Source organism: Ruegeria sp. N7 (genome assembly GCF_056531345.1).
Map to the genome: position 1 here is coordinate 115,343 of NZ_JBQFLR010000006.1, position 57,671 is coordinate 173,013.

Annotated in this window: 44 protein-coding genes (2 of these 44 running past the window's edge); 16 read left to right on the forward strand and 28 right to left on the reverse strand. The window is 55.0% G+C overall.

The window, feature by feature from the left end:
* Positions 1–431 carry the end of an FMN-binding glutamate synthase family protein gene (locus tag ACR0ES_RS09925; protein ID WP_480870501.1) on the forward strand. Its footprint begins 1,150 nt before the window's first position, so 431 of the gene's 1,581 nt are visible here — the last part of the coding sequence; its start codon lies off the left edge, out of view; the stop codon is at positions 429–431.
* A gap of 85 nt (positions 432–516) precedes the next feature.
* Here the strand turns inward: ACR0ES_RS09925 and ACR0ES_RS09930 are convergent, their stop codons facing one another.
* Genes ACR0ES_RS09930 through ACR0ES_RS09945 form a run of 4 tightly spaced genes read right to left on the reverse strand, consistent with a single transcriptional unit; the run spans position 517 to position 4,433 of the window.
* A complete protein-coding gene (locus ACR0ES_RS09930) occupies positions 517–1,173 on the reverse strand; it encodes an ABC-type transport auxiliary lipoprotein family protein (protein WP_267366949.1) in 657 nt (218 codons plus the stop codon).
* On the reverse strand, positions 1,170–2,486 hold the full coding sequence (locus tag ACR0ES_RS09935) for an MlaD family protein (protein ID WP_480870504.1): 1,317 nt from the start codon (positions 2,484–2,486) through the stop codon (positions 1,170–1,172). Before ACR0ES_RS09935 ends, ACR0ES_RS09930 begins: the two co-directional genes overlap by 4 nt.
* A gap of 5 nt (positions 2,487–2,491) precedes the next feature.
* Positions 2,492–3,307 (reverse strand): ABC transporter ATP-binding protein, encoded by an 816-nt coding sequence (locus ACR0ES_RS09940; RefSeq protein WP_480494154.1) that lies wholly within the window; start codon positions 3,305–3,307, stop codon positions 2,492–2,494.
* Position 3,308: 1 nt separating this feature from the next.
* Complete coding sequence (locus tag ACR0ES_RS09945; protein ID WP_480519934.1) at positions 3,309–4,433, reverse strand: ABC transporter permease; 1,125 nt, start codon at positions 4,431–4,433, stop codon at positions 3,309–3,311.
* A gap of 257 nt (positions 4,434–4,690) precedes the next feature.
* Here ACR0ES_RS09945 and ACR0ES_RS09950 point away from each other — a divergent pair, with 257 nt between their 5' ends.
* The 3 genes from ACR0ES_RS09950 to ACR0ES_RS09960 all read left to right on the forward strand — a co-directional run bounded on the left by ACR0ES_RS09950 (position 4,691) and on the right by ACR0ES_RS09960 (position 9,027).
* Positions 4,691–6,229, forward strand: a complete 1,539-nt coding sequence (locus tag ACR0ES_RS09950) for an alkaline phosphatase family protein (RefSeq protein ID WP_480773678.1) — start codon at positions 4,691–4,693, stop codon at positions 6,227–6,229.
* A 201-nt stretch (positions 6,230–6,430) separates the two neighbouring features.
* Complete coding sequence (locus ACR0ES_RS09955; protein WP_480870506.1) at positions 6,431–8,326, forward strand: PAS-domain containing protein; 1,896 nt, start codon at positions 6,431–6,433, stop codon at positions 8,324–8,326.
* Positions 8,326–9,027 carry a response regulator transcription factor gene (locus ACR0ES_RS09960; RefSeq protein WP_480483716.1) on the forward strand — a complete coding sequence of 234 codons (702 nt, stop codon included), beginning with the start codon at positions 8,326–8,328 and terminating at the stop codon, positions 9,025–9,027. The genes ACR0ES_RS09955 and ACR0ES_RS09960 overlap by 1 nt, the downstream gene beginning before the upstream one ends.
* Positions 9,028–9,142: 115 nt before the next feature.
* Here the strand turns inward: ACR0ES_RS09960 and ACR0ES_RS09965 are convergent, their stop codons facing one another.
* Genes ACR0ES_RS09965 through ACR0ES_RS09985 form a run of 5 tightly spaced genes read right to left on the reverse strand, consistent with a single transcriptional unit; the run spans position 9,143 to position 18,630 of the window.
* The gene (locus tag ACR0ES_RS09965; protein ID WP_480870508.1) at positions 9,143–10,453 is read right to left on the reverse strand and encodes an HlyD family type I secretion periplasmic adaptor subunit; all 1,311 of its coding nucleotides are present in this window, start codon (positions 10,451–10,453) and stop codon (positions 9,143–9,145) included.
* Positions 10,437–12,584, reverse strand: coding sequence for a type I secretion system permease/ATPase (locus ACR0ES_RS09970; protein WP_480870511.1), 2,148 nt, complete (start codon positions 12,582–12,584; stop codon positions 10,437–10,439). The genes ACR0ES_RS09965 and ACR0ES_RS09970 overlap by 17 nt, the downstream gene beginning before the upstream one ends.
* Positions 12,581–14,005 (reverse strand): TolC family protein, encoded by a 1,425-nt coding sequence (locus tag ACR0ES_RS09975; protein WP_480773681.1) that lies wholly within the window; start codon positions 14,003–14,005, stop codon positions 12,581–12,583. Before ACR0ES_RS09975 ends, ACR0ES_RS09970 begins: the two co-directional genes overlap by 4 nt.
* Entirely contained in the window at positions 13,914–14,753 is an 840-nt protein-coding gene (locus ACR0ES_RS09980) for a SapC family protein (RefSeq protein ID WP_480773682.1), read from the reverse strand. Before ACR0ES_RS09980 ends, ACR0ES_RS09975 begins: the two co-directional genes overlap by 92 nt.
* Before the next feature lie 46 nt (positions 14,754–14,799).
* Entirely contained in the window at positions 14,800–18,630 is a 3,831-nt protein-coding gene (locus ACR0ES_RS09985; protein WP_480773683.1) for a beta strand repeat-containing protein, read from the reverse strand.
* 228 nt (positions 18,631–18,858) lie between these two features.
* On the opposite strand from ACR0ES_RS09985, the gene ACR0ES_RS09990 reads away from it, so the two are divergent.
* Together ACR0ES_RS09990 and ACR0ES_RS09995 are read left to right on the forward strand one after the other, a co-directional pair.
* Positions 18,859–20,907: a dockerin type I domain-containing protein gene (locus ACR0ES_RS09990; protein WP_480483722.1), complete on the forward strand. Its 2,049-nt coding sequence runs from the start codon at positions 18,859–18,861 to the stop codon at positions 20,905–20,907.
* A gap of 93 nt (positions 20,908–21,000) precedes the next feature.
* Positions 21,001–21,792, forward strand: a complete 792-nt coding sequence (locus tag ACR0ES_RS09995; protein WP_480870514.1) for an inositol monophosphatase family protein — start codon at positions 21,001–21,003, stop codon at positions 21,790–21,792.
* 3 nt (positions 21,793–21,795) lie between these two features.
* On the opposite strand, the gene ACR0ES_RS10000 is transcribed toward ACR0ES_RS09995, so the two are convergent.
* Genes ACR0ES_RS10000 through ACR0ES_RS10020 form a run of 5 tightly spaced genes read right to left on the reverse strand, consistent with a single transcriptional unit; the run spans position 21,796 to position 27,195 of the window.
* Positions 21,796–22,362 (reverse strand): histidine phosphatase family protein, encoded by a 567-nt coding sequence (locus ACR0ES_RS10000; RefSeq protein WP_480870516.1) that lies wholly within the window; start codon positions 22,360–22,362, stop codon positions 21,796–21,798.
* Entirely contained in the window at positions 22,363–23,433 is a 1,071-nt protein-coding gene (locus ACR0ES_RS10005) for an ABC transporter ATP-binding protein (RefSeq protein WP_480483725.1), read from the reverse strand.
* Positions 23,430–25,646, reverse strand: coding sequence for an ABC transporter permease (locus ACR0ES_RS10010; RefSeq protein WP_480483726.1), 2,217 nt, complete (start codon positions 25,644–25,646; stop codon positions 23,430–23,432). The genes ACR0ES_RS10005 and ACR0ES_RS10010 overlap by 4 nt, the downstream gene beginning before the upstream one ends.
* On the reverse strand, positions 25,647–26,672 hold the full coding sequence (locus tag ACR0ES_RS10015) for an ABC transporter substrate-binding protein (RefSeq protein WP_480539136.1): 1,026 nt from the start codon (positions 26,670–26,672) through the stop codon (positions 25,647–25,649).
* Between the two features lie 58 nt (positions 26,673–26,730).
* Positions 26,731–27,195 (reverse strand): NUDIX hydrolase, encoded by a 465-nt coding sequence (locus ACR0ES_RS10020; RefSeq protein ID WP_480483728.1) that lies wholly within the window; start codon positions 27,193–27,195, stop codon positions 26,731–26,733.
* Between the two features lie 224 nt (positions 27,196–27,419).
* Between ACR0ES_RS10020 and ACR0ES_RS10025 the strand changes: the two genes are divergently transcribed.
* The 6 genes from ACR0ES_RS10025 (at position 27,420) to ACR0ES_RS10050 (ending at position 32,649) form a co-directional block, all read left to right on the forward strand.
* The gene (locus ACR0ES_RS10025) at positions 27,420–28,229 is read left to right on the forward strand and encodes a DeoR/GlpR family DNA-binding transcription regulator (RefSeq protein ID WP_480554950.1); all 810 of its coding nucleotides are present in this window, start codon (positions 27,420–27,422) and stop codon (positions 28,227–28,229) included.
* Positions 28,230–28,290: 61 nt separating this feature from the next.
* Positions 28,291–29,265, forward strand: coding sequence for a phosphate/phosphite/phosphonate ABC transporter substrate-binding protein (gene phnD, locus ACR0ES_RS10030; protein WP_480483730.1), 975 nt, complete (start codon positions 28,291–28,293; stop codon positions 29,263–29,265).
* Positions 29,266–29,325: 60 nt separating this feature from the next.
* The gene (phnC, locus tag ACR0ES_RS10035; protein WP_480487503.1) at positions 29,326–30,120 is read left to right on the forward strand and encodes a phosphonate ABC transporter ATP-binding protein; all 795 of its coding nucleotides are present in this window, start codon (positions 29,326–29,328) and stop codon (positions 30,118–30,120) included.
* Entirely contained in the window at positions 30,117–30,932 is an 816-nt protein-coding gene (phnE, locus tag ACR0ES_RS10040; protein WP_209507091.1) for a phosphonate ABC transporter, permease protein PhnE, read from the forward strand. The genes phnC and phnE (ACR0ES_RS10040) overlap by 4 nt, the downstream gene beginning before the upstream one ends.
* Positions 30,932–31,747, forward strand: a complete 816-nt coding sequence (gene phnE / locus ACR0ES_RS10045) for a phosphonate ABC transporter, permease protein PhnE (RefSeq protein WP_480547005.1) — start codon at positions 30,932–30,934, stop codon at positions 31,745–31,747. Before phnE (ACR0ES_RS10040) ends, phnE (ACR0ES_RS10045) begins: the two co-directional genes overlap by 1 nt.
* Entirely contained in the window at positions 31,711–32,649 is a 939-nt protein-coding gene (locus ACR0ES_RS10050; RefSeq protein WP_480870519.1) for an HAD-IIA family hydrolase, read from the forward strand. The genes phnE (ACR0ES_RS10045) and ACR0ES_RS10050 overlap by 37 nt, the downstream gene beginning before the upstream one ends.
* 221 nt (positions 32,650–32,870) lie before the next feature.
* Here the strand turns inward: ACR0ES_RS10050 and ACR0ES_RS10055 are convergent, their stop codons facing one another.
* Complete coding sequence (locus tag ACR0ES_RS10055; RefSeq protein ID WP_480483733.1) at positions 32,871–33,323, reverse strand: Lrp/AsnC family transcriptional regulator; 453 nt, start codon at positions 33,321–33,323, stop codon at positions 32,871–32,873.
* A 115-nt stretch (positions 33,324–33,438) separates the two neighbouring features.
* Here ACR0ES_RS10055 and ACR0ES_RS10060 point away from each other — a divergent pair, with 115 nt between their 5' ends.
* From ACR0ES_RS10060 to ACR0ES_RS10070, 3 genes are all read left to right on the forward strand, one after another.
* Positions 33,439–34,638, forward strand: coding sequence for a methionine gamma-lyase (locus ACR0ES_RS10060; RefSeq protein ID WP_480483734.1), 1,200 nt, complete (start codon positions 33,439–33,441; stop codon positions 34,636–34,638).
* 14 nt (positions 34,639–34,652) lie between these two features.
* A complete protein-coding gene (locus tag ACR0ES_RS10065) occupies positions 34,653–37,025 on the forward strand; it encodes a 1-deoxy-D-xylulose-5-phosphate synthase N-terminal domain-containing protein (protein ID WP_480870537.1) in 2,373 nt (790 codons plus the stop codon).
* Between the two features lie 464 nt (positions 37,026–37,489).
* Positions 37,490–40,408: a M10 family metallopeptidase C-terminal domain-containing protein gene (locus ACR0ES_RS10070; RefSeq protein ID WP_480870522.1), complete on the forward strand. Its 2,919-nt coding sequence runs from the start codon at positions 37,490–37,492 to the stop codon at positions 40,406–40,408.
* Positions 40,409–40,716: 308 nt separating this feature from the next.
* Here the strand turns inward: ACR0ES_RS10070 and ACR0ES_RS10075 are convergent, their stop codons facing one another.
* The 8 genes from ACR0ES_RS10075 to ACR0ES_RS10110 all read right to left on the reverse strand — a co-directional run bounded on the left by ACR0ES_RS10075 (position 40,717) and on the right by ACR0ES_RS10110 (position 51,232).
* Positions 40,717–42,219: a M81 family metallopeptidase gene (locus ACR0ES_RS10075; protein ID WP_480870525.1), complete on the reverse strand. Its 1,503-nt coding sequence runs from the start codon at positions 42,217–42,219 to the stop codon at positions 40,717–40,719.
* On the reverse strand, positions 42,219–43,865 hold the full coding sequence (locus ACR0ES_RS10080; RefSeq protein WP_480870528.1) for an amidohydrolase: 1,647 nt from the start codon (positions 43,863–43,865) through the stop codon (positions 42,219–42,221). The genes ACR0ES_RS10075 and ACR0ES_RS10080 overlap by 1 nt, the downstream gene beginning before the upstream one ends.
* Positions 43,866–43,877: 12 nt before the next feature.
* Positions 43,878–44,801 carry an oligopeptide/dipeptide ABC transporter ATP-binding protein gene (locus tag ACR0ES_RS10085; RefSeq protein ID WP_480589127.1) on the reverse strand — a complete coding sequence of 308 codons (924 nt, stop codon included), beginning with the start codon at positions 44,799–44,801 and terminating at the stop codon, positions 43,878–43,880.
* A complete protein-coding gene (locus ACR0ES_RS10090; protein WP_480484899.1) occupies positions 44,798–45,778 on the reverse strand; it encodes an ABC transporter ATP-binding protein in 981 nt (326 codons plus the stop codon). Before ACR0ES_RS10090 ends, ACR0ES_RS10085 begins: the two co-directional genes overlap by 4 nt.
* A complete protein-coding gene (locus tag ACR0ES_RS10095) occupies positions 45,775–46,632 on the reverse strand; it encodes an ABC transporter permease (protein WP_480484900.1) in 858 nt (285 codons plus the stop codon). Before ACR0ES_RS10095 ends, ACR0ES_RS10090 begins: the two co-directional genes overlap by 4 nt.
* A gap of 12 nt (positions 46,633–46,644) precedes the next feature.
* Positions 46,645–47,583: an ABC transporter permease gene (locus ACR0ES_RS10100; RefSeq protein ID WP_480484901.1), complete on the reverse strand. Its 939-nt coding sequence runs from the start codon at positions 47,581–47,583 to the stop codon at positions 46,645–46,647.
* 85 nt (positions 47,584–47,668) lie between these two features.
* Positions 47,669–49,234, reverse strand: a complete 1,566-nt coding sequence (locus ACR0ES_RS10105; RefSeq protein WP_480616916.1) for an ABC transporter substrate-binding protein — start codon at positions 49,232–49,234, stop codon at positions 47,669–47,671.
* A gap of 21 nt (positions 49,235–49,255) precedes the next feature.
* The gene (locus ACR0ES_RS10110) at positions 49,256–51,232 is read right to left on the reverse strand and encodes a CocE/NonD family hydrolase (protein ID WP_480870531.1); all 1,977 of its coding nucleotides are present in this window, start codon (positions 51,230–51,232) and stop codon (positions 49,256–49,258) included.
* Positions 51,233–51,360: 128 nt separating this feature from the next.
* Here ACR0ES_RS10110 and ACR0ES_RS10115 point away from each other — a divergent pair, with 128 nt between their 5' ends.
* Positions 51,361–52,122 (forward strand): helix-turn-helix transcriptional regulator, encoded by a 762-nt coding sequence (locus ACR0ES_RS10115; RefSeq protein ID WP_480773692.1) that lies wholly within the window; start codon positions 51,361–51,363, stop codon positions 52,120–52,122.
* A 330-nt stretch (positions 52,123–52,452) separates the two neighbouring features.
* Here ACR0ES_RS10115 and ACR0ES_RS10120 read toward each other — a convergent pair whose 3' ends face one another.
* From ACR0ES_RS10120 to ACR0ES_RS10140, 5 genes are all read right to left on the reverse strand, one after another.
* A complete protein-coding gene (locus ACR0ES_RS10120; RefSeq protein ID WP_480870539.1) occupies positions 52,453–52,740 on the reverse strand; it encodes an aminotransferase class III-fold pyridoxal phosphate-dependent enzyme in 288 nt (95 codons plus the stop codon).
* A 185-nt stretch (positions 52,741–52,925) separates the two neighbouring features.
* Positions 52,926–54,164, reverse strand: coding sequence for a Tm-1-like ATP-binding domain-containing protein (locus tag ACR0ES_RS10125; protein WP_480773694.1), 1,239 nt, complete (start codon positions 54,162–54,164; stop codon positions 52,926–52,928).
* Positions 54,165–54,190: 26 nt separating this feature from the next.
* Positions 54,191–55,675 carry an aldehyde dehydrogenase gene (locus ACR0ES_RS10130; protein WP_480616908.1) on the reverse strand — a complete coding sequence of 495 codons (1,485 nt, stop codon included), beginning with the start codon at positions 55,673–55,675 and terminating at the stop codon, positions 54,191–54,193.
* Positions 55,676–55,683: 8 nt separating this feature from the next.
* A complete protein-coding gene (locus tag ACR0ES_RS10135) occupies positions 55,684–57,216 on the reverse strand; it encodes a tripartite tricarboxylate transporter permease (protein WP_480547582.1) in 1,533 nt (510 codons plus the stop codon).
* Between the two features lie 10 nt (positions 57,217–57,226).
* Positions 57,227–57,671 carry the 3' portion of a tripartite tricarboxylate transporter TctB family protein gene (locus ACR0ES_RS10140; RefSeq protein WP_480484908.1) on the reverse strand. It continues 92 nt past the right edge of the window, so only the last 445 of its 537 coding nucleotides appear in the window; the start codon falls outside the window, past its right edge — the gene reads right to left on this strand; the stop codon is at positions 57,227–57,229.

A 57,671-nucleotide genomic window follows, 5' to 3' on the forward strand; every position in this document is an offset into this window, starting at 1 on the left:
GAAAAGTGGCGACCGGTTATGACATGGTCGAGAAGTTGGCGCTTGGTGCCGACATGTGCAACTCGGCGCGCGCGATGATGTTTGCGGTGGGTTGCATCCAGGCATTGCATTGCAACACAAACCGTTGTCCGTCAGGGGTGGCTACACAAGATCCCATCCGCGGGCGCGCTGTGAATGTGCCGCAGAAACGCCGGCGTGTTCATCGCTATCACGATGCCACACTGGAAAGTTTCCGCGAGCTTTTGGGCGCGATGGGCAAGGAAAAAGCGTCCGAGTTACATCCCCGTGATATCCTGCGCCGAACTGCGGACGAGCATGAGCGTACCTATGCCGAGCTTTATATTTATCTGGAGGACGGTGCCTTGTTAAAGGACGACATTCCCGAAGAATTTGCAGATGATTGGAACCGAGCTTCGGCCGCACAATTCTGAAAACCACATTAGGTAGCGCGATGATTGGTAATGTGAAAGCGCGGCCGTAATTGCCCGCTTTTTCCGCCGTCTTATGCAACTTTCGTTATCTGGGAATGGATCGCGGGTTGTTTGCCACGTGGGTATTGATCTTGCGAATGCTCCATTCAACAGAATCTCTCATCGCGCGCCCCAACGCCAGGTCAAATGCATTGATCAGATCCGGCGTCTGATCGCTTGCCGCCACGACGTTTTCTTGGAACGAGCTGGATGCAACGATTTTATCTTCGTATTCGTCGATCACCTTGATGTTAATACGAACTTCGACGCGAATTTTGGCTCCGTTCTCGGTATTTTCGATCACGACCCCCTGAAACTCTCGAAGGTCCGGGGCTATTACATAATCGGCCCGCAGGCCAACGGTTGAGCGTCCAACAGCTGCGACTTTGCCCGAGTTCTCAAAGCTTTCAACCAACAAGGTTTGAACGATCAAGGGCGCGCGATCCACCCAGCGGGCGCGGGGCAAATATTGAACCTGCAACGAGGTGGGCTGAATGGCAATCTGGTCCGTGTTTACAGCGGCAGTTGCCGTGGGTTCCTGAACGACGATCTGCTTTTCAATCCTGGGCAGCGCCGAGGAAAACGTGCTTTTTGGGGTCAGCAGATACAAATCATTCGGTTTCGCCGCTTGTTGCAACGTGCCCAGACCAGCGCAGCCGCCAAACAACGCGACCATCAACATTGCAAGTGCAGGCTTGATCATTGACGGAACTCCGATGCTTGGGTGCCCAGAAGGAAACGTGCCGGATCGCGTTCAACTTTGTCTACGAGGCGATCCAGACTGATAACAAGACGCTGGGATTCTTCGATGAAACGAACAAACTGAGGCAACCCGACCCGCAGGAAGTCTGACACTTGTCGGCGGTTGCTCTGAACAATGCCGTCGATGGTTCCCAGCAATTCGGACGCGGAATTTGACGCGCTCAGGACGTCGTCCGAGATCTGGTCGATCTTTTCCGTTATGCCCGCGACGGTTTCAGTCACCTGATTGGCCGCCTTCCGGACATCTTCCGCAACAGGTGCCACGTCTTCCTCCATGACACGATTTGCAGAGTCAAAAGCGGATTCTGCCGAAGCCAGCGCCCCCTTGGCGGACTCCATCGTCGTAGTAATCGAACCAAGCGTCGAATTGGCGTTCATCACGGTTTCGTTCACAATTCCAAGGGTAACGCTGCCTTCATCAGACAAAACGGTCAATCGTTCAGCCAGTTGCGAGCCTCGCTCTATGAAAGGCTTCACGTCCTGCTGCAAAATGCGGTCCGCCGTCTGAAGGGTTGTTTTAGCTTCGTCCAGCGCTGTCTTGGCGGACTCGGATGCTGTTTTGACAGCTTCCAGTGTTTCAGAGCCGGTCTTGAGCGTTGTTTGCGCAGTTTCGATCAGCGGGTCCAGCCGCTTTGAAAACGCGCCAACATCCTGCGCAGCGCTGCCGATGTCATTTGCCACGGATTCAAAACTTGTCAGTGTATTGTCCAGTTTACCTGTGGCCGAAGCAAGATTATCCAGAATACCGCTCACAGCTTCCCTGTTTTTGTCATCGACGACTTTGTTCAGGTTTTCCAAAAGCGTTACGGCTTCATCCAGAACTTTTGGCGCGCCTTCGAACAGGGATTGAATTGTGCTTCGTTTGCTCTTGATAATGCTCTTTTGTGGCAATCGTTCGGCGTTAGCGGATCCCCCTGTCAGTTCGACATAACCAACACCAGTCACACCAAGTGACTGAAGCTGTGCGATTGTATCATTGGTTATCGGAATGTCTGCGTCCACTTCGATCCGCACGCGAACCTTTGACGGATCATTATCATCCAGTTGCAAGGAAACGACCTGCCCGACCGGCAGGCCGTTGAAGTTCACGCCGCTGGCTGCCGACAGACCTGCGACATTGTCAAATAGTACATCGTAATAAGCGTATTGGCGCGTGATCTCAAACTTGGCGAGCCACAGGAAAAAGCCGAATGCGCCCAGCAACCCTGCAAGAGTAAACGCGCCGATCAGGATGTAGTTCGCCCGGGTTTCCATTGCCTTTACCTGTTTTGCCCCTTCTGTTGCGCCGCGCGGGCGCGGGGGCCTGTGAAGTATTCCTGTACCCAAGGATGGTCGACCTTGGTCATGTCCTCAATCGGACCTTCAACCAGTACGCGCTTTTCTGCAAGCACTGCAACGCGGTCGCAGATCGCGTAAAGACTGTCCAGATCATGGGTGACCATGAAAACGGTCAACCCAAGTGCCTGCTGTAATTCGCCGATCAGTTCATCATACGCCGCTGCGCCGATCGGGTCCAATCCTGCGGTTGGTTCGTCCAGAAAAACGATCTCGGGGTCAAGGGCCAGCGCCCGAGCCAGCGCAGCGCGCTTGCGCATGCCACCCGACAGTTCTGACGGAAACTTGCCGCAACTCAGCTGTGGCAGTCCCACGAGGCTGATCTTCAACGCACCCAGAGACTCCATTAGTTTTTCGCTGAGACCTGTGTGTTCCCGCAACGGAGCCATCACGTTTTGCAGCACGGTCAGTGACGAAAACAGTGCCCCGTCCTGAAAGGCAACACCCCAGCGGCGTTCGATCCTGCGGCGGTCATCCTCTGGGCCATTCAGAACATCGACGCCCAGCACCTCGATTTCTCCGGCGGCGGGTTTGTTCAGCCCTACGATAGTTCTGAGTAATACGGATTTACCGGTGCCCGACCCGCCAACGATTCCCAGAACTTCTCCCTTCCAGACATCAAGATTCAGGTTTTCGTGTACCACCTGGGTACCGAACTGAGTTCGGAGCCCGCTTACACGAATGACAGCCTCACGGTCTGTAGTTGTGGCGACTGATGGCTGTGGTGTATCCCCGGTCATGTCATATTCCGATTTCTGAGAAGAAGATCGAAAACAAAGCGTCGATTGCGATCACCATGAAAATGGATTGAACAACTGATGCTGTCGTACGTTGACCGACACTTTGGGCGGACCCTTTGACCTGCATTGCCTGCCAGCAGGCAATAACGCCAATAACGAGCGCAAAGAACGGAGCTTTGATAAGACCGACCGCCAATTGCCAGACGTCGGTGTTTTCCTTCAAGCGAGTAAGAAACATGCCGGGGCTTACCCCCAGGTCGATCCAGCTCATCAATGCGCCACCAAACAGACCCGCGATATCGGCGACAAATCCCAGTATGGGCAGCATGATCAACAAGGCCAAAACGCGGGGAATGACCAAAACTTCGATCGGGTCCAGACCCAGCGTTCGCATTGCGTCGATTTCTTCCTGCACTTTCATCGAACCGATAGATGCGGTGAATGCAGAACCCGAGCGCCCGGCAACGATTATAGCAGTCAGCAATATGCCCAGTTCACGCAGAACCGAGATCGAGATCAGCTCGACAACGAATATCTCAGCTCCAAATTGCTTCAACTGGGTTGCGCCCTGAAAGGCCAGTACGACACCGATCAGAAATCCCATAAGGGCCACGATTGGCAGTGCTTTGAACCCGGTCTCTTCCATGTGTGTGACCAGCGCTGCCTTGCGCAGTCGCCATGGCATGACAATGGTACGAAACAGCCGATGCAGTGTCAGACCCAGAAATTCGAGGATGGAAAGCGTATCCCGCCAGGCACCTACGGTGATGTGACCCATCTGTGCGATCAAATCCAACAGACTTCGCGGTTTATCAAGTTCACCGGGTTCGTCGGGTATGCTGCGGGTTACAGTATCTATCAGAGTGGCATGTGCCGGTTTCACCCCTTGAAATTCAAGTGTTGCACCTTGCGACGTGAAGCGTTTGCCAAGGTCCGCGATCAGCCAGGCACCGCCGGTATCCAGAGCTTCGACCTCGGACAGATCGAGAACAAGCCTGTCTCCGGTTGGGCGGACAGAGGCAAAACCTTGTTCAACGGTTTGAAGCGATTGCGTGAGCAGCTCTCCGGATATGCGTACACGAGTACCGCTGGAATCGTGTTCTGAGATAATCGAAGGTTGCGTCATGAGGTCATGTGAATTGAAACATTCAATGACCGCAATGGCTTTGTGCCATTGGACTTCTTTTTGCCGCGCTGGATGGCCTTGACGTCACGCCGACCGTCGCATTGGAGCTATGCAGAACAGGTGCATGCCAGAGGTTGTCGCACAACAACTTTGTCGGGATAGCACGTCTTTGCCTGACCGACAAATTGGTTGCGCTGTGGCGGGAAGCAATACACATTCCGCGTTGGTTATTACGGCGCGGAATCGGAGAAGTCGGTATGCATCAGACCAAGAACGTCTTGTTTGTCATCATCGACCAACTTAGAGCGGATTGCCTGTCCGGGGCCTTGGCAGACCATGTGAACCTTCCGAATTTGCGGGCTTTTATGGATGAGGCCGTGACCTTTACCCGACATTTTTCGGTCACCAATCCCTGTGGTCCCTCGCGCGCATCGATTCTGACCGGCCAATATGCGATGAATCATCGGTCGGTAAGAAACGGAACGCCGTTACGGCACGATACCCCAAACATCGCCACGGAGATGCGCAAAGCTGGTTACTTGCCAATGTTGTTTGGGTACACAGATACCTCCGCCGACCCGCGCGTCCATGATCCCAATGACCCTGACCTCAAGTCTTACGAACAGTCGATGACTGGGTTTGTTGAAGTTGTCGAAATGCGCCTTGAAGAATCATATCCTTGGCAAGCGCATCTGATGAAAAAGGGGTACCAGTTCGAAAAGTACTGGGATGTCTACAAGCCCGTTTCGCCCGACGGTGGACACCCGCGGCTGAATGATCCCGCGCTGTATCGGGCGGAAGACAGCGATACAGCTTTTCTGACAGATGCCTTTCTTGATGGGATCGCGCCGCATCGTGGAAACGGTTGGTTCGCCCATTTGACCTATATCCGCCCGCATCCGCCCTTGGTCGCACCGGCCCCGTACAATGACATGTATGACCCGGCGGATATCCCTCTGCCGCACTGCTTGCCGAGCGCAGCAGCAGAAAAAGCACTGCACCCGTTCTTCGGACCAAAGCTGGATACCTTTAGCGCGAAAAAGTTTGTTCATGGTTTCGATGACGTTGAACCTACGGACGAAAACATTCGCACCTTGCGTGCTATATATCTGGGCCTGGCGACCGAGGTTGATCACCACATCGGTCGTGTTGTCCAGTACCTGAAGGACAGCGGGCAATACGACGATACATTGCTGGTTATCACCGCCGATCATGGTGAAATGCTGGGGGATCGACACAGCTGGGGCAAAATGACGGTCTACGACGCAGCGTATCACACACCGCTGATGATCCGTTTGCCCGGGAACGAAGCTGTAGCGGGAAGCAAGATCACCGTTCCAACCGAGTCCGTGGATGTCACTCCGACCATACTGGACTGGATTGGACAGGCTGCTCCGAACGCTATGGATGGTCGGTCCTTGCTGCCATTGTTGCGCGGTAATATCCCAGACGATTGGCGCGACTATTCTTTCAGTGAACTTGATTTTTCAGAACCTGAAAACCCGACGCTGTGGCAGCAAGACTTGGGGACCGGTAACAGCGACTCGTGTTTGGGAATATTGCGGGATGAACGGTTCACACTGGTCGAGTTCGCTGCCGACCTGCCCCCGATCCTGTTCGACCACCAAGGTAAGGGCGAATTCGAGAACGTCGCGGAGAATCCAGATTTTGCAACGGACCTCGCACGGTTAAGCCGACAGATGTTGCGCCACCGGATGAGAAATATGGACCACACATTGTCCTTGCATTCGATCACATCTGAGGGTGCAAAATCCCGCCCCAGATACACATCTTAGAACGCGGTTTTTTGTCAACGTTCATCTGTTCTAACTATACCGGGCACTCGGTCACGGGCAGGTGTGTCGACGTATTTCTCTTTGCGCATTCGCGGATTGGCAAAAGCACTTGAACGAAGGCAGAGTCCGAAACGCCTCCCCTCAATTCCACTACCCGTGCATGATTTCTGATGCTAGGCATGAGCCGTGGAGAAAACGAAGTTGGACATAACGGAAAAGCGTATCAAGGCGATGACGACCGCTGGGCTGAACCTGATCGGTCAGGCGCTTTCCATTTATGACAACAAGTTGCAACTGGTGCTCAGCAATCGCCGCTTCCAGGAAATGTTCGGTTTGCCGGATGAGCTGGTTCAAAGGGGCGCTCTGTTTCGCGACACGATCCACTTTCTTGCCAGCCGCGGTGAGTATGGCGACGATGAAAGTGTCGAGGAAATGGTCAATCTACGTGTCCAGCAAGCCTTGGCGTTTGAGCCCCACTACATGGAGCGTGTACGCCCCAATGGGCAGGTTGTTTCAATTGAAGGCGCGCCGCTGCCCCAAGGCGGGTGGGTCGCGGTCTACACGGATATCACCGGCACGCGGCGGGCGGAAAACCTGTTGCGGGCGCGGTCAGAGGAACTGTCGGAACAGTTGCTGAGCCACGCGGAAGAACTGTCCGCAACCAACCGCAAACTTGCGGCCACGATCGCGGCGCTGGAAGAGGCCAAGCGGGAACTGACCGAAATCGAAGCGCGTACTCGTATGGTGACCGAGATGATGCCGGCTCATATCGCACATTTGGACAGCGACGGCCGTTACGATTACTCGAACCGCCGCCTGAGCGCCGTCATGCCCGGGCGTCCGTCCGATATTCTGGGGCTTCACATTTCTGAAGCGCTGGGTGCGGTCGCCTTTGAACGGGTTCAGGCCCATTTGCTTAAGGCCTATAGCGGAGAGCCGTCGGTTTTCGAGTTCACCGAAGATCAGGATTCCCGCCGTATTCGGGTTTCGTTTACGCCGGATGGGGCAGGGGGTGTGTACGTGATGTCGGTGGACATCACCGAAGAGACACAGGCACGCGTTGCATTACAACAAACCCGCCGCCGGGCGATGGCAGCCCAGATGACCAGCGGGCTTGCCCATGACTTCTCCAATCTGCTCACTATCATCCTTGGGATGCAGTCCCGCCTCGACAAGATGGATTTGCCGGATGGCGCGCAGGAACTTGTGGCCGCAACTCAACAAACGGCGCGCCGGGGCGGGCAGCTGTTGAACCGGATCGCCGACATGACTGGAAACCGAACGCCGCAACCGCAGGCCACTGACATCGGGGGATTGTTGGAAGACCTGAGGATTCTGGCGACGCCCTCGCTGCCTCGCGGTGTGGGCCTGTCCGTCGTAAACACCTTGCCAAAACAGACATTGATGCTTGATCCGGGTATGGTTCAGGATGCGCTTTTGAATTTGGTTCTGAATGCCAGGGATGCCTGCGGGAGCACGGGCCAGATCACAATCAGTGCACATGCCATTGGTGAGATCTGGATCGAAGTCACGGTTTCCGACACTGGGCCGGGGTTTTCACCCGAGGCGCTTGAAAAGGCGCTGAACCCGTTTTTCACAACAAAAGGGAGCGACGGTTCGGGTCTGGGGCTGCCGATGGTTTATGATACGGTCAAGCTTGCTGGTGGCGATCTGAATCTAAGAAATACGCCATCTGGGGCCTCAGTTGTCATGCGTTTGCCTTTTCGGCCCGCTCCTCCGGCGCAGGACGGATTGGTACTGTTGGTTGAAGACAGCGAAGACCTACGCGGGCAGTTTCGGGACATGCTGGTGGATTTGGGCTTTACTGTCATTGAAGCAAATTCAGTTGATGAAGCACTGGCCTTGATATCAAGTGTGAAGGACATTTCGCTGGTCTTGTCCGATATCCGTTTGGAAGGACACGGTACTGGCTTGGATATCCTTGAACAGTTGAAACCGGGGTTGCCGCTTATCCTTATGACATCTCTGCCAAATTCAGATCCGCTGCATCAACGGGCCCTTGCTTTGGCACCTGTTTTGCGTAAACCGTTCTCACAGGCCCAATTGTCCGCTCTCATCCAAGCCGAGGCCGCCTGATGTCGCAACCAATGGTGACCATTCTCGACGACGAACCCGAAATTCGGCGCATTCTGACGGATGCGCTGGAGGATGCCGGTTTCAGAACGCAGAGTTTTTCCCGTGCCAGAGAGTTTGAAGCATCCCTTAATCGAGTAACCCCTGATGTCTGCCTTGTGGACCTGTCCTTACCAGATACCGACGGGCTGGCGCTTGTTCATCGCTTGGCGCTGGAACAGGGTGCAGCAGTGATCATAATTTCTGGCCGGGCGCAGGTTCAGGACCGTGTGACAGGACTGGAGCTTGGCGCAGATGACTATATTACCAAGCCGTTTGACCCCACCGAGGTCGTAGCCCGGGTACGGGCCAGGTTGCGCGCGCCGCGCGGTCGGACATCACAATCGGACAGGGCGGAATTCAACGGCTGGATTGCGCATTTTGATCGGTATGTTCTGGAAGACGGATCAGGGGCTGAAACACCTTTCAGCCATGCAGAAGGCGAGGTTTTGCGTCTGTTTCTGGAAAGCCCCAAGCGGCTGATCAGCAGGGGGCAGATGCAGGAATCCTTGGGCGGTGCGGCCGGCGACAGTTTTGATCGTGCTATGGATGTCAGAATCTCCAGATTGCGTACGAAACTTGGTGAAGACCCAAAGAATCCGCGTCTGATCAAAACAATTTACGGTGCCGGGTATATATTTTTAGGGGATGTCGACTGGAAATAGCGACGCTCTGTTGGCCAGAGTGTGAACCTGAATTTCTTTCGATCCCCTCTGCGTCCGGCAGTGTAGATAGAAAACACAGTAAGCGTCGCAAGAACGAATATTTTGGTCTTTGCGCTCACTCACGCAAAGCTTGATCTTTTATCTTCACGACAGGTTCCAGCAGATACTCCAATACGGATTTTCGACCTGACAAAATGTCAACCTCTGCGATCATGCCGGGTATGATTTCCACTGCGACACCATTTCCATCGAGCATGGTGTTGCTCGTGCGAATTTCCACAACGAACACCTCTTCGTCGTTCCGCTCTGATCGTGTGACGGTATCGGCGCCAATCCGTACGATTTCACCATCCAGCGCCCCGTATCGCGCAAAATCATAAGCCGTGATCTTTACCTTTACGGGCTGTCCAGCACGCAAGAATGCAATATCTTCGGGCTTTACGTAAGCTTCGACCAATAGTGTGTCGTCCAGGGGAACAATCTCGACAAGATCTTCGCCACTCCGCGCCAAACCCCCAATGGTGGTTCGGTGGATGCGGTTGACGATACCGCGAACCGGAGAGCGAACCTGCGCTCGTGCAGCGCGGTCGCGTAGGGCAGGCAAGGCGGGTTGCAAGGTCGCCAGTTCCGCAGTTGCAATGGCCAATTCAGTAAGCGCCGCGCTTCGAAATCGGCTGTGAGCAGCTTGAATCCGATCATCTATTTCATCCAAACCGGTTTGCAACCTGCTGGTCACGGCTTCGGCACGGACTTTGCGGCCGCGCCACTCAGCCTCGCTGCGCCGCAACGCCAGCAATGTCGTTGCCGGTTCCATTTGCCGCTCAACAAGCGGAGCTACGATCGCACGCTCCTCACCAAGCACTTTTAAGGTTTCGTCTGCTGTTACCTGATCCACGAGACCTTCTTCGTGTTCTCGCTGCTTTTGCTCACGTTGTCGTTCCAATATGGCGATTTCTGCCGCCAGCTCTGCTTGCCGACCCTGATACAGTGCAGTTTCCGAACGCACGACACTGGGCGCACCTTCGATCAACTGCGCATCGAAATTCAATTGTGTTCCATCTATTTCTGCCTGCAGACGTTGTGCACGGGCTTGCAGCCCGAAAGCGCGCTGTTGTTCCTGGCTAAGTTGGCTGTCGATTTGTGTGGCGTCCAATTCCATCAACAATGCCCCTTTGTCGACCAACTGGCCTTCGCGCACATGAAGCGACCGCAGCACGCCAGGCTCGGCGGCGTCGATCACCTGTGTGTCTCCCGAAGGCACGATCCGCCCATCGACCCGCGTTACGTCATCCAACTCGGTCAAATGCGCCCACAACCCGGCCGAGACAATACACGACAGGATCAACAGCAAGAGCAATGAACCACGAACGGGGGACCGCCCCTGCATTTCGCGCGCCAACTTCGCCAGATCAGGATGCTGCGACATTCAGGTGCCTCCCTTTCTGGCGCATGTGCTGCGTCAGCAGGCTCTTGGGTCCATCAACAGCGATTTTTCCGTTTTCCAGAACGATAACCCTGTCCACAAGCTCCAGCAGACTGGTTCTGTGCGTTACAATGACCAAGGTTGACCCGGAGGTTGACGCACTCAGGCGTTGAACCAGTTGGGCTTCGGTTTTGACGTCCATCGCACTGGTTGGCTCATCAAAAAGTAAAACCGGAGGTCGCCCGACAAGTGCCCGTGCCAGGGCGATTGCCTGCCGTTGCCCACCGGAAAGCCCCTCACCGCGTTCAGCGAGTTGAAGGTCATAGCCCGAAGGATGGCTGTTCACGAATTCTTCGACACCGGCAATACGGCCGGCTTCGACGATGTCGCAATCTCTGGGCCGGACTGCGCCACTTGCGATATTGTCCCTGACAGACCCCGAAAAAAGCCAGACATCCTGCAGAACGGATCCGATATTGCGTCGCAAGTCACCCGGGTCGATCTGACGTATGTCTAATCCATCAATCATGACCGAGCCCACTCGCGGCGTGTAAAGCCCCAATAGCAGGCGCGCAATCGTGCTTTTCCCGCACCCGATTTGACCGAGAATTGCGACTTTCTCGCCAGGCTTGATTGTGAATGAGACACCATGCAGGGTATCTTCGCTTTGGTCAGAATACGAGAAATGCACGTTATTGAAGGCAATTGCCCCTTTGAAATCAGAGCGGGTCAGCCATGTGCGCCCCTCCGGGCGTTCGCTTTCTGCATGCATTAGCGCGTTGAGGTTGCGATAGGCGCACCTGGCCTGATTTATGCGGGTCAAAGTCTGTGCCAGTTGACCCAGAGGGGCCAGAGCCCGGCCGGTCAACATTACCGAAGCCACCAGCGCACCCATGCTGGCTTGCCCGTTTGTGATCAGAAAAACACCAAGAAATACGACAAGCACTTGTGCGGCCTGTTGGGTGAATCCGGTCAGGTTCAGGGCAAATTGCGTGACGGTTCGGCTTCGTGCACCATGCGCTGACTGCTGTTCGATGGCCTGTTCCCATCGTGCGCGCATTTTTCTGCCTGCTGCCGTTGTTTTAATGGTTTCAAGTCCCGAGACAGCCTCAACCAGAACTGATTGCTTGGACTGTCCATCGGACAAGCTTCGTTCCGCCATCCTTGATAAAACTGGCTGCACCGCCAAACCTGTCAGGAGCACCACCGGTACGGCCAGTGCAGGGATCAAAGCCAGTTGTCCCCCAACCAGATAGATCACCAGGATGAACAACCCAATGAAAGGCAGGTCAACAACGGCCACCAGCGTCGCGGATGTAAAGAATTCTCGCAGAGTTTCAAACTCGCGAATGGTGCTGGTCATGGCACCGGTAGACCCAGTGCGCGATTTCATCTGGATGTTCAGCAACTGGTCGAAAATGCGCCGGCCCATCAACAAGTCGGCTTTCTGCCCGGCCTTGTCGATAAATCCCGCCCGCAGCAACTTGAGGGCAAAGTCAAAACACAGTGCCAACGCCACACCCAGGGTCAAAGCGATCAGAGACTCTGTTGCTTCGTTGGGCAATACCCGGTCATAGACCACCATGATGAAAACGGACGTAGACAAACCAAGGAGGTTTGCCAACGCCGCAGCGAGTGCGACTTGAACGTATGACCACCGGCTGGCGGACAGGGCGTTCCAGAACCAGTGACCGCCGTGTGAACCGGGCCCGTCCAATGTTTCGCCGTCGTGATGGCGACGGAACAGGATTGCGTAACCGGTATGACAGGCTGCCAGCCTGTCTTCGGAAACTTCACCGATACCTTCGCCAAGCTCTGGGTCGAAGACCAAAAAGGCGCCAGCTTGCGTCCGTCCGTGAAAGACAACGGCTTTACCCTTTGCCAACAGCAACAGGGTGGGTGTCAGATTGTCATCCAAGTCGGAAAGGCGCATTGCCCCATACCCCGCCTGCATGCCCGCCTTTGGCGCGAGGGCGAGAATGTCCCGTACTGTCAAATCCCCATCTGCGCCAGTTTGCGCCGCGTGCAGCGCCGCGAGACTCAATGGCCGTTCAAGTGCCGACGAGATATTCAACAGACAGGCTTCAAACGGTGTAAGTAACGAGGCATCGGTGGCAGGGTGGGATGCGTTCATTGTGTAGTGCCCCAGTCGCCCAATGAAACCCCAAGCAGGTCGAGTATGTCTCCGGTCAGGCTTAGGGCTGCATAATTGGTTAGAAAGTAGCTCTGTTCCGCAAGGATCAAACGTTCCTGAGCATTTACGTAGTCGCGCTGAGCATCCAGAATTTCAATGAGGCTACGGCGGCCGATTGAAAATTGTTCACGGGATGCAGCGACACTTTCCGCGTTAGCCTCTACGGCAATCCGGGCTTCGCGTAACCGATCGGCACCCGCTTTTTGATCCGAACGGATAAAACCCAACTCTCGCGTAATTTCTCGGATAAGCTGCTCGCGCGCAAACTCTGTCTCTTTGACCAACGATTCCGCCGCTGCTATTGCGGCGCGGCGTTGGCCGGTGCTGTCCAACTCGTAATTGAAAGAAAGATCCACTCCAAAATTCGCGTCACGATTGTTATCCTGGTTTGCGAATGCGGCGACCCTGACATCAGGGCTGCGGCGCGCTTGCGCTGCGGACCATTCCGCCTTGGCGGCCAGAAGGCTTGCATCGGACCGCCGAACCTGAGGACTGTTCATTATGATCTGCATGTCACTTCTTTCCAGCCCAGGTGCCGGAACTGGTGCAGAAAGAGTGCCAGGTTCATCCCCAAATACTTCGCGGAATCGCGCTTCGGCGCGGTCTGTGCGCGCATACGCATCAGCCAGCTTTGTGCGCGCATCGGACATGCGTGACCGGGCTGCCAGGACGTCGGCACTTGAACCGACGCCGTTTTCTGTTCGGTCGGTTATCTGGCGAACAAGCTCTTCATGGGTCAAAACATTCTGTGCTGCGATGCTTTGAATCTTTCGTTGATCGAGGACAAGTACATAGGTCTCGATAGCTGCGAGCGCAGTGGATGAGGCCGTTTGAATCTGATCGCCTCTGCTTTCCAAGACACGTGCCCGCGCTGCGGTCAGATCCCCTGAAGCCGCCCCGCCGTCGTAGACCAATTGTGAGACCCTCAGATACGGCGATACATCCGCAATATCTGATGCAATCCTTTCAGATCGCGCGTTTAGCCCCAGCGAAATCTCCGGGAGAAAAGCGCCTTCAGCCGCGTTTTGTTTGGCCTTCGCGATTCCCATTCTGGATTTGACTTGCGCCAGGTTTGGGCTGTTCTCAACCGCCTTTTTTACCCGCTGCCCGAAGGCGCTGTGACTGAGTGTTTTTGATGGTTTAGTTGCCCCAGCACCGGCTGTTTGGGCTGCGAAGGACATCGTCACAGGCGTCAAATCGGGTGGACGCGTGCAGGCGGAAACCGAAGCCAGAAGCAGACTGAGCGCGACAAAATACTGCGAATACTTACTAAATGGCATACTGACCCTCCTGCCACCGATGGTCGAGCAAGCTTTCCTTTCGTTGGGCGGCTGCCAGCGCCTCCATAAATTCTGAAGCACCCGACCTAACGCCGGTCGACGACTTTTTCTCCAATTGCTCGACGCGCATTTGAGCTGGCAAGAGCCACGCGCAATGAGTCAAGGAAACTTGGTGGGCATGTATGAGGCGCAGGCCTCCGTTCATGGCGAGCAATGACAGATGCGCTGAAGGAACTTGCCGCAAGGCACCCAGCTTGACACCAAAGTAACCATCGAGGCATTCGTCCATTTGTGCGCAGGCGAGTGGGGAAAAAAGCCCCATATCGCCTATCGTACGGCACAACTGATATGTGTTCTCCAGTGATGCTGTAAGAGTGCGAAAGAACGCCTGGACATTTCGCAGTTCAGCCCCCAGCGCTCCGGTTCGGTCAAAGAATGGCTCATCGTCAGGGTTGTCGGTAACCAGCTCCAGGCTTTCGTTGACAAGCAAGTCAAACTCCCCCTCTCCGGTTTTGTCCTGAAGCTCAGGTGGTCGGGATTGAAAGGGCACACACCGTAGTGCCGAGGGAACATAGCTTGCGCGCCATTCCCCTTTTGCTGACACGTATGGCGTCGGTTTGTCTGGTGTCATCGATAAGATTGCCACGGGGTAAAATCCCCGTTTGGATTTCCGGAACGCGATCGGAAAATTGGCCGCTGCCTGTAGGATCTCTGCCTCAGCCACCGGGCAGTCGACCATATCGCGCGCGAATTCGAACGACGTGTAACGTTTCCAGAACCGATGACCATGTCGTACTCGTGTGACCGGGGTTAAGCCATTCTGTGCCATAACTGCCTCGTGTTTCTGATGAACGCCAATTTGTTCCTGAGCTGGCTCAGGCCGTCGCACCGGTTGGGTCGGTGTGTATGATGTTGTCGGCTGTCAAGCCGCTGAGATCGGCGAGTCCATGGAAAGTGGCGAGGGTCTCGACGTTGGCATCGCCAGGTGTCACGAAATCAACTTTGATCAGGACACTGTCCGTTCCGTCCGTTGCCATCACATAGAGCGCGTCACCTGCAATTGCTCCGGCAAGGCTCTCTACAGCCGTTTCGAGTGTAACGGCATTGAGGTCTGCAAGAACGGTATCGAGGCCTACAAATCCAGTGTCTGTGCCCAATGTGTCACCGACAGTAAGAAGCTCAAAACCCGTGCCATCACCTCGGAGCGTAGCGACATTCAGTCCGCTGAACATCAGAGCGTCGGTTACATCTGCTGCGGGCCCAATTGTGAAACCGGTTATGCTGTCTACGCCATTGTTGTTCGGGTCGGCTTCAAAGACAACGACGTCACGCCCGGCTTCGGTGATGTCAATGCTGTCATCGCCACCACCGCCACGAATGATTGTATCCGTGTTTGCCGCGGTTAGGATGTCATTGCCATTGGTGCCAAACTGAACTGCAACAGGTCCACCTTCAGGTGTTTTGATCGTTAACTCAATGGGCTGAGCAGCGTCCTGTACTGTCATCGTGAAGGTGACAAGAGGCTGAGACAAATCGGAAAAAACAGTCGCCGCGCCAGCGAAGTTGATGATGTCACCTGTGCCTGGGTTTGCCAGGAACAAATCAAACGCGCTGTGTTCCGTGTCTGATCCGATGTCGAAAGTGGCGACAGATGAGTCAAACTCAAGCTCCGCTGTAAAAGCCAAGCCACCAGAGATGTCACGATTAGCATCAGCATAAATGGCAAATGTAACGGTTGATCCACTGCGCCCGACCTCTGAGACCACGTAGGCAGCTGGTTCATGAGCAACCGCCTGATCCGATACAGGTAAGGGATCTGGTCCCCCTGCAACGGTTGCCTGGGCTGATATAGTCAGGGCATCCCCAGCTTCTATGGCGGTGAAATCTGACGACGCAACAGCCAGTGTCCAGGATCCGTCCGCGGTTACTGTCGCGCTGCCGACGGAACTGCCGTTCAGCAAAACATCTACAATCTGGCCGTTTGAAAGCCCGGCAGAGGAACCGCTGACAGTAATGCCTGACGCCTTGGCATCAGCAAGGGCCACTGCGTTGTTCACGCCGACATCGTCCAGCATCAGAACTGGCCGAAAGTCCGTTGTTACCGAACTGCTTGCCGCTACTGCGCTGTTGCCAGCGATATCGTCAACTGTTGCGGTGACGGTGTAGTTTGTTCCATCGGAAAGCGCACCCAGGTCGCTGGCTGGCACAGTTATCGCCCAGGTTCCACCCGATGCAACACCTGTATAGGTTTGCCCGCCAAACGTGACAGAGACTATTTGACCATCTTCCGAGGTCGTCGTGCCTGAAATTGTCAGGTCTGTAGCTTGTTCCATTACATCCAATACGGAGCCAACCGGCAAACTGTCGATCGTGATTGCTGGTGCTGTAAAATCGGTTGTGAAACTCGTCGAGATTTGGTTGCCATTCCCAGCAGTGTCTGAAACAGAAGCCGTGACATTATAGGTACTTGCGTCCTGGAGGCCTGAAAGTTCGGCAACTGTTGCGGTGTAGGTCCAGAAACCACCGGTTACCGTTGCTGTACCGCTCACATCTACAGTTCCGTCTGCGCGCGCGATCTCCACAGTAATGACCGTTCCATCCTGGGCGTCAGAGGTTCCCGAGACAATCAGGTCGGTACCTTGCTCAGCAGCATTCATGACAGTGCCGTCAGAAATACTGGTTATTCCCAGGGTAGGGGGTGTGAAATCGGTCGTGAAACTGTTGCTGGCCTGTGACGCCGGATTTCCTGCGGCGTCGGAGACATCCGCCGTTACCGCCACGGTGGCAGCATCAGAGAGGGCCGCAAGGTCGGCAGCGGGGACAACTGTGCTCCAAGACCCTCCGGTGGCTGTAGCAGTGTAAATTTGACCGCTCAAAGTGACGGTCACGACTTGGCCATCTTCGGCCGACGTTGCGCCCGATATTGTCAGGTCCACCGCTTGTTCGGCAGCATTCATGAATGCGCCGGTCGAGAACGTGTCGATGCTGAGGGTCGGTCCTGTGACGTCTTTCGAAAGTGTCACATCAGCCTGAGGGGCTGCCAGCCCGTTTGCGTCGCTGACATCTGCGGTGATCTGAAAGCTGCCTCCGTTGGCCAAAGATGCGAGATCACCGGCTGGGACAGTTACAGTCCATGTTCCGCCCGTCACTGTCGAGGTATATGTTTGACCATCCAGTGTGACGGTGACTTGCTGGCCATCTTCGACATTGGCGGTTGTGCCGCTTATAGCCAAGCTTGCCGCGGCTTCAGCGGCGTTGAGAACTGCGCCGACGGAAAGCGGAGATATCGAAATTGAGGGGCCGGTCAGGTCTACTGGTACAGTAACTAGAATCGGCACGGCCGGGTTGCCTGCGATATCCTCGACCGCCACAACAATTGCAGCAGGTGTTCCGGTGGACAGACCGCTGAGGTCAGAATTGGGGATCGTGACAGTCCAGTTTCCGCCTGTCGCAGTGCCGGTGTACACCTGCCCGTCGAACGTGACGATGATGGTTTGCCCGTCCTCGGCCGTGGTGGAACCCGTTAAGGTTAAGTCACCAGCCACATCAATCAGGTCAATTGATCCACCCGCAACAGGATCCAGAGAAACACTTGGCGCGGTGAAATCCGTATCAAAGCTTCCGCTGGCCTGTGCGGCCGGGTTTCCAGCCGCGTCAGTCACGTCTGCGGTGACATTTACGATTGCGCCGTCAGGCAAGGCGCTAAGGTCAGCCGCCGGGACGGTTACGCTCCACTGTCCTCCGGAAACCGTACCGGAATAGCTTTGCCCGTTCAGTGAAACCGTTACGATTTGCCCGTCTTCAGCATCAGTTACACCGGTGACCGTCAGATCGGTGGCCTGCTCTCCCAGGTTGAGTACCGGCCCGTCAGAAAACCCGGTGATCGACAGGCTTGGCGGGACAGTATCGATGTCAAACTGAACGGATTGTGTCGACAGCTCGGCCCCCGACCCATCCAGGTTCCTGATGGTCACCGTCGACACACCCTGTGGAAGCCCGCTGGCTTCGGCTGCTGTCAGAGAGATGCTCCAGCTGCCATCGGGGTTGGGTGTCACGGTTTTCACCAGTGACCCTATTGTGACTTCGATGGTCGCAGTCCCTTCGGGAGCGATGGCGTTGGTGCTGACGTTGTTCAGTGCTGTGGATTGCAGCTCGGCGAGGTTGAGGCTTGTGTAAGTCGGGGTGGGTTCGGATACGACGGGGCTGTCTTCACCGCCACCGCCGCCACCTCCTGCGGCCGCAGCCGCCCCTGCCAGGCCCAATCCGCCCAACGCCGCGCCGGCACCACTGATGCCGCCTGCGGACGCACCCGCGGAAACACCTGCTTCCACGGCGCTGAACTGGGCAATCTCCTGAACCGCGTTCTCAGCGATCATGATGGCACCGCTGTCCAGGATCTGGACGTTTTCAGCTGCCACGATCATTGTCCGGCCATCGGCCATTTTTAGAAGAACATCGCCATTCTTCATCAACTTGACCGAGCGAACGCCTGGAATGGTTTCCGCGAACTGGAAAGCATACAGTTCTTCGATTGTGGCTTGTGATAACGCGGGCAAGGCCATCAAAGTTGAAATCAACCCGCCGGCCGCGCCGCGCCCTGCCCAGCGGCCAAGTTTTCCATCGATCCACTGGCGAATGTGTTGCTTGCGGTCCGTTTCCGAAGGTTCAGCCGCCGGACGGTTGTTGAACTCTGGTGCTTTGGTCATCTTACCCTCACATGTGGTTTCCGCGATCACCGAAATGGAAGACAGATCGCGCTGATAACGGCTGGCTCATCTGTCTTTCCCACTGGTTACTGTTGCGATCGAAAGTGAAAAATTGAGTTAATCTGAAACCGAACTTCTCGTTTTCACCACAATTCCGCTTTTGTTTCGGTCCGTGCATCAGGTCATCTTTTGGTCAAGGCCAGGGGTGGCGATGGAGGTGTGGCTGTGATGCTTCAATTCGAAGGTGTGGTGGCAACGGGGAGCGCGGCGCTCGATTCAGGTATCGGCGATACGGCTTTAAAAACGTTTAACGGAACCACGTATCTTTATACCGTCACCGGACCGGGTGGCGGCGTCGCGGTCTGGAGGCTGGTCGAGGGCGCGTTACCGCAACTGGTCGACACGGAATATTACAGCGGCACAATCACGTTTCACGTTGGTCGCAGTGGCACACCGATAACGCTGGCGGGATCCGAACAACTTGTACTGGATGTGAATATGGCGGTCGGGTTGGTCGGATATGACCTGAACGTGGATGGCACCCTGGACAGCCTTACGGAAACCGGATCTCTGGCAGGAGGAGGAGATATCTCGGCGATTGTTCAAGTGTCGATCGGACCCATGGATGTTCTGGCAATGGCTCATGAAGAAACGGGTCAAATCGGGACATATCTTGTTAATCCAGATGGAACGCTGAGCCTTGCTGGTCTTGTTGCTGGCTCTGGAGACGCGATGCAGACGCTGCGCGCAGGAACAGACCATTTCCTGATCTCAAGTGATGCGGCCAGCAATACAGTCTCAACTTATCGGATCGACAGCATTTCCGGTCAGTTGACCGAGATTGACAACAGTTCAGCCATGGGAACCCTTGGAATCTCGACTCCGACAGCCGTCGAAACGATCGATGCCTACGGCAAGCCCTGGGTGATCGTGGCGGGCGCAGGCAGCGACTCGCTCAGTGTGCTTCAATTGAAAGCTGACGGCAGCCTGAGCGCCACAGACCATATTCTGGATTCGCACACGACCCGCTTTGAATCCGTGCAGGACCTTGAAGTCGTGGACATCAACGGGCGCGTATTCGTCGTGGCGGGTGGCGGCGACGATGGGCTTACATTGTTCACGCTGACACCGGAAGGCCAGTTGGTCTATCTGGACAGTTTCGCCGACACTTTGAGTAGTGGATTGCAGAATGTCGAATCGCTGAGCCTTGCTCACGTCGGCAATGAGTTGCAGATTCTGGTTACGTCGCAACAAGACGCTGGAGTCACTGTCATTTCGGTTCCTGTCGATGATCTTGGGGTCGTGAACAAAGGGTTTGGAACAGTATCGGGGACGGCCTTTGACGACATGCTGAGTGGCAGTATTCTGGATACCACCCTGATGGGTGGCGATGGCGATGACATACTGATAGCAGGAACAGGTGCTACGACCATGTCAGGTGGGGCAGGGGCCGACATTTTCGTGATGCAGTCGGGCAGCGGTCTGACCACGATCACGGATTTTCAACCGGGTGTGGACCGTCTGGACATGTTCGACTACCTGCTGTTGCGGTCCCCTCAGCAACTGACATTCACCAGCACCACCCAAGGGGCGCGGATAGAGTATCGGGGCGAGGTGGTGCAGGTTCAGTCCGCTTCGGGCGGAACGCTGACCAGTACCGATATTTTCGGGGCCGGGTTTGAAGGCCCCGATCACATTCCGGTTGAATTCGGTGATTTCGGCGGTTTGAAGCCGGACAGTTCGGATGGCGTGCTTGGGCCAATCACAGTGGACAGCCGATCTGTAAATCCCGGATTGTCGGATGCGGAGATTAGATTCACTCCGATCGGCGGTGGCACGGTATCTGTCACGGCTGACGATCAGGGACAATTTGACTTGGACCTTCCGGATGGCACGTTCCCCGGAAGACTGGACATCATCAAGCACTATTCGACGGCAAGCAAAGAGATCGACGCAATGGACGCTTTACAAGTGTTGCGCATTTCGGTTGGCCTCGATCCGACATGGGGGCCCGCCGATGCGGAAAACCTAATCGCAGCGGATATCAATCAAGATGGAACCATCAATGCCCTGGATGCACTGGCGATTTTGCAGGTGGCTGTTGGGAAAACCACTGCGCATGAACCTCAATGGGTCTTCTTGGATTCAGATGCGGATTTGTCGGGAGTTACAAAAAGCAACGTTGATTATCAGACTGGAATGGATGTTGTAGCCATAGACGGGGTGATAACCGCCGATATGACGTCCATTTTGCTCGGCAACCTCGAGGCGGCATGAATTGAATTGAACGGTGCTGCAACTCAGTCATTGCAAGCCTTCCGCTTGGACCGCAATGTTGGCCTTAGATACACAAACACAAAAGGACAGGCCATGAATCGTCTTTCGGAACGCAGAGATTTTGCCATCGCGGTCTGTGAAGAAGCTGGGGTGATGGCCGAGAAATACTTCTTGGACAGGAGTAATCTGGTTATCGATCAAAAAGGTGCTCAGGACTGGGTGAGCGAGGCGGACAAAAACGTCGAAACGTTCATTCGCCAAAGGATCGTGGATGCTTGGCCGCAGGATGGGATATTTGGCGAAGAACACGGCGCTGCCACAGGCAAGAGCGGTTTTGACTGGGTGATTGATCCAATTGATGGAACTACGAATTTCGTCAATGGCATACCTGTATGGACGATTGTTCTGGCCGGTGTCACCGAAGGGCGCACTGCGGTGGGTGTGATCCGGGATCCGAATATGGATGAAACCTTTGTGGCAACACGCGGAGAGGGCGCGACACTGAACGGTTCACCGATACACGTGGCCTCTGGGGTTGCTCTTCGGGATGGGACGGTTTCTGTGGGGTATTCGAACCGGATCGAAACTCGCCACGTCGTGCCGGTGGTTGCAGAACTGATCGAGCGCGGTTCCATGTTTCACAGAAACGCCAGCGGTGCATTGTCATTGGCCTATGTCGCAGCCGGGCGACTTCTGGGTTATGTGGAAGAACACATGAACGCCTGGGATTGTCTGGCTGGGCAATTGTTGGTTGCAGAAGCGGGCGGTGTTGTCGAAGATCAAGACGCCGACGCGATGATCCGCGACGGTGGGCGCGTGATCGCCGGCACACCAGATGTATTTGAAAGTTTGTTGGAAATCGCAGAGAACGCTTGGGGGGCTTAACGCCTAGGCCATTGGCAACCAAGTGGAATTAGGTTGCAAAGTTGTCAGGCTTGCCTGCCAATAATGGCCTTGTGAAGGTTGATCGTACTGGCAGTCAATCGGATTTCCGGAAAGTTCACACCATAACAATGTCCCGACCGCGCCATGTGTAACGATGGCGAGGTCTCCGGTGCCATGGGCACGAGTGATTCCCAAGACTGCCCGGTGAATGCGCCTCTGCGCGTCGGCCGCAGTTTCCCAACCGCGAAAGCTAATATCCGGCTGGGCAAAGAATGCGTCCGCGGCCGCCTCGAACTTTTCCCGTGGAAGGAAACCAGTGGTACTCCGATCATTCTCGCCAAGTTCCGGGTGGATATTTAGAGGCAACCCCAAGGGCGCGGCCAGAATCTCACCAGTGTCACGAGCCTTTCGTTCGCTGCTGGCCCAGATATGGCTGACATTGGCCATAACTTCACTGGCGGCAAAGGATGCGGCGCGCCGGCGACCTGTCGTGCTCAGACCCCATTCCGTAATGGGGGTATCCGGATCAATAACGACCTCGGGGTGAGTGATGATCAGTAAATTCGGCATCTAGTCAGGCAGAAGTACCGGCCCTTTGCCCGCAAACCCCATCCTGATTTCGGTACCCGGTGCAAGCGGTGCATCAACATCATCGTGGACCGCAAAAACCTGGCCAAATGCGCCGGTCAGTGTGTATTCCATCCGCACACCAACATAGGTTGCCTTGGCCACTGTAGCGGCGATGCCGTCATCAGAACCAATCACAAGGCGCGAGGGTCGTACAGCGATGGTCGCGGGCCCATTGGTCAAACCCCGACGCGGCAGAGTGTGACGGTAACCTTCGATCTCGATTGTTGCAGCATCACCGTCGGTTGCAACGATCTGACAGTTGAGCAGGTTTGCCTCGCCTATGAAATCGGCAACAAACCGGTCATTCGGGGCATCATAAAGCTCGCGAGGTGTACCCATCTGAGCGATCGCGGCGTTCCGCATCACAACGATCTCGTCCGAGACGGCCAGGGCCTCTTCCTGATCGTGGGTGACATAGACAACCGTCAATCCAAGGTCTTGCTGAATGGCCCGGATATCCTCGCGCACCTGGCGTCGCAGCTTGGCATCAAGGTTGGATAGCGGCTCGTCAAACAGCAGAACCTGTGGTTCTAGAACCAGCGCTCGCGCGACGGCGACACGTTGTTGCTGACCACCCGAGAGTTCGGAGGGAAGGCGATTGTCGAACCCCTTGAGCCCTACCAATTGCAAGCCATGCAAGGCGCGGCTGCGAGCCTCATCCTTGGCAAAGCCCGAGAATGTGAGGCCGTACATCACGTTCTCCAGCACGCTCATGTGGGGAAACAGCGCGTATGATTGAAACACCATTGATACGTCGCGGTCTGTTGCGGGCAGTTTGGTGACGTCCCGGTTGCCAATCATAATCTTGCCAGAGCTTGCCATCTCTAACCCGGCGATCATGCGCAACGTCGTTGTTTTCCCACAGCCTGACGGACCAAGCAGCGTGACCAGTTTTCCCGCTTCGACATGAAGGTTAATGTTATCAACAGCCACAACGTTTTTGCCGAACACTTTCGACACTTTCTCAAATAATACCGGGGCGGCCTTGGAACCGATTTTGTTGTCGGTCATGAGGGTGTCTCCGTTGTGTTCTGTGTGCGCCGACCGATCTGGACCCGACCGACGAGAATTTGCAATAAACCGACCGCTGCCAGCATCACGAAGATCAGCGTCGTCGAATACGCAATGGCGAGACCATAGTCGTTATTCTCGACCCGCCCGATGATATAGCTGGTTGCCATGTCGTATTCGGCACTGACCAGAAAAATCACAGCCGAGATCGCCGTCATCGCGCGGACAAAACTGTAAACAAGCGCGGCAAGTATCGCGGGACGTAGCAGCGGCAGAATGACACGACGAAATGTCTGCCACGAGTTTGCACCAAGGGTCAGCGAGGATTCATCGAGACTGCGGTCAAGTTGCGACATGCTGGCGATGCCCGCACGGACCCCAACCGGCATGTTGCGGAATATGAAGCTGATAACAAGGATAACGCCTGTGCCGGTTATCTCGATGGGCGGAACGTTGAAGGCAAGAATATAGCTGACACCAATCACCGTACCGGGGATTGCAAAGGACAGCATGGTCCCAAACTCGAAAGCGTTCTTTCCCGCAAAGCTTTGCCGGGTCAATAGGTAAGCCGTGACCAACCCAACCGCTGCCGTCAGAGGCGCAGCAATCGCCGCAATGGTTATGGTAGTCCAGAAGCTGTCCCACGCGGCGCCGGTCCAACGAATGCCCTCTTCTTCAAATCGAACAGAGAATGCCGTGACGTAGTGTTTTAGGGTCAGGGAGTTATTGACCCCCCAAAGCTCGACCACACTGCCGTAGATGATCATTGCATAGACAATGATCGTGAACACCGCCCAGCCAAGAGCGATTACCAGCACTGGAACAGAAAGACCCGTAGGCATCAAAGGGTGCACGCCTGCGTCGCCTTTGCCTGTTACGGTGGTATAGCTTTTCTTGCCCAGCCAAACACGCTGTGCGTAAAAGGCCGAAAGAGTAAAAAACAGCAATACCATGGCCAGAACGGCGGCCCGTCCTTGGTCATATTGCGCCCCGACGATGGCAAAGAAAATCTCGGTCGATAGAACGTCGAAATTCCCACCCAGAACAAGCGGGTTTCCGAAGTCGGCCATGCTTTCGATGAAGCCCAAAAGAAATGCATTGGCAAGACCGGGGCGCATCAGGGGCAGGGACACTGTCCTGAACGTTTGCCATCTGCTGGCGCGGAGAGTCTGGGCCGCTTCCTCCATAGATGGCGAGACGCCTTCCACCACGCCGATAAGAACGAGGAATGCAATGGGCGTGAATGCAAGGGCCTGTGCGATGAATATGCCTGGCATTCCGTACAGCCAGCGCGTTGGCTGCGTGCCGAACAGCTCGGCGACGAACCGTGTGACCGAGCCTGACAGACCAAAAAGCAGGATCAGCGCGAGGCCAATCACAAATGGCGGGGTGATGATCGGAAGAACAGTCAAAGCCCGCAGCACGCGTTTGTAGCGGAAACCCGAGCGGCTCACGACCAGTGCAAAGCACAAACCCAGGGCAGTCGTGACGAAGCCAACCAGGATGGCAAGAAACAGCGAGTTCCATGCCGCGCCGCATCTGGCACCATAAAAACACCCCAACCCCCAAAGCCGGGCATCAAAGAACTTTGAAAAGAAGACAGCAATGGAATATGCGCCATCTTCAGTGACAAAGGCAGCGAACAGCATCTTGGCGATCGGAAAAAAAACAAAGACGGTGACGATGGTAATCACACCGCCAATCGCACTAACAACAAAGACGTCACCGTTGATGGCACCTCTTGCCGCAATGCCTTGGGTCAACAGGAACAGAAAGCTTGAAGCGCAAATCATTGCGCCATAGCCCATACCGAATTGGCGATCACCAAGTTCGCCAAAATAGGCGTCCAACCAATTGAAATTGAAACCCCTGATGCCAATCCCGAATCCCTGTGCGATCAACCAGCCGAAGCCGAGCGCACCGGAAAGGATCAGAACCCGGGCATAGAGGGGGTCAGACTTGGCTCGCTTCAGCACCAGAAGGGGTAAGGTCAGAGCGATCAACAGTGGGGCAAGCCAAAGCTTCTCACCCTGTGCGATCAGGAATGCAGCGGGGGCATAATCTTCGTCAAACGGGTAGCCGTCAAAAAGCCATTCGAATGACCACAGGCCGCCGTCGACCATATACCACGGCAGCAGGCAAAACCCAACCCACCCGGCGATGACCCAAAAGATCAGAACCGGACGGGTCTTTTTTGTAATATGGTTGGCCATTTACTGCGGCAGAACCGAAACCTCTTCGTCCCATTTCTGCAACAGACGCTTCCGTTCGTCTGAGGAACCATACTTTTTGAAGTCATAGTCGATCAGCTTGATCTGACTCATGTCAGGCGCGCTTTCCGACGTTTCTGCGCTCTTGTTCGATGGCACCTGAAACGCGCTGACCTGAAGAGCAAGGTTCTGCGCCTCGGGCGACAGCGCCCAGTCATAGAACTTCTTCGCCTCTTCCTCGTTGCGGGCGCCTTCAATAATGGACATCGAGCCAATTTCGTATCCCGTACCCTCACAAGGCGCGACTACCTTGATCGGGAAACCCGATACAGCCTGCTTTACCGCATCATGCATGAAGACGATGCCAATCGTGTTCTCGCCTCGACCGGCTGCTTTGATTGGTGCAGATCCGGATTTTGTATACTGGTTGATATTCGAATGCAGGCCTTTCATGAACTCAAAACCTTCATCCTCGCCAAAGATCTGCACCATCGAGGCCAGCGTTGTATAGGCCGTACCAGACGAGTTCGGGTTGGCCATCTGAACGTGACCCTTGTATTCAGGCTTTAGCAGGTCTTTCCAACAGGCGGGTTCGGGTAGGTTATTGGCCGCCAGCAGGTCTGCGTTATAGCCATACCCAAGTGCGCCGGAATAAATGCCGATCGTTCTGTTTCCGGCACTTTCGGCTTGGGAAATTGCCCAATCATGAAGCTGGTCGCGCATTGGCGACATGTATTCCATTGTCAGGTCCTCTTCGGCGGCCTGCAAATGCGGATCACCCGTGCCGCCCCACCAAACGTCTCCTTTCGGGTTCGAGCTTTCGGCACGAATCTGGGCAAAGGTTTCGCCTGACGACTTACGCGTCATGTTGACGTCGATGCCCGTTGCATCTTCGAAACTGCGCGCCATGAGTTGGCACCAGTCTTCCTGCGCCGAGCAATAGAGTGTCAGCTTGTCTGCCTGCGCTGCCGACACAGATGCGGCTATTGCAATCAGCGACCCGACGGCCGTGGATGTAAGTTTTTTCATTATCATTCCTCCCTTTGGTTATCGTGCACCAGTATCTTTTGTTTTGTCAGGCGCTTTCTCATCCAGCTTTTCGTAGCTTGTTAATGACAGACTGGGCGTTCTGATTGCCCGTCAGATTTCTCAGAAAACTTGACAGATCTCTTTCTTCCACCAGCTTTGCCGCTTTCCCCGGTGAAAACCAGTGACGCGTCCGTTCTTCCCGTTCTTTCCAACGCCGCTTCAGTTTTTCAACGACCATGGGATAGAGGGTAACGCGGCAGCGAACGCTATTCGCGCCCTCAAAGCGCTTGTCGTAGAAAAATTGGCCAATCGGCTGTTTCGAGATTGCCCCGACTGCACCTGCTTCTTCCAGAGCTTCAATTTCGGCGGCATGCCAAGGTTTCTTTCCTTCCATCAACCAACCTTTTGGGATGACCCACCGCCCAGTATCGCGCGAAGTCACCATCAGAACGCGTAGTTTTCCATCCCTGTCCCAGCGCATCGGAAGTGCTGCAATCTGGTCTGTTATGTTGCCGTCGCTCATGCTGCCCTCAATGACACGGTATCAATAGCGCACCCAGAATAACCTTCAGTCGTTAACGGTGGTTCTTGGGTTTTCACTATGAAACGGTTCAATTCACACATTCTTGCCTTGCGCTTTGGACTCTTCCGAATTGTCACAACCTACTGAGGGTTATGCAACAAAAATTATTGCATTATGCCCGAAATCCCACAAAAGTGGGGTTTGAAACCTGATTGGGTTGTTGGATGTCCAAAACGAAAATACGTGCCAAAACGATTGAGAAGGGACGGGGTAGGGTAAAGAAATCCGACCGGCGCCAGCAAATATTGCTGGAGTTGAAGCTTCGCCCGCACGTTCGCATCAATGAATTGGCCCAGCGTTTCAACGTCTCTAACGAGACGGTGCGCAGGGATTTCGACGCTCTGTCGAATGACGGCCTGATCGCACGCGCGCACGGAGGGGCATCTGCCCCGGCACAAGGGCATTATCCAGGTCTGGACGAGCGGGCCAACGCGCGAATTGAGGAGCGCGAACGCATAGGAATCAGCGCGGCGGGGCTGGTGCGCGATGGTGAAACGGTCATGATCGATTCCGGTTCGACCACAATCGAGATGGCCCGTGCATTGGCTTACCTCGGCACTCCTTGCACAGTGATTACAAATTCTATTCCGGTGGCAATGACCCTCGGCCATGGAGCTGCCGAGGTTCTGCTTTGTCCAGGAGAATATCTGGCAACCGAATCTGCGACGATTGGAACCGAAACGCTGGAATTCCTGTCTCGGTTCAATGTCGACAGATGCATGATCGGCTCATCAGGTTTTTCGGTCGAAGGCCCTTCAGAAACCGTGCGCGGCTTTGCAGCTGTCAAAAGAATGATGCTGACGCGCGCGGCAAATCGACATCTTTTAATCGATTCAGGGAAATTTGGCCGTAAAGGCCTGTCTCAGGTCGGAGACCTGACCAACCTGGATTCCATAGTTTCCGACACGAAACCAACAGGAGAGTTGCTTAACGCGATCAACGGTGCCGAGGTCGATGTTCTCGTCGCCCCGTAATCACTGAAATGAATGACGAACAGCGGACTGCAAAAAGACCGCGCATGACTGGGAGGAAAACATGAAGATAGACATCAGATTATTGGTTGGGGCATCGGCAATTGCGCTCATGTCGCTTTCCGGGACAGCTTCGGCGCAAGATTGCCCGAGGGGTGATCTGGACGAGCGGTTTTGCGACGTCGATGGGGATTTGATTGCGGATATCCCCACAGATTCTTCCCAGCTAATTGATCCTGACACCCTGATTTTTGCCTATACACCGGTCGAAGACCCGGCCGTATACAAAACCGCGTGGTCAGACTTTCTAGAGCATCTGAAGGCTGAGACAGGCAAGGACGTGGTCTTTTTTCCGGTCCAAAACAATGCCGCCCAGATTGAGGCGATGCGGTCGGGACGTCTGCATATTGCGGGCTTCAACACCGGGTCCAACCCACTGGCAGTAAACTGTGCCGGGTTCCGACCGTTTACGATTATGGCCTCAAAAGACGGTAACTTCGGTTATGAAATGGAGATCATCACCTACCCAGGCTCGGGCATCGAAAAGGTTGAAGATATCAAAGGTAAGCAACTTGCGTTCACGTCACCCACGTCCAACTCGGGCTTCAAAGCACCGTCGGCGATCCTGAAAAGTGACTTTGATCTTCTGCCCGATCGCGACTTCGAACCCGTCTATTCGGGAAAGCACGACAACTCGATCCTTGGTGTGGCGAACAAGGACTATCCAGCGGCATCGATTGCAAATTCGGTAAAGGCACGGATGATTTTGCGGGATGTGATCAAGGAGGAAGATGTTGTTACGATTTACAAATCGCAGACCTTCCCAACCACCGGATTTGGCACTGTCTACAACCTGACGCCCGAATTGCAGGAGAAAATCCGCAATGCTTTCTTCAACTTCGAGTGGGAAGGGACGACGCTTGAAGCGGAGTTTTCCAAGTCGAACGAAGGCCAATTTCTTGAGATGACTTACCAGGAATTCTGGGACGTCATTCGCAAAATTGACGCGGCAAACGGCGTCTCCTACGCCTGCCAATAAGTCTTGCTTAATCCAGCGGGCCTGAAAAGGCCCGCTAATCACCCTAATCGGGGGCAATTTATGCTGCGTCTTCAAAAGCTGACGAAAACCTACAAGACCGGAGATCAGGCACTGAAGGCCATCGATCTTGAGGTACCCAAAGGGCAGGTGCTTGCACTGATTGGACCCTCGGGCGCGGGAAAATCGACCATGATCCGTTGCATCAACCGCTTGGTTGAACCCACAAGCGGCGGTGTTCTTCTGGATGACATGGACCTGACCAAACTCGGGTCGGGTGCGTTGCGGAAAGCACGCCGCGAAATGGGTATGATCTTTCAGGAATATGCCCTGGTCGAACGCCTCACCGTGATGGAAAACGTATTGTCCGGTAGGTTGGGGTATGTGGGATTCTGGCGCAGCTTTCTGCGGCGGTATCCGCAGTCGGATGTGGACGAGGCTTTCCGCCTGCTGGACCGGGTGGGGCTGTTGCATATGGCTGACAAACGCGCGGACGAGTTGTCGGGTGGTCAACGCCAAAGGGTCGGTATCTGCCGCGCTCTGATCCAGGACCCAAAGTTGTTGCTGGTCGATGAACCGACCGCGTCGCTGGATCCGAAGACCAGTCGACAGATCATGCGGCTGATCACCGAGCTGTGTCAGGAGCGCGGGCTGGCGGCCATCATCAACATCCATGACGTGGCTCTAGCCCAGATGTTCGTTCCGCGTGTCGTGGGCCTCCGCTTTGGCGAAATCGTGTTTGATGGTCTTCCAACAGGGCTCACCCCGGAAAAGCTGACCGAGATTTACGGCGAGGAAGACTGGGAAGCGACCATCGAAAAAGTGGATGAGGATGAAGATGTCGAGGCCGCAGAATGAGCCATCGAGAACTTGACGACATGCTGGGAAAAGGCTGGCGCAAACCGGCCTTTATCAAAAACACGTTGCTGCGCAGGGCATTGATACTTGGGTTCTTCGCCTACCTGATTGCGGCTTTCATGACCATCGATGTTGATTGGGGCAGGGTCTATGAGGGACTGGACAGGGGATGGGCGTTCGTCCTTGCCTTTACCAGCCCGGATTTCATTTCACGGTGGTCGGATATCTGGGCCGGTCTTCTGGAAAGCATTGTGATGACCGTGGCCGCTTCGGTTGTCGGTATCCTGATTTCGATCCCGATAGGATTGGGGGCTGCACGTAATATCGCCCCGTTGCCAATTTACATAATGTGCCGCGGCATTGTCGCGTTAAGCCGGGCATTGCAGGAAATTATCGTTGCCATTTTGCTTGTGGCCATCTTTGGCTTTGGCCCGCTGGCAGGATTTTTGACGCTGTCTTTCGCAACCATTGGGTTTCTTTCCAAGCTTTTGGCCGAAGATATCGAGGCGATGGACAAAGTTCAGGCTGAGGCGATTCAGGCCTCTGGTGCACGATGGCTGCAATGGATCAACTACGGGGTTCAGCCTCAGATCATGCCTAGGCTTGTGGGTCTTTCCATGTACCGGATCGACATCAATTTCCGGGAAAGCGCTATTCTCGGGCTGGTGGGGGCAGGCGGCATTGGCGCGACACTCAACACCGCGTTTGATCGATATGAATATGATACGGCAGCCGCCATTCTGATCCTTATCATCGGGATCGTCATGGCCCTTGAATACCTTTCCGGAATAATCCGAGCGAGGGTTCAGTAATGCCGGTTCTTGAACGCGACGATACACGAATCTGGCGCAGGCGGACGACCGGCCAAAGCCTGGTTCGCTGGTTTGGATGGCTTCTGGGAGTAGCGGTTTTTGTCTACTGTTGGCAGCTCATTTCGGAATCGACAACCTGGTTTTTCGTCTGGGACGCACCCCGTATCGCCAACGATATCTGGACCCGCGCAACACCTCCGAAATGGGATTATATTACCCAGCTGGGTCGCCCGATCTGGGATACACTGAACATCGCTACACTGGGGACGATCATCGCTCTGTTCATGGCCGTGCCGGTTGCCTTTTTGGCGGCCCGCAATACTACCCCGTCGGCGTTGTTCATCCGCCCCATTGCCTTGTTGGTCATTGTCTCGACCCGCTCAATCAACTCGCTGATATGGGCGCTGCTATTGATCGCTATCATCGGACCGGGTGTGTTCGCCGGTGTCATAGCAATCGCCATCCGTTCAATCGGGTTCTGCGCTAAACTTCTTTATGAAGCGATTGAAGAGATTGATCACGGTCAGGTCGAGGCGATCACAGCCACCGGTGCTTCGCGGTGGCAAGTCATGGCATATGGGATCGTTCCGCAAATCCTGCCAGCTTTTGCCGGAATTGCGGTCTTTCGTTGGGATATCAATATTCGCGAGTCTACAGTGCTTGGTCTGGTTGGTGCCGGTGGCATCGGGTTGCAGCTCTCGGCCTCGCTTAATGTTCTGGCGTGGCCGCAAGTCAGCCTCATACTGATTGTAATTCTTTTTGCGGTCATGATCAGCGAATGGGTTTCGGCAAAAGTACGAGGAGCGATCATTTGACCGGATTCTCAGCGCAGGAGGCTTTTAAGGCATACGAAGCCGTCCGGCACCGCCTTCCAGATATTGAACCGAACGACGTGAGCTATCGTCGTATCGAGACCCTTTCCGAAATTATGGATAAGTTTGACGTATTTCTTCTGGATGCGTTCGGGGTTCTCAATATCGGAGAAACGGCAATCCCCGAAACGCCTGAACGGATCAAGTCACTGACGGATGCGGGCAAACGTGTCCTGGTGGTTTCGAATGCCGCAGGGTTTCCTCATGCCACGCTATTGGAGAAATACACCAGGCTGGGATATGACTTCGCGCCGCAGGATGTGATTACCAGTCGGGCTACGTTGCTGTCCGGGCTGAATGGTCAACATGAGCTGCACTGGGGTTTGATGGCGACACCCAGCGCCGGGCTGCGCGATTTGGAAGATTTGAAACTAACCTATCTGGAGGATGACCCGCAACCCTACGAAACTGTTGATGGTTTTCTGATGATCGGGTCAGCCGCCTGGACCGAAACCCGGCAGGCGATGTTGGAGGCGGCATTGCTAAGCCGACCCCGCCCGGTATTGGTAGGCAACCCGGACATCGTTGCCCCACGCGAGTACGGCTTTTCCAAAGAGCCCGGTCTTTTCGCGCACCGTTTGGCCGACCGAACGGGTGTAGCCCCGCAGTTTTATGGAAAGCCTTTCGGCAATATCTATGATCTTGCTTTTCAGCGACTTGGGCCCGTCGACAAATCCCGCGTTCTGATGGTAGGTGACAGTCTGCATACTGACATTCTGGGCGCGCGTCATGCCGGAGTGGCTTCCGCACTTGTCTCGGATTTTGGGTTCTTCGCCGGGCATGATGTCGAGGAAGCGATCAAACAAGCAGCGATCGTGCCGGACTTTGTCGTGACCCGACCTTAAGATTTTGAAGTAAAGCGTATTTTTGGCAGAGCGAACGGGCAGCGCTGACTTGCAGAGGGCGCGCGTAACAATGATTATGTTGTTTTTATGGGGATGTATCCAGTTGGCAGTTTTCGCTTAACGGCAAATTCTCACAGTCTCGGAAACTCGAATCCGGTTCTTCCGCATCCTAACAATCTGGAACTCAATATTAAGGGTCACTTTCGAGAATTTAAACTTTCTCAGGCTGGAAAAACCGATGTTTTCTTGACTGTTCCATAAACAAAGCTGGTGTCGATCGAAGCTATTCCGCCGATCGGGTGAATTCGGTTTCGAATAAAGTCTTCGTATGCTTCGAGGTCCGATACCAATACCCGCAACTGGTAATCCATTGCGCCGGTCAGCACATGGCATTCTAAAACTTCATCGATCATTCGAACGCGTTTTTCGAATTTCTGCACATCTGTTTCATTGTGCCGCTCAAGCCGGATACGGACAAAGACGGTTATCGCCATCCCGTATGCAGCAGCGTCCACATCGGCACTGTATCCCTTGATGACACCGCTGGCCTCAAGGTTTTTGACCCGTCGCAGACATGGCGAAGGAGACAGATTGACCTCATCAGCAAGATTCTGGTTCGTCATACGCCCGTCCCGCTGCAATGCTCGAATGATCTGCCTGTCTTTGGCGTCCATTTTCTCTCCTGTTTTAGCATAATATGCCAATATTTTCCATTAACGTGGCATTATTTGCAACCCATTGCTCAAAGTAAAGGCGCAAAGTGGTAACAACTTAGATCAGGAGCTCACAGTGACCCACACAACCGGATTTGCCACTCGCGCCATTCATCATGCCTACAACCCATCTGAAAACGATGGTGCGCTGACCCCGCCCCTCCACTTGACCTCAACCTTCTCCTTCGAAACCGCAGAGGCCGGCGGTGAAATGTTTTCTGGCGAGCGCGCAGGTCATATCTATAGTCGGATATCGAACCCTACTTGTGACCTTCTTGAAAAGCGTATTGCCGTGCTGGAAGGTGCCGAGGCCGGGCTTGCACTGTCCAGCGGGATGGGCGCAATTACCGCCGTACTTTGGACCCTGCTGTCGCCAGGTGACGAAGTCATTGTCGACAAGACGCTCTACGGCTGCACATTCGCTTTCATGCGCCACGGTCTGGCAAAATGGGGTGTCACTATTACCCATGTAGACATGACGGACCCTGCGAACCTGAAAGCCGCTGTTTCCGAAAAAACCCGCGTCGTCTATTTCGAAACCCCAGCGAATCCAAACATGCGCTTGGTGGATATCGCTGCCAGTTCAGAGATTGCACATTCTGTTGGTGCACAGGTTGTGGTCGACAATACATATGCCAGCCCATATCTGACCCGCCCGATCGAGCACGGCGCGGACATCGTCCTGCACTCCGCAACCAAATATCTGGGCGGGCATGGCGATGTGGTCGCGGGTCTTGTGGTCGGAACCGCCGAGCAGATTTCTGAGATCCGGCTTGTCGGCATGAAGGACATGACAGGCGCAGTGATGGCACCTTTCAACGCAATGCTGATCCTGCGAGGACTGAAGACACTGAACCTGCGACTGGATCGCCACTGTGCGTCCGCCAAGGTGGTTGCCGATTACCTTCAGGCACATCCGGCCGTCAGTGAGGTTTATTTCCCGGGGCTTGAGAGTTTTGCCCAGCACGATGTCGCACAACGGCAGATGTCGCAGCCCGGCGCCATGATCGCCTTTGAAATCAAGTCTGGCCTGTCCGGTGGCATCGAGTTCATGAACCGCCTGAACATGATCCAGCGCGCCGTGTCCTTGGGGGACGCAGAAACCCTGATCCAGCACCCGGCATCCATGACTCATTCGACTTATACTGCGGAAGAACGGGCAGAACATGGGATCAGCGACGGTCTGATCCGTCTTTCCGTCGGGCTGGAAGACGTTGATGATATCCTTGCAGATTTGGAGCAAGCTCTGCCCTACCCTGCCCGCAGTGCCGCATGAACCCGGAGACCACCATGCCGAATGATCCCAAGCTGTTGAAAATCGTCGAACAGCGTTTGCTGTGGTTGTCGCATTGGATGATCCACCATGCCAACCATACCCGTCCCAAGGTGGATGGGATCAAGGTTGGTGGTCATCAAGCGTCGTCCGCGTCGATGGTTTCGATCATGACGGCGCTCTACTTCTCGGCTTTGCGTCCCGAAGATCGGGTTGCGGTCAAGCCTCATGCGTCACCGGTTTTCCACGCGATGCAGTACCTTATGGGCAACCAGACCCGCGAGAAGATGGAGAACTTTCGCGGGTTTGGCGGCGTGCAAAGCTATCCCAGCCGGACAAAGGATATCGATGATGTCGACTTTTCGACAGGTTCGGTAGGTTTGGGTGTCGCGATCACCTCGTTTGCTTCGATCATTCAGGACTACGTCAAGGCCAAAAACTGGGGGGCAGATGCCCCGATGGGGCGCATGGTGGCGCTTGTAGGCGACGCTGAACTGGATGAAGGCAACGTATACGAAGCATTGCAGGAAGGCTGGAAAAACGGCCTGCGCAACACGTGGTGGATTATCGACTACAATCGGCAGTCGCTCGACGGCATCGTTCGTGAAGGTTTGTTCGAACGGATCGAGAAAATCTTTGATGCCTTTGGATGGGATGTTGTGCGCGTGAAGCATGGTGTCCTGCAGCGCGCGGCCTTCAAGGAACCTGGCGGTGATCGGCTGCGAGACTGGATTGATGCCTGCTCGAACCAGGAATACTCGGCCCTGACGTTCATGGGTGGCGAGGTTTGGCGAAAGCGCCTCATGGACGATCTTGGGGATCAGGGGGATGTGACGGCGCTGATCGAACGGCGCACAGATGCCGAACTCGCTGCATTGATGGAAAACCTCGGCGGCAACTGCGTCGAGACCATGGCCCAAACCTTTGATGCAATCGAACATGACCGCCCTACCTGTTTCCTGGCCTACACTGTCAAGGGATGGGGCACGCCAATTGCGGGCCACAAGGACAACCACGGCGGACTGATGAACAACAGCCAGTTCGTCGCGTGGCAAGAACATATGGGCGTGCCTGCCGGCAAGGAATGGGAACCTCTCTCGGCAGTGCCGGACCCAGAGGCGTTGAAAGATTTTCTGTCGAAAGTTCCCTTCTTTGCAAAAGGTCCGCGACGCTATTTCGATGGCAAGCTGGATGTTCCATCAATTGACATCGACACAAGCCGCGAAATCTCGACCCAAATGGCTTTCGGCAAGATTTTGGATGACTTGTCGAAGGGCGACAGCCAATTGGCCGAGCGTATCCTGACGACGTCCCCTGATGTCACAGGCACAACAAACCTTGGCCCGTGGGTTAACCGGCGCAAACTGTTTGCCAGATCCGAGCAAGCCGACGCTTTTATTGAACATCGTATCCCCTCGACGGCAAGATGGGAATTTACTCCCGAAGGGCAACATATCGAGCTTGGTATTGCCGAGATGAACCTCTTGTTGCTTTTGGGCGCTGCGGGCCTTTCGCATTCCCTGTTCGGCAAGCGGCTTATCCCGATCGGCACTGTGTATGACCCCTTTGTCAGCCGTGGCCTCGATGCGCTCAATTATGCTTGTTATCAGGATGCGCGCTTTATGCTGGTCGGCACGCCTTCGGGCATAACGCTGGCCCCAGAAGGCGGCGCGCATCAATCCATTGGCACACCTTTGATCGGGATGAGCCAGGACGGGCTGGCGGCCTTTGAGCCAGCCTTTGCTGATGAACTGGCGGTGATAATGGAGTGGGCCTTTGACTACCTGCAGCGTGACGGCGAAGGGCAACCGGACGAACGCACCTGGCTGCGTGACGAAACAGGCGGTTCGGTTTATCTGCGCTTGACGACAAACCCGATTGAACAGCCTGGGAAACGCGTGGACGATGAGTTCCGTCAAGGTGCCATAGATGGTGCATACTGGCTGCGGAAGCCGGGCCCGAATTGCGAGGTCGTAATCGCTTATCAGGGGGCCGTTGCACCCGAAGCGATCAAAGCCGCTGGCGTGATGGGCGAAGGACGCAAAGACATTGGCGTGTTGGCGGTGACTTCGGCAGATAGGCTAAACGCCGGGTGGACGGCAGCGCAACGGGCGCGTTCGCGGGGCAATCAGAAGGCTCGGTCCCACATCGAAGCTTTGATGTCCGGTCTACCGCGGCACTGCAAGCTGGTTACAGTGATCGACGGACACCCCGCGACATTGTCTTGGCTGGGTGCGGTACAGGGACATCAGACCATCCCATTGGGGGTCGAACATTTTGGTCAGACAGGGACAATCGGCGACCTCTATCGGCACCATTGCATTGACGCGGACGCCATCCTGGAGAAGGTGAATGGTCTGACCCATGGCAAGGCTTTGCTTCGCACATGAGCGGCGGTATTGGACGTCACAGCTAAGGCACCTTACGCTCAGGGTATTTGGGCCCTTTGTGCAGGCGCGCGCTTGGGTTCGAAACCCCGAACGAAAGGCACCTTGTTCGAACCAAACTTTTGGGATCTGAGAAGAATTACGACTCGGGACTAAAGAAAAGATCCGCGCGCCTTTGCTTCTGTCACTACAGGTGCTCAAAACTGTCGTTGGTATGGACCGCCAGGAAAATCAATTTTGCGTGTATTAAGTCGGCCTATGCACGCTATCCGACCGGTTTTTTGGAAATATTCTTATTCATGTATGCGCTTAATAAAAATGGGTCTGTTCCTCTAGAATGTAACTCTTGAATAGCCGTTGATAATGTAGTTTGCAGGAGACACTCCAGTACGCGTTTGCCCCAAAAAGAACACTTTGTTCGAGCAGTTTCAGCGCAATCAATAACACCTAATTTCTAAGACAGAAAAATGGCCACCGTTACAACAATCCCCAGACCGTCCGTAAGTTCTCCGCTCAGCTCTATCCAGGGCACCTATGCATATGGTGACGGGAATCCGTCGACCACGACGGTGATTTCCTACAGTTTCGGGCACTTCTCTGATACGCAGGCTTGGTCATCAGAGTATAAGGCGGAGTTCCGTGCGGCGCTGGCCGCAATAGAAGCCGTTGCAAACATTACTTTTGTCGAAGTCACCTCCGGTTCCGCTGACTTGGTTGAGGTTCTCGCGCCTTCTTCATTCTTTGAAAACCCGCGAACTCTCGGATTTCACTATTCGCCATCGAGCGGGACATCCTATGGAGCGTTCAACACGTCATACTGGACTGCTTCTTTCAACGGAAACGGTGATCCGGGCGGGTTTTTCTTTACTACTTTGGTCCATGAATTAGGTCACGCCCTTGGGTTGGGGCATCCTCATGACACCGGATTGGGTACAACCGTGTTGAGCGGTGTAACGTCGCCATTCGACTCGTTTGGGGCGGCGGGCCTCAATCAGGGTGTCTACACTGTGATGTCGTATAACGATGGATGGACTTCACAAAACGGGGGGCTACACTTTAACGCAACGTACGGTGGTTCAACGGGGCTTGGGGCTTTGGATATTGCCGCGTTGCAGGCCATGTATGGGGCGAATACTTCATATAATTCCGGGGGCAATACCTACACACTTCCCTCTGCAAACGTCGCAGGAACTGGGTATCAGGCCATTTGGGATACTGGCGGGATTGACACAATACAACATGTTGGCAGTTCGAACGCACACATAGATCTCCGGGCCGCCACATTGGACTATTCCGTCACCGGAGGTGGGCTGATTTCGCATGCGGCTGGAATAAAAGGTGGTTTCACAATCGCGCATGGCGTTGTGATTGAAAACGCGTCTGGCGGATCGGGTGCTGATACTATTGTCGGCAATACCGCTCAGAACGTCTTGCGCGGGAACGACGGAAACGACACCATTCACTCGCTGTCCAACGGAAGCAATAACAACACCATCTATGGCGGCCAAGGCAACGATATCATTTTTGTGGCCCAAGGTACCGGCGCTGACCAGGTCTTTGGGGACCAGGGCAATGATCTGGCTGTTGTGCAGAGCAACGCAGGCACGTTTTCGGGTGGAACCGGCACAGACACTGTCAGATTTGTCAGCGCGATAAGTAACTATTTATTCTTTGAAAACGGCGTTTTGTACGAGTTTTTGGACGTCGTCACGCGCACAACTTTCACCATTGCAGACGACGTAGAGTTGGTCCAGTTTCTTGACGGGTTACAGCAGTATGCCCGGTCGAATATCAAGTCTGCAATGCAGCTTTCAGATATCGATACTCAGGGAACAACGCTACAACATGCCAGCCAAGGGCTTTATGTGCTGGATGGCGGCAGTGCGAACATTGCTTTGATTTACGGTGGCCAGTCTATTGGGCAAAACTCGCTTGCAGGCTGGCAGGCACTTCAGGCCGAAGCGTCGGGCGGTGGCTACAAGGTGTTGTGGCTGAACACCAACGGGTCATATGCCGAATGGACCACGGATGCTTCGGGGCAATACCAAAGCGGCGTTACCATCGCCAATGTTGTCGATGTCGAAGTTTTCTATGGTGTTGATCTGAACAATGACGGCCACACCGGCCACGTCACAACCAACATCGAGAGCAGCGGATCGGTAATACTCGCGTCGTCAACCCGCGGCGAGTATCTGATCAACGGTACCATCGGCTTGTCGTATAATGGTAATGCAATTGGGCCAGACAGCCTGCCGGGCTGGCAGGCGCTTCAGGCCGAAGCGTCGGGTGGTGGCTACAAGGTTCTGTGGCAAAATGCGAACGGGTCATATGCCGAATGGACCACGGATGCTTCGGGGCAATACCAAAGCGGCGTCACCATCGCCAATGTTGTCGATGTCGAAGTTTTCTATGGTGTTGATCTGAACAATGACGGCCACACCGGCCACGTCACAACCAATATCGAGACCAGCGGGTCGATAACACTCGCGTCTTCAACCCGCGGTGAGTACCTGATCAACGGTACCATCAACCTGACGTATAATGGCAATACAATTGGGCCAGACAGCCTGCCGGGCTGGCAGGCGCTTCAGGCCGAAGCCTCGGGCGGTGGCTACAAGGTGCTGTGGCAAAATGCGAACGGGTCATATGCTGAATGGACCACGGATGCCTCGGGGCAATACCAAGGCGGTGTTAGCATCGCCAATGTTGTGGATGTCGAAGCCTTTTATGGTGTTGATCTGAACAATGACGGCCAGACCGGCCACGCCATAACCAATATCGAGACCAGCGGGTCGACCACACTCGCGTCTTCAACCCGCGGTGAGTACCTGATCAACGGTACCGTCAACCTGACGTATAACGGCAATGCTATTGGGCCAGACAGCCTGCCGGGCTGGCAGGCGCTTCAGGCCGAAGCGTCGGGCGGTGGCTACAAGGTGCTGTGGCAAAATGCGAACGGGTCATATGCTGAATGGACCACGGATGCTTCGGGGCAATACCAAGGCGGTGTTAGCATCGCCAATGTTGTGGATGTCGAAACCTTCTACAGTCACGATATTGATGGAAATGGGACCATCGGTCCTGCTCAACCAAAACTGAGCGCTTTGTTGGCACCGGAAAACAATACCGTGACGGTGGCCGAGGAGTCCGGTGCCTCCGAATGGGACGAAGATGTCGACTATCTGGAATTCGTGCCAGACTTGCCCACCTTCCAGAATGAGGAAGATATCTATGGATTGGTTGTCTCTTGCGTGAAAAACAACATTTACGGGCCTTCGACAACCATCCTGGAAGCTGTGTGGCAAGAAGCCACAGACAATGTGTCAGAAGAGGATGCCAACCTGACAATTGCATCCTTGCTGGAGGATGACAGCTTCTTTTGGTAATGTTGACCCCGCTCTGTAGGAGATGCTGATCGCGCTGCGATTGCCTCGGATACATTTCTGGTGCGAGAGAAGTGTATCTATGCCGAAGAAACGATTCAGTGATGTGCAAGTTGCCTTTGCGTTGTAACAAGCTTAGAGAGAGACGTGGGTCAACTGGTGTATGAAGATGCATTTTGGCCGACTGGCCTCAGGGAATCGTATTCAAGATCCAATTGGGGTCGGGTTTATGTGGACGGCTCAAGGCTGGCCCTTCGGGGTTGAGATATTTGAATCCATTGGGGCGTATCTCACGTCAACAAACTTTCGTTTCACGTCACGTCAAAGGAGGTATGGCGACAGTTGGCCAACCTTCTGTTGATACAAGAATAAGGGACCTTTCCAAGGTCGCAGAGGAAAACCCCAGGCGCAGCGACCGCATTTACATGGCTTGCAATTGGTTCGAAATCCGCCCGGAAATGCGCTGTGCTTTTGACGCAGATCACCGAATAACTCAGAGGGTTTAACCCGATATGTGTGAAATGTGCGCGATCCAGGCATTGGTTTCGTATGCTTGTGACGACAAGGTCGATCTCGGCGTCGTGTCCAACCAAGCGAAGCGCAGCTGTCTTGCCAAGCGTAGCTGTTCCGCCGCCATACATTTCACCGGTATAGCGGCATGTGCCATCACTTAAGGAAAGCACTTCAAACTCTGCCCTGAATGGAACATGTCCGGCCAGGTTCGACTTTGCGCCGATAGCCAAAATGATCCGTGCGCCCTCCCCTGCCGCATGGGCCTGAATGGCACTTTCCGGATCATGGAACAGACCCATCAGAACGTTTTTTACCCCGCCCTCAATCAAAGCGGCCAGCAGCCCCGTTGTATCTGACGTTCCGCCTGCGCCCGGATTGTCCTGAACATCGGCTAGAACGATGGGTTTTTCGCGCCTTTGACGACATGTGGAAACGGCCTCTTCTAAAGACAACATCTTACATTCAAGATTAGCCTCACGGGACAGGAACATGCTGACAATCTCTTTGGCAGCGGCAGCCGCTTTTTCAGCAGTCAAGGCATAAGCAAGGCAGGATGGTCCGGTGTCAGGAAAATCCGCCGCCGTAAAACCAAGAGCGATCTCTGCCAGAATGCCTTGCTGTTCAAACCTGACAGGCAATTGATAGATATCACTGATCGGCGCAGAACCCGTGTGTTGCGCATGCAGGGGGATCAGGTAAGGCACCTGTTGGAACGTTTTGTATAGGGTTTCACCCGCCAGCAGGCGACGCAAGACTGGAACGCATCGTGCACCCGCTTCCGCCATATCCAAATGTGGGTAAGTGCGAAAAATCGACAGGTAGTCTGAGTGTTTGACCATTTCGGTGGAAATGTTGGCATGAAGGTCCAAACTTGCGACCACTGGAACGTCTGGACCCACAGTTTCACGAACGCGACGCAAAAGCTCTCCTTCACCGTCAGCAAGGCTTTCGGAGACCATAGCTCCGTGCAGATCAAGATAGACACCGTCAATCTGGCCTGCGCCCCATATTCCGTCCAACAGCATCCCGCAGATCGTTTCGAATGCATGATCGGTGACATGGGCGGACGGTTCGGCAGAGCACCACAAAACGGGAATGACATCAAATCCCGCTGCCTGTGCCGCGGCGGTGAAACCCGCGATCGGAAGGTTCATGCCCTCGGTTTCCAGAATAACCTGTGAACCATGCATCATTCCCGGCCAGGAATCCGCCATCTCAAACTCAGGCATCCCAGCTTTCGTTACACCGAAACAGTTGGTTTCATGTTGGAACCCCGCGATCACAATACGCTTGGTCGCCATTATGCGTGCTCAAACTCTTGTTCAGTACACACAGCGGAAAAAACCCTTTCGCCATAGCGGATGGTTTCAAGCACGACAGTGTCTGACAAGCGGTCCGGGTCGTGCAGTGGATTGCGCGAAAGAACAACAAAATCTGCAATTTTACCCGGTTCTATGGATCCGCGTTGATCTTCCTTGAACACCTGCCAAGCGGCTTCGATGGTTTGGGCCCGCAGGGCTGAAATAACGCTGATCTTCTGATCCTCGCCAAGCACACGGCCAGAAGCGGATTTTCGGTTCACCGCGCAATGGGCAAGATGGATTGGACGCGTCGGTGTGACCGAGGCGTCGTTGTGGATCGTGTATCGCACGCCATACCGTTCGGCTGACGCCGCTGGCGATATCCGTTCGGCTCGCTCGGGTCCCAGGAAAGTATCGTAATGACGATCCCCCCAAAAGAAGACATGGGCGGGAAAGAAGCTGACGGTCAGACCAAGCCGGGCCATACGCTCCAATTGGTCATCCCTCAGAACCTGGCCATGGATAATGGTGTGTCGATGATCCTGGCGCGGGTGTGAAACAAGCGCCTTTTCCACCGCATCTATGAACATCTCGGCACCGGCATCGCCATTACAGTGGCAGTGAATCTGCAAGCCCTGACTGTGGAGCTTTTCTACATCCGCAACCAACTGCTCTTGCGAGGAATAGGTCATTCCACAAGGATTATCAGGGCTGGCAGGTTTGAAATATGGAGCAGACAAATACGCGGTCTGTAACTGAAAGGCCCCGTCTGTAAACAGTTTGCGCGGACCCAGCGAAAAATGCGGGTTGCCCGGCCAGCTCGTTCCAATCCAACGCGAAGATAACTCTGGCTCCAGATCTCCGACGGGCAAAAGCTCGATGTCAATTCCCGGATCCTGATCCGCAGGCAGGCTTGCGAAGTGGTCCAGCATGGGCTGCGATGCCCAGGCGTTTTGGGCATAGGTCACACCATGGGCCAGGTATTCGCTGCGGCAGGCGTCAAAACCCCGCCAAAACCGGTCGCGGTCAATCAGGAAATCAGTATCGCCCATTTCACCCATGGCCGACAGCCCTTCCATCAATCCGGTCAGCGCTCCGGCTTCCGGATCGCGGCCATAACGGCCCCCCTCTGGATCAGGAGTTTCACGGGTTATCCCGCGTCTTTCCAGCGCGAGAGAATTTGCCACGCCATTATGACCCGACGCATGAATGACCCAGATTGGATGGCGTTGTGACACACCGTCCAGTTCGGCCCGTGTGGGCATTCGACCTTCCAGAATGGACGTATTGTCAAAGGACACCCCCATGACCCATTCACCCTCGGGTGTTGCACTCGCCTTTTCGTGAAGCCTGTTCAACGCCTGTGACATGTCTCTGCAATCCCCTAAAGGCGGCGAAGACAGATCGACACGGAACAGCTTGACAAAGCCGGGATCGGGAAAGTGCCCGTGTGGGTCGATAAAGGCGGGCATCAGGGTACGACCCTTCAGATCATGCTCGTGCGCATCCGAAGGCATGCGGGCGCGCAACTCAGCCTCGGCCCCCACTGCCTGAATTCTGTTGCCGTCAGTCAGCACCGCCTCTGGTGAAGAGTTCTGCGCATCCATAGTCAGGATGGTGCCGTTGAAGTAGAGTTTGCTTGGCATTGGATTTCCTAGTTACGACAGCGGGGCCAGACAACGCAGCCCATGGCCGCCCTTTACTTCCCATTCCGGGGTTTGGGTGCAAATGTCTCTGGCAAAGGGGCAACGCTCGCGAAACTCACAGCCAGATGGTCGCTTCAGCAGGCTGGGAGGTTCCCCTTTGAGAGCGATCCGTTCCAGTCGCGCATCCGGGTCCGGCTCGGGGTTGGCGCTCAGAAGGCAGCGGGTGTAGGGATGGCGCGGATCGTTGAAAATCGTCTCGGTTGTGCCCTCCTCGACCAAACGGCCCAGATACATGATGCCCATTCTGTCGGCCACGTGGCGCACGACGCTGAGGTTGTGCGTGATGATGACCATCGCCAGCCCCAGCCTTTCGCGCAGATCGTTGAGCAGGTTCAGCAACTCACCCTGGACCGAGACATCGAGACCGGCAGTCGGCTCATCCGCAAGGATCAGCTTGGGTTCCAGCGCCAGGGCGCGCGCGACGCCCACGCGCCGGGCCTGACCTCCTGACAGCTGATAGGGATAGCGATCGGCAAAATGCGCGGGCAGGTTCACCATTTCCAATAGGCGCTTGGCCTCGGCATCCAGATCGCGATCTTTCATACCCTGAATGCGATAGGGTTCGGTGATCAGGCTGCGGATTGTCAGGCGGGGCGACAGGCTACCGACCGGGTCCTGAAACATCATCGCCATGTCTTTACGCAGCGGGCGCATGACGCTTTCCGGCGCGCCCCGAATTTCCCGACCTTCGAATGTGACCGAACCGTCCTGTGCAGGCGCAAGACCCGCAATCGCGCGGATTACCGTCGTCTTACCCGATCCGCTTTCACCAACCAGAGCGTAAGTTTCGCCAGGTTCTACGGTAAAGCTGACACCCGCCAGAACATTGACCGGTCCATAACTGGTTTTAAGATCCACGACATTCAGCAAGCTCATGTTGCGACCTCCTCGTGGTTCAGCCAGCATGCGGCGTGGTGGCCTTCTTTCAGTTGATCCAGTGGCGGCACATCGGTCGCGCAGCGCGCCATGGCCTGATCGCAACGGTCCCGAAAGATGCACCCCCCGGGCAGGTTGGCCAGATCAGGCACTTCACCGGGGATGGTGGGCAAAACGCGGGCGCGTTCTTTGATGTGGCCGGGATCACATTCGATCAGACGACGTGTATAGGGGTGTTTAGGGTTGTGGAAAATCTCACGCACATCGCCGCTTTCGACAACGGCTCCTGCATACATCACCACCACCCGGTCGCAGAGTTCCGCGATCACGCCCAGATGGTGCGAAATAAACAGAATGGCACAATGAAACTCGCGCTGTAATTCTTGTAGGCGCTCGATGATCTGTACCTCAAGAGTGGCGTCCAATGCAGTGGTTGGCTCATCCGCGATCAAGAGGTCCGGCTCGGACATCAACGCCATTGCTATGGCGATCCGCTGGCGCATCCCACCTGAGAACTCATGCGGATACTGCTTCAGGCGCGCTTCGGGATCGGGGATGCCGACAGCACCCAGCATCTTGGCTGCGTGGGTCAATTTATCCGCCTTTGACTGCTTTGAGCGATGCTGAATGTCCAGCATCTGCTGCCCGATGGTCAGAACCGGATTGTGCGTTTGCATCGGATCCTGGAAGACAATGGATATGTCTGCACCGCGCAGGTCGCGCATCTGACGCTCGGAAGCCTTCAACAGGTCCTGCCCTTTGAAACGAACCTCACCTTGACGGAACCGCGTATTGGGGGCGGTCAGGCGCAGGATGGATGAGATCAGGGTGGATTTGCCGCATCCGGATTCCCCGACAATACCAACAATTTCACCCTTGTTGACGTTGAATGTGATGTTCCTCAGGGCCTTAAGGTCGCCACGGCCCGTTTCGTAGTCAACACTCAGGCGGTCGATTTCCAGCAGTGTATCGGTCATCGCTGTTTCCTCAATTTCGGGTCGACCACATCACGTAGGCTTTCGCCCAGGAAAGTGAATCCAAGTGTTGCCAGAATGATCGGCAGGCCCCCGCCCACCACCAGCCACGGTGTTTGGCGGATCAGGGAATAGCCATCCTTGAGCAAGGCTCCCCAACTGGGTGTCGGGGGTTTCACACCCAACCCCAAAAATGACAGCCCGGCCTCCAGCGCGATGACGGTGGGTATATCCATGGCTGCCAAGACAGCCAGAACCCCGATGATATTGGGTAGCATGTGCACACCCAGAATACGCGTCATGCTGGCCCCCATTGATCGCTCTGCCAGAATGAATTCGGAATTGCGAAGCGTCAGGGTCTGGGTTCGCGCCACGCGCCCATATGTCGGGATCGAGGTCGCCATGACCACGAATACAACTGTCTGCAAGCTGGGCCCGACAAGGGCCACAACAGCCAGTGCAAACATCACCGTCGGAAAGGACCGGATGGTATCGAAAAACAGCATCAGCAGGTTGTCGAGCCATTTCGGCCCGTACCCGGCTATCATGCCCAAAGTCAGGCCAATCGCCATCGCGCCGAAAACAGCTGGCAGCGCCACTTTAAGCGCAACCTGCCCCCCAGCAATCACCCGCGAAAACGTATCGCGACCCAGCTGATCCGTGCCCAACAGATGCGCCGCGGACGGCCCTTGCAGGCGGGATTTGATATCCATGGCAATGGGATCGTAAGGCACAATCCAGGCAGCAAATATCGCGCAGAACACGATGGTCCCAACGATTATCAAACCCATTAACCCAAGCGGGTCGCGGGCAACCCCGACTATGATCTGGCCAAGTTCGGAACGAGATTTTACCATCACTCCGCCTCCTTAATGAGCCGTGCGTGCGCGTGGATCGAGTAGCGCGTTGATCAGATCGGCCAAGGCGGTCGACACAACGAACAGTGCCGTTGATACAAGGACCGAACCCATCACAATCGGATAGTTTCGGGTCGTGATGCTGTCGATGACCAGCTTACCCAAGCCTGGTCGGGCAAAAACGATTTCGGCAAAAACGGCTGAGCTGAGCAGAAAGCCCATCCCGACCCCGATCACGGTGACCACGGGTAGAATTGCGATACGCAATGCGTAAACCATGACCACGCGACGTTCCGCGATACCAAAGGCCCGGGCGGTACGCACATGGCTTTCACCCATGACCTCGAGCATCGACGCCCGTACCAGCCGTGCGATATATCCTACCCAGCTGAGCCCTATGGCGAATGCAGGCAAAACCAGATGGTCAAGGCGGTCCCAGAACCCCTCTCCTGCCCCAATGGCGGGAAACCACTGCAAATTAACGGCGAAAACCAACAAAGCCAAAAGCGCAACAACAAAGGCCGGAGCGGCAACAAAACTGACGGAAATTGCGGCGGCGATCCGGTCGATCATCGTGTTTGGATGCGCAGCCGCATAAGCGCCAAGTGCGATACCAAGACTTGCGGACCACAGGATTGATGCAAAAATCAGCTCCAGAGTGAACGGCAATTGCTGAAACACAATCTCAGTCACAGACCGACCCGAGAAGACATCGGTGCCAAGGTCACCCTGCAAAAGGTTCGAGTAAAAGATCAGCAGCTGTTTCCAGATCGGTTGATCAAGACCAAGTGCGGCGGTGAGTTGGGCCTGAAGCTCGGGTGTGGCGCGCGGACCCAGCATGATCTGGACCGGATCGCCTGGTACAGCGCGGATCATCAGGAACATGACGGTGACCGCCACGAAAAGGATGAGCAGCGACAGCCCGAAGCGACGGGTTGCGAAGTTCAGCATGGCCAACTGGCTCCTTGTGGCTGGATGGCGTTGGTTATGGAGCGGCGAGTGTCAGCGCCCGCCGCTCCCTGTCGACCTGGGGAGGTCAGGTCGACTTGCCAAAGTAACGCAGCAGCGACAGCCCATCCGGGCGCAATGCAGGAATGACACCTGCGCTGTGAATGACCGGTGTTGCCTCGTGTGTGATGAAGCGATAGGCACCGCTTTCTTCCATCAAGTCCTGCGCACGCTGGTACATTTCAGCCCGCTTTGCGATATCTGTTTCCCCAGCCGCAGCTTCGTGGATTTCGTTGAACTCTGCGCTGTTAAAGCGTTCCCAATTCCACTTGCCAATTTGCTCGGGCGTAAACCACGACGTCGCATAATACGGGTCCGGCGTCATCGAATAGCGGTTCAGAACAAGTTGCAGGTTTTCGTTGTCGCCAGACGCCCAGAACGCACCGGATTCCAGAACATTCACCTCAACTGTGATACCGATTTGCGCCAGCGTCGCCTGAATGATCTGTGCAGTTGTCGTGAACGTTGTCTTGTTTAGCGTGTCGAGGGTCAGAGTGACGTTGGTTTCACCCGATTCCGCAAGCAGTTGCGCCGCTTTTTCGAAATTTGCCTCAGGTGGCACCAGCGAAGACGGCCGATGCCCAGCCAAACCCGGAGCAATGATCCCGGTTGCCGGTTCGGCTGCACCAAAATAGGCAGCCTCCAGAATGCTGGGGACATCTATGGCATGTTGAATCGCCTGTCGCAGCTTCTGATTTTGCAGCTTTGGATGTTCAACATTCATTCCCATCCAGACATAGTAAAGCGAGGGTTTCTCAACCAGCGATCCTCCATTGGGAACACCAGCGCGATAACGTTCGACTGAACCCAGCGACACGCGAGTTACGTCCAGTTCGCCCGCTTCAAACGCGATCTCGGCGGTGTTTTCGTCGTCGATCGGATAGATCTCGATTGTGTCCCATGTCGGAGCATCGCCCTTCCAGTCGGGGTTGCGCTTAAGAACCGTTTTTTCCTTGGGCGACCAGCTGTCCCGCAGATATGGGCCGGACTCTGCCACCGGATCAGCACCGATCCGGCCACCGGCTGCTTCGACCGCTGCTTTCGAAACAATGTTTCCGGTGATGTAAGGCAGGGCAATTGACCAAATCGGTGCGAAGGGTTTGTTCAACACAATCGTCCCTTCGCGTTCACCGGTCACTTCAACATGGCTGAACGGTCCCAGGTCGGGTTTGTTTGGGCTGTCGGTCGCGTCATCCACGATCCGTTCCATGCTGAACTTGACGTCCTCGGCGGTCATGGCGCCAAAGCCGTTGGTGAAGCCGATATCGTCACGCAATGCAAACTTGATATGGGTGGGGTCAACCTGCTCGATCATCGTTGCCGCGTCGAGCTGCCAGCCCCATTCCTCGCCTGGCTTATACTGGATCAGCTTGTTGTAGATCGAGGCATGTACCTCTTCTTCCACGACACCAACCGAGTGGGCCGGATCCATATTCTGTGCATCGCCATAGGCCCGTACCCGCAGAACACCGTCGTCTGCTGCAAATACGCGATTTGCCCACCCCATCGGAAGCGCCGAGGTCGCTCCAAGCGCGGTTGCGCCTTTCAGGAACCCGCGACGACCAACATTGGCCTTTGTCCATTCTATCTTCATAGTATCCTCCCTAGGATTAAGTCAGAGAAATCCGCGTGGAATGGTTTCCGACCATTCCTTTGTCAGGACTTCGGTTTCATCGGCACCTTCGGTGGCGCGAAGTTTGCGGTAGAGGTAGAAATTCTGCGTGTCGCAACTCATGCGGCACTCGGTCGAGATGGCGACCTGCCACTCCGCCCGTTCGAATGTGAATTTCCAGGCCGTTTCAAACCGAGCAGTGGCTGGGTCATCCGGGTGAATGCCGTAATGCATGCGCACATCACTGCCGACAATCAGGCCGTGATAGGGATCGCGTGATTTACCATAGTCGTCAAACGTCTCAAGCACGATCCGGCCGTCTTCTGTTTCTTTACGTTCGGAATGCGACGCAGGTGTCCGCAATTGATCGGCTGCAAGAACCGGAAACTTCGGCGCCGGACCGGGTTCGGAAGCTTGGATTTCACGCGATACTTCGCGCACTGGCAAATGCAGGGCGCAATCCTGCAAATGCAATGTCACCTGTGCCTGGTTTGGCGATGGCCAGATGATCGGCCAGTAGGACGTCGACAGGGCCAGCCGCAACACATGACCCTCACGCAGTCGATGCGCACATTCGTTTAGGGCAATCTCGGCCTCATATTCCTCGCCGGGTTGTAAGAATTCAGGTGTCTCGTGATCGCGGAAATGGCATAAGTTCAACGACCGGTAGCTGATGCGCTGTGAAATACCCTCGGGCGATACATCGCATAGGCGCGCAATAAGCTGAGCGACAGGCTTGTCTACTGAAAACCGAAACTTCAGTCTTGCGCGCCCCAACAATTCCAGCGGCGCACGCAATGGCGCGCTGTCAAAGCACAGCGACAATGCATCGTCGCTTGCCTGGTCGTCGGGCAGCTCGTTATCGATCCGCATACCTGCACAAAAATACCCGCTTTGCATGCCTAAATGGCAGGGCGACGAAATGGCTGCGGAACCTTGGGCTGGGCTAGGGGAAAATTTGCCCGGTGCCAGATGCCAGATCTGTTCATGTACGTGCAGCGATGGCCAGCGACCTTCAGCTATCCAGCGACCTTGCCGAGGGCTGTTTTTCGGTGTCGGGTTGAAATGCTCCTGCATGTATGTCCGGTACGCAGGCAAATCTTCGGCACCGTTTTCCTGTTCTTTCAACCAGCGATCAAACCAGCCGATGACTTCGGAATGGAAATCCGCAGGATCAATTTTCGAGATATGCGCGTATCGATGCTCCCATGGCCCGATGACGGCCTTGGTGGGCGATGTCAGGTTGGCTGCCAAAGCAGGCGGGGCATTTACATACGCATCTGCCCAGCCGGTTATGGCCAAAACCGGGGTTTGGATGGCAGACCAATCTTCGCAAACCGAGCCGTGCTTCCAGTATGTGTCCCGTGTCTGATGACGCAGCCAATCGGCGGCTGAAAATGGAACGTTTTGCAGCCGCGTCAGCCAGTCCTCTCGCCAGTCTGCGCGTAAGGCCGGATCTGCGGGCCTGGTCAGATAAGCGAACATCTGACTACCCCAGTTCATGTTGTCGCTCAGCAGGCAACCACCCATGAAATGGATGTCATCTGCATAGCGATCCACGGTCGAGGCGACGCTGACGACAGCCTTCAACGCAGGCGGTCGCCGGAAAGCCAGTTGCAAACCATTAAACCCACCCCAAGATATTCCGATCATCCCAACGTGACCGTCGCACCAATCCTGCGCTGCGATCCATGCGATGACTTCTTCACCATCACTCAGTTCCTGTTCCGAGTATTCATCGTCGAATTGCCCTTCGCTGTCGCCCGTACCCGCTATATCGACCCGAACGCAGGCATAGTCAGCCTCGGCAAATACCTTATGTGTTGTTTCATCCCTGGGCGCTGTGCCGTCGCGTTTGCGGTAAGGCAGGTATTCCAGAATGGCCGGAGCTGGACCGGTTTCGGGTAACCAGAGTCGAGCAGCAAGCCTCCGCCCGTCGGAGAGTGTGATCCATGTGTTTTCGACGGTTTTAACTGGCATCCGAGAGCTTGTTTTTTGCGAGCTGATGCCGAAGAAGAAAACGATTTGCAGAAAAAACAAATTGTGCAACTTTATGCGAAGTGATGCTATTTGCAGCGAAATAGCGTCAAATCGCGAAAGGTTTTCCCATGCCCCAGTATTTTTCTGCCAACCTGAAGTCGCTATGCGCAGAACACGGCAATATTTCAAAGATTTGTCGGGATATTGGCGTCAACCGGCAGCAATTCAATCGGTACCTGAATGGCTCCAGCCTGCCTTCGGCCCACAACATGCGTCGGATCGCGCGCCATTTCGGCCTGACAGAAGCCGAACTGTTCGCTGAAACTGCTCGCTTTGAGCAAATGCTAAAGGACGTCTTACCAATAACCGGAAAAACCCCCGCAGACGCGTTTCTGGATCCGTTTCGGGGCCAACACAAAAACCTCAGGCGCTATGTTGGTTTCTATCACTCGTTTTTCTGCACGCCTTCCTGGGAAGGGAAGATATTTTGTTCGTTAATCCGTATTCAGGAAGTTGATGGGCTTTTCACAATCCGGTCCCGCGAAATTGCCACATCACAAGACAAAAGCATGCACCAGATTTCCCGTTACGTTGGTTTGGTTACAATGCGGGGAAACAGGATATTTATAACCGAACATGAGTTGATGCGCGAAGGCAGCGTTGCCAATACCATCTTATATTCAGCGCACCGCCAGCAACTAAAGTATCTGCGGGGAATGACGATGGGTGTTGCTTGGCGCCCTTACCCGCATCCCTACGCCGCCAAAACAATCTGGAAGCGCCTGCACGAGCGGGTAACCGCGCGTGAGGCCATTGCCGCCTGTGGTATCTACTCAACCCATAGTACCAAGATTGATCCAACTGTCAGGAAACACCTTACCGAAGAGTGAAGTGTCTGAAGGATGTATGTGACGCTCTGTTTTCCGGCATATCAATTTGGCTTTGCTATTCTGCTTACGCGTGTCCTTTTGGTGTTGTGCGGGTGTAAAGGTACTAGGGACGTTACCGTTTTTTGTACCGTAGCCCATAGATAGTGCCCAACAGTTCATAGTGACACGATCAACTCGAGCTTTTCGCTCCGATAGTCACTGTCTGGTCCAATCAAACCGGACACGTGTTCATCAGAATGATCGCTTTTCTCGTATTACTCGTCCAGATATGCCAAAGCCGATATCCTTGTTCCTTGCCGTCGCGGTCTAAAGCAATTTCTGCACCGAAGATCAGACTGAATCCGCGTGCGTTTCCAATAACGGCACGTTTCTGAGCCAGCGCTTCCATTCATTTGCGAGCATGCAATCCCACATTTTTCGCGCTCTCCAGCAATTGCTGTCTTTGATCTCTTCCAATACCGCCATCGCTGCAGCACAGAAAACGGGGTTGCTATTAAACGTATTGAAATAGCGATAGCACTTAAGAAAAGTAACAAAGAATTCTGCTCGTGTAACAACACCATCCACCGGATGGCCATTCGTCTTTGATTTCCCCAGTGTCGCGATACCTGGCAGGATACTCCTTCACCCCTAACAAAATGGACCGGGTCGCCTTAGAGGGATGATACATTGGGTCCAAGCAGCTCTGTCTTGTCGGCAATAAGCTGATCTTTTTCCTGTTATGGTATGCAACTTTCGCAGGTATCCCTCGAGGCGGCGCCACGGCGTCCGAAGGCAAAATGCATCTGTTGGAATGACGAAGGTCAGCGATTTTTGCTGATCACACCCTGCTCGACCCAGGCATCAAATTGCACGAGGACCGCTTCGCTGAACGTGTGGTCGTTGATATGAGCGTCAAGTTCCGTCATCGGCACACGACCCGGTATAACCTTGCGTGCCTCATCCACCATATCTGCCAGTGCTTCAGGGTCATGCGCCGCCTCGCCTTCTTTGTCCCATGCTTCAACCCCCTGAACAGGCAGGAAAAAGTGGACAGGTCCCGTTGCGGCCTCCATTCGGTTGGCCAGTTCACGGATCCAAGCGCGGCGTTCATCCCCATTGAAGACGGAACTCTTGATCAGTCGGTTATGCACGTGAAACGGACGATCAGAATATTGGTCGGGGATGTCCTGCCAGCCCGCGAAATCCAACAGGTCCAACGCTCCGGGCGCGATCATCTGCGGTGTGCCTACGCGACCTGCACTGGTTACACGCTCCTCGCCGCTGGACACGACAGAGCCCGCCATAAAATTTCCGAATTCCTGCATGCAGAAATCCATCACGCAGGCAAATGCGCCCTCGCCAGCCAGCTTTTCAAATGCCATGCCACCCATGCCGGTAGAGTGGAAAACCGCCACCTCAAAACCGCGTTCCTCCAACGCCGGTTTCAACGTTTTCATGTAGCGCAGACAAGACGAGCCAAGACTGGTCATTCCAATCAATGGCTTGCTGCGGTCCGGTGCAATAGCGGCCTTGGTCGCGCCAACAACTGCCCCGGCTGCCTGGCTGAGTGAAGACTGGCAAATCGAATTCATACCATAGAGCCCGCCGGCCCACAGGATCATCTGAATATCCGGCGCCAGACGATGCGGAGGGATCAGAGGAGAAAAGCTGACCGTAGACACAATGTATTTTGGCACACCCATCGGCAGCGCTTGTGCACAGTCCAGTGCCAGATCGGTGCCCATGGTACCGCCGGTGGCCAGCATCCCGTCAAAGCGGCCATCGGCATAGGCCTGGGCAACCACTTTTGCGGCACCCTCGGACATTACCCGAAAAGCTTTATTTTCATCCCCCTGTGCGATGACTTCATCAATGGTCATGCCACCGGCAGAAGCGACGTCGTGCTTGGAGATGTCGGTTGGCGTCTTGGGATCACCCAGCACTGAGACATCCATTGTCAGTACATCAGCGCCCTGTGCGCGAATTGCGTTTTCAATGAAACGCATCTCGGCTTCTTTCGTGTCATAGGTGCCGATCAGCAGGATCGTTTTCATAGTCATAAGCTCCTCCTTCGTTCCGCCGCCATTCAGAGCTTGATCCAGGCCGTTTTCAGGTCGAAGTATTTCTCAAGCGCGTGCAAAGACTTGTCGTGCCCATTGCCGGACTGGCGCACTCCTCCAAGCGGTACGGTCAGATCAGCACCGCCATAGGTGTTCACATGCACGACGCCTGTGCGGATACCAGCCACCATACGGTGGGCGCGGCCAAGGTTAGATGTCCAGACACCGCCAGCCAGGCCATACACGGTGGCGTTCGCCAACCGGATCGCGTCTTCTTCGTTTTTGAAGGGGGTCACCGCCAGAACGGGGCCAAAGACTTCGTTCTGAAACAAGTGGTCCGTCTCTTTTACCCCGGCCATTACGGTCGGAGACATATAATAGCCGCCACTCTCCATCAGGATGCGATTACCACCGGTGCGCCGCTCTGCCCCTTCCGCCTCGGCTTTGGCAACAAAATCCAGATTGGCCTCAAGTTCCGGCAGGCTGTGAACGGCACCAATCTGGCTGTTCAGGTCCAGCGGATCGCCGACGCGAAAGTTTTCAGCATGGCGCGAGACTTCGGCCACGAAATCCTGGTAGATATCTTCCTGAACAAGAAGGCGAGAGCCAGCAACGCAGACTTGACCGGAGTTGCGGAAGATACCTGCCGCGGACACTTTGGCGGCCTCGGCCAGATCCGGGGCGTCGTTGAAGACGATGTTGGCGGACTTGCCGCCCAACTCAAGGTAGCAGCGCTTCAGATTGGAACGAGCTGAATACTCCAGCAACCGACGACCCGTCGCACCTGACCCAGTGAACACCATAATGTCCACATCCATCGACAGTGCCAGTGCCTCGCCCACAACCGAGCCGCGCCCTGTCACGACGTTGAACACGCCATCCGGAACCCCGGCTTCAGCAGCCAGTTCAGCAATCTTCAAAAGGCTGAGCGAAGCGCTTTCTGCGGGTTTCAATACTACGGAATTGCCTGCCGCAAGGGCCGGAGCAATTTTCCAGCTGCCGATCATCAGCGGAAAATTCCACGGTACGATTGCACCCACCACGCCGACCGGGGCATGGTGTACCAGGCCAAGAATATCGTGACTGGTTGGCGCGATCTGGCCATAAATCTTGTCGATTGCTTCGGCATAGTACCGAAATGTCGCCGCCGCCGAAAGCGCCTCGGCTTTATAGGCCATGCTGATCTCGGTGCCGTTGTCGCGCACCCCCAGAACAGAGATGTCCAGCGCACGCTCTTCGATCAGATCCGCCAGCTTCAGCAACACTTTCTTGCGTCCTGACGGTGCCATTTCGGACCATCGCCCGTCCTCGAAAGCAACCCGAGCGGCCAGGACGGCAGCTTCAATGTCCGCCGCGCTGCCATCGGCGATCCTAGTCAGAGGTCGGCCGTCGATGGGGGACAACACTTCAACCTGTGCACCCGTTTCACCGCCAGTGAAATTGCCGTTAATGAAATGGCCGCGCGGGGCGACTTGCTGCATTCGCAGCGCGTCGATTAGGGACTGATCCATGGATATTCTCAACCTTGTTGATTTGGGTGATCTGCATCGACGGGTTCGGCGTTTGGTTCTGGTCGCAGCTTATTTCTGAACTCGAAGTACAGAGCCCGAAAGTGCAGAATGAGGATCAGAACAATCATACCGAACAAGATGGCGGCAATCGGTCTATCAACAAAATCCAGCGGTGAATTAACCCGAGCCATGGCGCTGCGGAGCTTGACCTCCATAATGCCGCCCAGAACCATGCCGAGGATGATCGGAACAATCGGCAAGTCCAGCCGTTTGAGGATCAGACCGAAAACTCCAAATGCCGCGGCCAATGCACAGTCGGTGATCGAGTTGCGCAGGCTGTATACACCAACAAATGCTAGGATCAGGATCATGATGCCCAGAAAACGAGTTGGAATCTGAATGATCTTCAGAAGCAAGTTGGTCGAGAACAGCAAAAACACCAGAACGATCACGTTCAGCAGGATCAACGCCATATAGAGGGCCATGACGAAATCCATCTGGTTTTCGAACAGCTGCGGCCCGGGTATCACATTGTGCACGTAAAAGACTGACAACATCATTGCCGTCAGTGCCTCGCCGGGAATGCCCAGCGCCAGCAGCGGGATCATCGCCGCTCCGGGAACAGCATTGTTTGCGGATTCAGAAGCCACCAGCCCTTCGGGCGAACCATCGCCAAAGGCTTCTGGATTTTTAGAGGTTTTTTGGGCGTATGTGTACGATAGGAATTGCGAGGTGAACTCGCCGGTGCCCGGCACCATCCCCATGAAAACGCCGATGCTGGATGACACGGTTGCAATACGCTTGAGACCAAGCAGCTCTTTTAATCCCGCAAAGATGCTTCCGCCAACATGTGCTTCACCCGGTGCATGGTTTTTTTCCAGCAACAGAAGCAATGCCTGACTGATTGCGAACAGCCCCAGCACAACAACAATCAGGTCTACCCCTGAAGCCAGCCAGCTTTGCTCGAACGTGAAACGACGGGTGTATTTGACCGGCTCCAGCCCGACAGTGTTCAAGAACAGACCAAATGCCGCCAGCATGCCCGCCGCAAAAATCTGGCCGCGATGAGCGAGGATTACCAATATGATGCCAAGCAACGCGGCTAGGAAAATCTCACGGCTGCCAAAATGCGGGGCAACGAGTGCTAGGACCGGCGACAGGAGCATAAGGCAAATTATCGAAAAGATGCCTCCGAAAAATGACGCAGAATAGGCCAGTGACAACGCCCGATGACCCTGGCCGCGCTTCGTCATTGGATAGCCGTCATAGGTGGTCAAGGCATTGACTGCAGTGCCCGGTGTATTGATCAGGACGGCAGGGATTGCACCGCCATACATCGAGGACCCATAGATGCCTAGCAGCAGGGTCAGGCCAACGATGGGTTCAAACGCGAAAGTGGCGGGTAACAGAATGGCAATTGCCACCGGCGCTCCCACCCCTGGCAGAGCGCCAATAATCACGCCTCCGATTGACCCGATCAAAAGCGCAACGATTACCGGCCACTGCGCAAGTATCGAAAAACCTGATAATAGGGCATCCATCAGCGAAACCTCAAAGATACGTCAGCGCAAACGCGCGAACCGTGTCGGGTAAATACTCATAGAGAGCGCCGGCCGGGATTTTCACCTGCAAGAAAGCCCTGAAGATGACCGTGACACAAACGCCGAACAATGCGGCACAACCGATACCCTTAGCATCGCGAAACCCGGTGCGAATTGCCAAAAACACGGCAAATATTACCGTCGCGGGAAGATACCCAAGCAAGGGAACAGCTTTTACGTAAACGAGGAAGTAGAAAACATATTCAAACGACCTCAACCAGAATGCCACTTCGGTCCACCGTCCGTGACGCCGCTGTGACATTGCTGAACTGAGCCAGTGCAGAAATCCGAAAATCACCATGGCCCAGAGGGCTATCATTGGCCAAAGACTGGGTTGCGCAAACCACTTGGTTCGCTTGACGATTTGTGTCTGCTCGTCCAGCTGCATTAACAAA

What these genes read in the sequence shown, in the direction of transcription:
- ACR0ES_RS10000 (WP_480870516.1), bottom strand. Translation starts at nt 22,362, where the DNA reads ATGCCGAATTTACTGATCATCACTCACCCCGAGGTCGTTATTGATCCG.
- ACR0ES_RS10050 (WP_480870519.1), top strand. Translation starts at nt 31,711, where the DNA reads ATGGGTTTCGGCAAAAGTACGAGGAGCGATCATTTGACCGGATTCTCA.
- ACR0ES_RS09970 (WP_480870511.1), bottom strand. Translation starts at nt 12,584, where the DNA reads ATGAACGCATCCCACCCTGCCACCGATGCCTCGTTACTTACACCGTTT.
- ACR0ES_RS10100 (WP_480484901.1), bottom strand. Translation starts at nt 47,583, where the DNA reads ATGCTGAACTTCGCAACCCGTCGCTTCGGGCTGTCGCTGCTCATCCTT.
- ACR0ES_RS10025 (WP_480554950.1), top strand. Translation starts at nt 27,420, where the DNA reads ATGTCCAAAACGAAAATACGTGCCAAAACGATTGAGAAGGGACGGGGT.
- ACR0ES_RS10085 (WP_480589127.1), bottom strand. Translation starts at nt 44,801, where the DNA reads ATGAGCTTGCTGAATGTCGTGGATCTTAAAACCAGTTATGGACCGGTC.
- phnE (WP_209507091.1), top strand. Translation starts at nt 30,117, where the DNA reads ATGAGCCATCGAGAACTTGACGACATGCTGGGAAAAGGCTGGCGCAAA.
- ACR0ES_RS10130 (WP_480616908.1), bottom strand. Translation starts at nt 55,675, where the DNA reads ATGGATCAGTCCCTAATCGACGCGCTGCGAATGCAGCAAGTCGCCCCG.
- ACR0ES_RS09945 (WP_480519934.1), bottom strand. Translation starts at nt 4,433, where the DNA reads ATGACGCAACCTTCGATTATCTCAGAACACGATTCCAGCGGTACTCGT.
- ACR0ES_RS09950 (WP_480773678.1), top strand. Translation starts at nt 4,691, where the DNA reads ATGCATCAGACCAAGAACGTCTTGTTTGTCATCATCGACCAACTTAGA.
- ACR0ES_RS10110 (WP_480870531.1), bottom strand. Translation starts at nt 51,232, where the DNA reads ATGCCAGTTAAAACCGTCGAAAACACATGGATCACACTCTCCGACGGG.
- ACR0ES_RS10115 (WP_480773692.1), top strand. Translation starts at nt 51,361, where the DNA reads ATGCCCCAGTATTTTTCTGCCAACCTGAAGTCGCTATGCGCAGAACAC.
- ACR0ES_RS10080 (WP_480870528.1), bottom strand. Translation starts at nt 43,865, where the DNA reads ATGCCAAGCAAACTCTACTTCAACGGCACCATCCTGACTATGGATGCG.
- ACR0ES_RS09960 (WP_480483716.1), top strand. Translation starts at nt 8,326, where the DNA reads ATGTCGCAACCAATGGTGACCATTCTCGACGACGAACCCGAAATTCGG.
- ACR0ES_RS09980 (WP_480773682.1), bottom strand. Translation starts at nt 14,753, where the DNA reads ATGGCACAGAATGGCTTAACCCCGGTCACACGAGTACGACATGGTCAT.
- ACR0ES_RS09990 (WP_480483722.1), top strand. Translation starts at nt 18,859, where the DNA reads ATGCTTCAATTCGAAGGTGTGGTGGCAACGGGGAGCGCGGCGCTCGAT.
- ACR0ES_RS10125 (WP_480773694.1), bottom strand. Translation starts at nt 54,164, where the DNA reads ATGACTATGAAAACGATCCTGCTGATCGGCACCTATGACACGAAAGAA.
- ACR0ES_RS09985 (WP_480773683.1), bottom strand. Translation starts at nt 18,630, where the DNA reads ATGACCAAAGCACCAGAGTTCAACAACCGTCCGGCGGCTGAACCTTCG.
- ACR0ES_RS10105 (WP_480616916.1), bottom strand. Translation starts at nt 49,234, where the DNA reads ATGAAGATAGAATGGACAAAGGCCAATGTTGGTCGTCGCGGGTTCCTG.
- ACR0ES_RS10020 (WP_480483728.1), bottom strand. Translation starts at nt 27,195, where the DNA reads ATGAGCGACGGCAACATAACAGACCAGATTGCAGCACTTCCGATGCGC.
- ACR0ES_RS10055 (WP_480483733.1), bottom strand. Translation starts at nt 33,323, where the DNA reads ATGGACGCCAAAGACAGGCAGATCATTCGAGCATTGCAGCGGGACGGG.
- ACR0ES_RS10075 (WP_480870525.1), bottom strand. Translation starts at nt 42,219, where the DNA reads ATGGCGACCAAGCGTATTGTGATCGCGGGGTTCCAACATGAAACCAAC.
- phnC (WP_480487503.1), top strand. Translation starts at nt 29,326, where the DNA reads ATGCTGCGTCTTCAAAAGCTGACGAAAACCTACAAGACCGGAGATCAG.
- ACR0ES_RS09940 (WP_480494154.1), bottom strand. Translation starts at nt 3,307, where the DNA reads ATGACCGGGGATACACCACAGCCATCAGTCGCCACAACTACAGACCGT.
- ACR0ES_RS10070 (WP_480870522.1), top strand. Translation starts at nt 37,490, where the DNA reads ATGGCCACCGTTACAACAATCCCCAGACCGTCCGTAAGTTCTCCGCTC.
- ACR0ES_RS10135 (WP_480547582.1), bottom strand. Translation starts at nt 57,216, where the DNA reads ATGGATGCCCTATTATCAGGTTTTTCGATACTTGCGCAGTGGCCGGTA.
- phnD (WP_480483730.1), top strand. Translation starts at nt 28,291, where the DNA reads ATGAAGATAGACATCAGATTATTGGTTGGGGCATCGGCAATTGCGCTC.
- phnE (WP_480547005.1), top strand. Translation starts at nt 30,932, where the DNA reads ATGCCGGTTCTTGAACGCGACGATACACGAATCTGGCGCAGGCGGACG.
- ACR0ES_RS10015 (WP_480539136.1), bottom strand. Translation starts at nt 26,672, where the DNA reads ATGAAAAAACTTACATCCACGGCCGTCGGGTCGCTGATTGCAATAGCC.
- ACR0ES_RS09965 (WP_480870508.1), bottom strand. Translation starts at nt 10,453, where the DNA reads ATGTCGCAGCATCCTGATCTGGCGAAGTTGGCGCGCGAAATGCAGGGG.
- ACR0ES_RS09995 (WP_480870514.1), top strand. Translation starts at nt 21,001, where the DNA reads ATGAATCGTCTTTCGGAACGCAGAGATTTTGCCATCGCGGTCTGTGAA.
- ACR0ES_RS09930 (WP_267366949.1), bottom strand. Translation starts at nt 1,173, where the DNA reads ATGATCAAGCCTGCACTTGCAATGTTGATGGTCGCGTTGTTTGGCGGC.
- ACR0ES_RS10005 (WP_480483725.1), bottom strand. Translation starts at nt 23,433, where the DNA reads ATGACCGACAACAAAATCGGTTCCAAGGCCGCCCCGGTATTATTTGAG.
- ACR0ES_RS10090 (WP_480484899.1), bottom strand. Translation starts at nt 45,778, where the DNA reads ATGACCGATACACTGCTGGAAATCGACCGCCTGAGTGTTGACTACGAA.
- ACR0ES_RS09935 (WP_480870504.1), bottom strand. Translation starts at nt 2,486, where the DNA reads ATGGAAACCCGGGCGAACTACATCCTGATCGGCGCGTTTACTCTTGCA.
- ACR0ES_RS10010 (WP_480483726.1), bottom strand. Translation starts at nt 25,646, where the DNA reads ATGGCCAACCATATTACAAAAAAGACCCGTCCGGTTCTGATCTTTTGG.
- ACR0ES_RS10095 (WP_480484900.1), bottom strand. Translation starts at nt 46,632, where the DNA reads ATGGTAAAATCTCGTTCCGAACTTGGCCAGATCATAGTCGGGGTTGCC.
- ACR0ES_RS10065 (WP_480870537.1), top strand. Translation starts at nt 34,653, where the DNA reads ATGCCGAATGATCCCAAGCTGTTGAAAATCGTCGAACAGCGTTTGCTG.